The sequence below is a fragment of the Bacteroidales bacterium genome (genome assembly GCA_026418905.1).
GTDB lineage: Bacteria > Bacteroidota > Bacteroidia > Bacteroidales > DTU049 > JAOAAK01.
This window is the reverse complement of sequence record JAOAAK010000002.1, coordinates 1-44,182: the sequence shown is the minus strand read 5'-3', so window position 1 is coordinate 44,182 and position 44,182 is coordinate 1. Positions and strand designations below refer to the sequence as shown.

35 protein-coding genes, 1 other RNA gene and 1 pseudogene are annotated in these 44,182 nt (G+C 35.3%); 14 read left to right on the top strand and 23 right to left on the bottom strand.

Annotated features, from left to right (window positions below):
• Nucleotides 1-216: 216 nt before the first annotated feature.
• From rnpB to N2Z72_00210, 3 genes are all read left to right on the top strand, one after another.
• An RNA gene (gene rnpB, locus N2Z72_00220) (RNase P RNA component class A) lies at nucleotides 217-579 on the top strand.
• A 129-nt stretch (nucleotides 580-708) separates the two neighbouring features.
• Entirely contained in the window at nucleotides 709-1,329 is a 621-nt protein-coding gene (locus tag N2Z72_00215; GenBank protein MCX7696101.1) for a hypothetical protein, read from the top strand.
• Nucleotides 1,316-2,668: a nodulation protein NfeD gene (locus N2Z72_00210; protein ID MCX7696100.1), complete on the top strand. Its 1,353-nt coding sequence runs from the start codon at nucleotides 1,316-1,318 to the stop codon at nucleotides 2,666-2,668. Before N2Z72_00215 ends, N2Z72_00210 begins: the two co-directional genes overlap by 14 nt.
• On the opposite strand, the gene N2Z72_00205 is transcribed toward N2Z72_00210, so the two are convergent.
• From N2Z72_00205 to N2Z72_00190, 4 genes are read right to left on the bottom strand one after another with little or no spacing between them, the layout of a single operon-like run.
• Nucleotides 2,632-3,597 (bottom strand): TIGR01212 family radical SAM protein, encoded by a 966-nt coding sequence (locus tag N2Z72_00205; protein MCX7696099.1) that lies wholly within the window; start codon nucleotides 3,595-3,597, stop codon nucleotides 2,632-2,634. The genes N2Z72_00210 and N2Z72_00205 overlap by 37 nt on opposite strands.
• Before the next feature lies 1 nt (nucleotide 3,598).
• On the bottom strand, nucleotides 3,599-4,369 hold the full coding sequence (locus tag N2Z72_00200; protein MCX7696098.1) for a YdcF family protein: 771 nt from the start codon (nucleotides 4,367-4,369) through the stop codon (nucleotides 3,599-3,601).
• Nucleotides 4,370-4,401: 32 nt separating this feature from the next.
• Nucleotides 4,402-5,775 carry a hypothetical protein gene (locus N2Z72_00195; protein ID MCX7696097.1) on the bottom strand — a complete coding sequence of 458 codons (1,374 nt, stop codon included), beginning with the start codon at nucleotides 5,773-5,775 and terminating at the stop codon, nucleotides 4,402-4,404.
• Complete coding sequence (locus tag N2Z72_00190; GenBank protein MCX7696096.1) at nucleotides 5,756-7,024, bottom strand: MFS transporter; 1,269 nt, start codon at nucleotides 7,022-7,024, stop codon at nucleotides 5,756-5,758. Before N2Z72_00190 ends, N2Z72_00195 begins: the two co-directional genes overlap by 20 nt.
• A 103-nt stretch (nucleotides 7,025-7,127) precedes the next feature.
• Between N2Z72_00190 and N2Z72_00185 the strand changes: the two genes are divergently transcribed.
• The 4 genes from N2Z72_00185 to N2Z72_00170 all read left to right on the top strand — a co-directional run bounded on the left by N2Z72_00185 (nucleotide 7,128) and on the right by N2Z72_00170 (nucleotide 13,942).
• Nucleotides 7,128-8,135, top strand: coding sequence for a hypothetical protein (locus N2Z72_00185; GenBank protein MCX7696095.1), 1,008 nt, complete (start codon nucleotides 7,128-7,130; stop codon nucleotides 8,133-8,135).
• 95 nt (nucleotides 8,136-8,230) lie between these two features.
• Entirely contained in the window at nucleotides 8,231-11,881 is a 3,651-nt protein-coding gene (purL, locus tag N2Z72_00180) for a phosphoribosylformylglycinamidine synthase (protein ID MCX7696094.1), read from the top strand.
• Between the two features lie 4 nt (nucleotides 11,882-11,885).
• Complete coding sequence (locus tag N2Z72_00175) at nucleotides 11,886-13,193, top strand: hypothetical protein (GenBank protein MCX7696093.1); 1,308 nt, start codon at nucleotides 11,886-11,888, stop codon at nucleotides 13,191-13,193.
• Nucleotides 13,190-13,942, top strand: a complete 753-nt coding sequence (locus N2Z72_00170; protein MCX7696092.1) for an SDR family NAD(P)-dependent oxidoreductase — start codon at nucleotides 13,190-13,192, stop codon at nucleotides 13,940-13,942. Before N2Z72_00175 ends, N2Z72_00170 begins: the two co-directional genes overlap by 4 nt.
• Here N2Z72_00170 and N2Z72_00165 read toward each other — a convergent pair.
• On the bottom strand, nucleotides 13,896-15,551 hold the full coding sequence (locus N2Z72_00165) for a CTP synthase (GenBank protein ID MCX7696091.1): 1,656 nt from the start codon (nucleotides 15,549-15,551) through the stop codon (nucleotides 13,896-13,898). The genes N2Z72_00170 and N2Z72_00165 overlap by 47 nt on opposite strands.
• A gap of 62 nt (nucleotides 15,552-15,613) precedes the next feature.
• Here N2Z72_00165 and N2Z72_00160 point away from each other — a divergent pair, with 62 nt between their 5' ends.
• The 3 genes and pseudogenes from N2Z72_00160 to N2Z72_00150 all read left to right on the top strand — a co-directional run bounded on the left by N2Z72_00160 (nucleotide 15,614) and on the right by N2Z72_00150 (nucleotide 17,825).
• Nucleotides 15,614-16,720: a glycosyltransferase gene (locus N2Z72_00160; protein MCX7696090.1), complete on the top strand. Its 1,107-nt coding sequence runs from the start codon at nucleotides 15,614-15,616 to the stop codon at nucleotides 16,718-16,720.
• A gap of 29 nt (nucleotides 16,721-16,749) precedes the next feature.
• A pseudogene (locus N2Z72_00155) lies at nucleotides 16,750-16,830 on the top strand (30S ribosomal protein THX).
• Nucleotides 16,831-16,904: 74 nt separating this feature from the next.
• On the top strand, nucleotides 16,905-17,825 hold the full coding sequence (locus N2Z72_00150) for a class I SAM-dependent methyltransferase (protein MCX7696089.1): 921 nt from the start codon (nucleotides 16,905-16,907) through the stop codon (nucleotides 17,823-17,825).
• 58 nt (nucleotides 17,826-17,883) lie between these two features.
• Here N2Z72_00150 and atpG read toward each other — a convergent pair whose 3' ends face one another.
• From atpG to atpB, 6 genes are read right to left on the bottom strand one after another with little or no spacing between them, the layout of a single operon-like run.
• Nucleotides 17,884-18,762, bottom strand: a complete 879-nt coding sequence (gene atpG / locus N2Z72_00145; GenBank protein MCX7696088.1) for an ATP synthase F1 subunit gamma — start codon at nucleotides 18,760-18,762, stop codon at nucleotides 17,884-17,886.
• A 5-nt stretch (nucleotides 18,763-18,767) separates the two neighbouring features.
• The gene (gene atpA / locus N2Z72_00140; GenBank protein ID MCX7696087.1) at nucleotides 18,768-20,351 is read right to left on the bottom strand and encodes a F0F1 ATP synthase subunit alpha; all 1,584 of its coding nucleotides are present in this window, start codon (nucleotides 20,349-20,351) and stop codon (nucleotides 18,768-18,770) included.
• A gap of 6 nt (nucleotides 20,352-20,357) precedes the next feature.
• Complete coding sequence (gene atpH, locus N2Z72_00135) at nucleotides 20,358-20,912, bottom strand: ATP synthase F1 subunit delta (protein ID MCX7696086.1); 555 nt, start codon at nucleotides 20,910-20,912, stop codon at nucleotides 20,358-20,360.
• Nucleotides 20,913-20,915: 3 nt separating this feature from the next.
• Entirely contained in the window at nucleotides 20,916-21,407 is a 492-nt protein-coding gene (gene atpF, locus N2Z72_00130; GenBank protein MCX7696085.1) for a F0F1 ATP synthase subunit B, read from the bottom strand.
• A 58-nt stretch (nucleotides 21,408-21,465) separates the two neighbouring features.
• Nucleotides 21,466-21,669, bottom strand: a complete 204-nt coding sequence (atpE, locus tag N2Z72_00125) for an ATP synthase F0 subunit C (protein ID MCX7696084.1) — start codon at nucleotides 21,667-21,669, stop codon at nucleotides 21,466-21,468.
• Nucleotides 21,670-21,682: 13 nt separating this feature from the next.
• Nucleotides 21,683-22,711 carry a F0F1 ATP synthase subunit A gene (atpB, locus tag N2Z72_00120; protein MCX7696083.1) on the bottom strand — a complete coding sequence of 343 codons (1,029 nt, stop codon included), beginning with the start codon at nucleotides 22,709-22,711 and terminating at the stop codon, nucleotides 21,683-21,685.
• Between the two features lie 89 nt (nucleotides 22,712-22,800).
• On the opposite strand from atpB, the gene N2Z72_00115 reads away from it, so the two are divergent.
• Both N2Z72_00115 and N2Z72_00110 read left to right on the top strand, forming a co-directional pair.
• Nucleotides 22,801-25,554 (top strand): SBBP repeat-containing protein, encoded by a 2,754-nt coding sequence (locus tag N2Z72_00115; protein ID MCX7696082.1) that lies wholly within the window; start codon nucleotides 22,801-22,803, stop codon nucleotides 25,552-25,554.
• A 15-nt stretch (nucleotides 25,555-25,569) separates the two neighbouring features.
• Nucleotides 25,570-26,712: a pyridoxal phosphate-dependent aminotransferase gene (locus N2Z72_00110; GenBank protein MCX7696081.1), complete on the top strand. Its 1,143-nt coding sequence runs from the start codon at nucleotides 25,570-25,572 to the stop codon at nucleotides 26,710-26,712.
• Here N2Z72_00110 and N2Z72_00105 read toward each other — a convergent pair.
• Nucleotides 26,636-27,805: a DUF4831 family protein gene (locus N2Z72_00105; protein ID MCX7696080.1), complete on the bottom strand. Its 1,170-nt coding sequence runs from the start codon at nucleotides 27,803-27,805 to the stop codon at nucleotides 26,636-26,638. The two genes, N2Z72_00110 and N2Z72_00105, sit on opposite strands and share 77 nt — an antisense overlap.
• A 35-nt stretch (nucleotides 27,806-27,840) precedes the next feature.
• Nucleotides 27,841-29,604, bottom strand: a complete 1,764-nt coding sequence (locus N2Z72_00100; protein ID MCX7696079.1) for a T9SS type A sorting domain-containing protein — start codon at nucleotides 29,602-29,604, stop codon at nucleotides 27,841-27,843.
• Nucleotides 29,605-29,677: 73 nt separating this feature from the next.
• Between N2Z72_00100 and pssA the strand changes: the two genes are divergently transcribed.
• On the top strand, nucleotides 29,678-30,349 hold the full coding sequence (gene pssA, locus N2Z72_00095) for a CDP-diacylglycerol--serine O-phosphatidyltransferase (protein ID MCX7696078.1): 672 nt from the start codon (nucleotides 29,678-29,680) through the stop codon (nucleotides 30,347-30,349).
• On the opposite strand, the gene N2Z72_00090 is transcribed toward pssA, so the two are convergent.
• Genes N2Z72_00090 through N2Z72_00075 form a run of 4 tightly spaced genes read right to left on the bottom strand, consistent with a single transcriptional unit; the run spans nucleotide 30,346 to nucleotide 33,696 of the window.
• Nucleotides 30,346-31,287, bottom strand: a complete 942-nt coding sequence (locus tag N2Z72_00090; protein MCX7696077.1) for a molybdopterin-binding protein — start codon at nucleotides 31,285-31,287, stop codon at nucleotides 30,346-30,348. The two genes, pssA and N2Z72_00090, sit on opposite strands and share 4 nt — an antisense overlap.
• Nucleotides 31,284-31,736 carry a cyclic pyranopterin monophosphate synthase MoaC gene (gene moaC, locus N2Z72_00085; GenBank protein MCX7696076.1) on the bottom strand — a complete coding sequence of 151 codons (453 nt, stop codon included), beginning with the start codon at nucleotides 31,734-31,736 and terminating at the stop codon, nucleotides 31,284-31,286. The genes N2Z72_00090 and moaC overlap by 4 nt, the downstream gene beginning before the upstream one ends.
• Before the next feature lie 3 nt (nucleotides 31,737-31,739).
• The gene (locus tag N2Z72_00080; protein ID MCX7696075.1) at nucleotides 31,740-32,549 is read right to left on the bottom strand and encodes a radical SAM protein; all 810 of its coding nucleotides are present in this window, start codon (nucleotides 32,547-32,549) and stop codon (nucleotides 31,740-31,742) included.
• Nucleotides 32,524-33,696: a molybdopterin molybdotransferase MoeA gene (locus N2Z72_00075; GenBank protein ID MCX7696074.1), complete on the bottom strand. Its 1,173-nt coding sequence runs from the start codon at nucleotides 33,694-33,696 to the stop codon at nucleotides 32,524-32,526. The genes N2Z72_00080 and N2Z72_00075 overlap by 26 nt, the downstream gene beginning before the upstream one ends.
• Nucleotides 33,697-33,831: 135 nt before the next feature.
• Here N2Z72_00075 and N2Z72_00070 point away from each other — a divergent pair, with 135 nt between their 5' ends.
• Nucleotides 33,832-34,065, top strand: a complete 234-nt coding sequence (locus tag N2Z72_00070; GenBank protein ID MCX7696073.1) for a hypothetical protein — start codon at nucleotides 33,832-33,834, stop codon at nucleotides 34,063-34,065.
• On the opposite strand, the gene N2Z72_00065 is transcribed toward N2Z72_00070, so the two are convergent.
• The 6 genes from N2Z72_00065 to uvrC all read right to left on the bottom strand — a co-directional run bounded on the left by N2Z72_00065 (nucleotide 34,062) and on the right by uvrC (nucleotide 43,978).
• Complete coding sequence (locus N2Z72_00065) at nucleotides 34,062-35,354, bottom strand: hypothetical protein (protein MCX7696072.1); 1,293 nt, start codon at nucleotides 35,352-35,354, stop codon at nucleotides 34,062-34,064. The two genes, N2Z72_00070 and N2Z72_00065, sit on opposite strands and share 4 nt — an antisense overlap.
• Nucleotides 35,355-36,866 (bottom strand): peptide MFS transporter, encoded by a 1,512-nt coding sequence (locus tag N2Z72_00060; protein MCX7696071.1) that lies wholly within the window; start codon nucleotides 36,864-36,866, stop codon nucleotides 35,355-35,357. It abuts the gene before it with no gap.
• Between the two features lie 40 nt (nucleotides 36,867-36,906).
• On the bottom strand, nucleotides 36,907-38,331 hold the full coding sequence (locus N2Z72_00055; GenBank protein ID MCX7696070.1) for a DUF5723 family protein: 1,425 nt from the start codon (nucleotides 38,329-38,331) through the stop codon (nucleotides 36,907-36,909).
• A gap of 23 nt (nucleotides 38,332-38,354) precedes the next feature.
• Nucleotides 38,355-39,938 carry a hypothetical protein gene (locus tag N2Z72_00050; protein MCX7696069.1) on the bottom strand — a complete coding sequence of 528 codons (1,584 nt, stop codon included), beginning with the start codon at nucleotides 39,936-39,938 and terminating at the stop codon, nucleotides 38,355-38,357.
• An 88-nt stretch (nucleotides 39,939-40,026) separates the two neighbouring features.
• Nucleotides 40,027-42,168: a hypothetical protein gene (locus N2Z72_00045; protein MCX7696068.1), complete on the bottom strand. Its 2,142-nt coding sequence runs from the start codon at nucleotides 42,166-42,168 to the stop codon at nucleotides 40,027-40,029.
• Nucleotides 42,158-43,978, bottom strand: coding sequence for an excinuclease ABC subunit UvrC (gene uvrC / locus N2Z72_00040; GenBank protein ID MCX7696067.1), 1,821 nt, complete (start codon nucleotides 43,976-43,978; stop codon nucleotides 42,158-42,160). The genes N2Z72_00045 and uvrC overlap by 11 nt, the downstream gene beginning before the upstream one ends.
• Nucleotides 43,979-44,182: the final 204 nt, after the last annotated feature.

Here is a 44,182-nt window from a genome sequence, read left to right as displayed (position 1 = left end):
GGGAGAAACTCATAATCCCGGTATTATTACTTCTGTTATGGTATTTTAAGGATAGGCAGCATATATGTACAATGTATTCAGAGAAAAAAAGAAAGAAGAAACTCAAATGAGAAAATTTAAAAGCTTTATTTTATCATTGAGGCGATAGTTTTATTTTTAACTTAGATCTGTATGGTTCATATTATCAAAAATAAAAAATCGTATAATTTTGTAAAGGAGGGAGGTTTTCCTGTCGCCTCGACCATAATGGGTTGAGGAGGAAAGTCTGGACACCAAAGGGCACCATGCTTCCTAACAGGAAGGAGCTCGAAAAGAGCTACAGAAAGTGCCACAGAAACTTTACCGCCCTGTCGCATGGCAGGGTAAGGGTGAAAACGTGAGGTAAGAGCTCACGCATGAGCCTGGTGACAGGCTATGGGGTAAACCTCATGGGGTGCAAGGCCAAGTATACCGGCGTTGAAGGGTTGCCCGCCCGATGTCGGAGGGTAGGCCGCAAAAACCTGAAAGCAATTTCAGGTTCAGATAGATGACAGGAACTCGAAAGAGTACAGAATCCAGCTTATAAAACCTCTCTCCTATTTTTAATTCATTTTTATGAAGAATTTGTTTTTTATTTTTTCTTTGATTTCACTTTTGATGTTCTCGCAAAATCCATGGATTGATCTGTATTACCCATTTTTAAATTCCGCATATTTACAGCAGAATAAAATGAAATCAGTTTTGCTGGTGCGCGTAGATCCTGCTATCAATCATCAGGAGAGAATCGAAAAGTTCGAAGTAGATCAAAAAGGAAATATTGTTGCTTATATGAATATTACTACACAAGAGAAACGTTTTTTTCATTACAATTCTATCAATGGCTTGCTTGAGAAACAAATTTATTATCAAACTAATCAAATCGATACGTTTTACTATCAGGTAGATGTTAAAACAAAAAAAATTCGTGAATTATTATTTCAACCAACCCCTATGGGATTCGAATATCAACTCATAGAATATTTTTATTCTTTTGTTGGTATGTTAACGGATATCAAAAAAACCTCAGGTATCACGCCAACTAAATTTAATCTCAATGAAATTCCAGATAATTTAAAGTATTCTTCTTGTTTTGTTTTGCATGAAAATGGCTTTATAGCAAAAGTTACAGAAAATGAACAAATCACTTTAACAATGTATCAAGGTTATATTAAAAGTATGGAAATTCGACGTAGGGATTTTTCTGAGATTTGGAACTTTGAATATGATGTATTGACGAAAAAATTGGTATTGATAGACATTCTGGCTGAAGGAAGACCGTTTAAAATATATGTAACATATGAAACGTGGTAAGTATTTGTTTTTACTATTTTTTTCATTACTTAGTTATGCGAAACAAGCGATTAATGATTCAATTACCTTAAAAGTTTATTATTTTAGAATATTTGAGGAAATCTCAAAACCCGCCTGGCGAACTACTAAGCTAGCACTTCAAGAAGCTCAAGAAAAAGCGGCAGATATTGTTATACTTCACTTAAACACTTACGGTGGTGAGCTTGTTTATGCCGATAGTATTCGAAGTGCTATTTTAAATTATCCGAAGCAAGTTTGGGTATTTATCGATAAGAATGCAGCATCTGCAGGTGCTCTTATTTCTATTGCTTGCCATAAAATTTATATGCAAAAAGGTGCAACTATTGGAGCTGCAACAGTAGTAAATCAGAATGCAGAACCCTTACCAGATAAATACCAAAGTTACATGCGTGCAATGATGAGAAGCACGGCAGAAGCCCGAGGAAGAAATCCTGACATTGCTCAAGCAATGGTAGACCCTGATGTTTATATTCCAGGCATCATAGATAGTGGTAAGGTTTTAACTTTTACTGTACACGAAGCTATAAAGCATGGATTTTGTGAGGGCGAAGTATCCAACATATATGAAATATTGGAAAAGAATGGTATTGAAAAATATGAAATCATAAAGCAACGAGTTACAGTTTTAGATAAAATAATTAACTTTTTTTTACATCCTGTTGTAAGTGGGATACTGATTATGCTAATGGTATTAGGTATATACTACGAATTGCAGACACCCGGGATAGGTTTTGCTTTTGTTGTTGCCTTAATTGCGGCAATTCTTTTCTTTGTCCCTTATTATTTAGAGGGGCTAATTGCATATTGGGAAATAGCAATCTTCGTAGCTGGTATTATTTTACTTCTAGTTGAATTGTTGTTAATACCAGGTTTTGGTGTAGCAGGAATTACAGGAATTATTCTAATGATTATTGGTTTGACTTTTGCCATGATCAATAACATAGGTTTTTCATTGCCAGTGGATGGAATCGATAGTCTAATAAGATCATTGCTCACCGTGCTCATTTCTCTCACACTTGCTTTTATATTGAGCTTGTTTATTACACCTAAAATTATGGATGTGAAAATACAGGATGAGACCATTGGCTTGAAAACTACGTTGGATGTTGATGGGGGGTATACTGCATTAAATAAAAATCTGATTTCTTTGAAAGGTAAGACAGGATATGCCTATACAGTGCTTAGACCTGCTGGTAAAGTGAAGATAGAAGAAGAAATTTACGATGCAGTTGCTTTACTCGATTATATTGAAAAAAATGAAGAAGTCGAGGTAGTGGATGTTCAGAACATGCAACTTGTCGTAAGAAAACGATTGTAAAATTTACCCTGAAACAAATTGTTTTGTTTCATATAATCTTCAATTTTCCTGGCAACCATATCGTATCGTATATTACCCCATTGAGGGGCAATAAGGTAGCGAGGAGGTACTTCACTGGCCAACCTGTCGATATAAATATCTGGTCGTAAGAAAGATAAATAATGACTGATAAAGGAAATATATTCAGTGAGTTCAAAGAGATAAAACCTGAAAGGATTTTTTTTATAGAGGGTTTCGAAATACGTGTTTTTTAATATTTGTAAATGATGTAGTTTAATAGCGTTGAACGGAAGTTGATTTAATAGTTGTATGTCGGCAAGTAGGGTTTGGGGATTTTCTGGAGGTAATCCAAGAATGTAGTGTATAACTGTGAATATTTTATAGTAATGAAGTTTCTTTATGGTTTTCAAAGAGGTTGCAACGTCATGTCCACGATTAGCGAACATGAGAGCTTCGTTTCGTAAGGATTCTACCCCTATTTCAATCATGATGAAACACTTTTTTTTGAATTCCAACAAAAGTTGCAAGAGATCTTCGGAAATACAGTCTGGGCGAGTGCTTATGCTTAGGCCAACTATTCCATCAACTTCGAGTGCTTCTGTGAAAAATTTCAAAAGTTCGTCGACATGGGTATAAGTATTGGTATTTGCTTGAAAATATGCCAAGAAACCATTTGAACGCCTGTATCTTTTTCTATGAAAAGCAATACCTTCTTTGAGTTGATGATTAATAGATAAGTTTTTTCGACAATATGAAGGTACGAAACCCTCGTTGTTACAGTAATAACATCCTCCTTTTCCTTTTGTTCCATCTTTGTTTGGACATGTGAAAGGTAAAAAAACACTAATTTTTTGCAAACGAGAATGGTAATTTTCAATGAAGTAATCGCTTAAAGTTCGAAAAGGTTTTGAATAAAAAGAGTTGATCATTTCAGATGTATCCTATGATATAGTAGATAGCAAGACCAAACCATTCATGAAAAAGTTCATCCCAGATCTGAAAAGCTTTAGAATTGGGAAGAATAATAGAGACGAGGTCGTAATCTTTAGAAAGAGCATGATGGTCAACTGGAAATATATCGGGAATGATGTCTTGCTTGTAAAAACATGCAAAACTTCTGTACATATGCGAAGCTGAAGTAATCAAAAGAACCTGAACGTCAGATGGAAAAGAATTTTTTATGATACGGGAGGAATTGGCAGCATTTTCATATGTATTACGTGAAAGACTATCAACTAAAATATCTTTTTCCGGAATACCCAATTGCAAAAGAAATTGTTTCAAAAGTGTGGCTTCGTTTTGTGAATTATCATGAAGTATAGTGGCATCACCTCCACTAAGTAAAATTTTTTTTATTACACCTTTATTATACAGTATGATAGTTTGTATGATGCGATCAGGGTTATTTTTAAAAACGGCTTGATTTTCCTCTCCAAGAAATGCCATACCACCAGCCAGAACAACACCTACGTCGTATTGCTTGTATAGAGAAGAAATAGGAATTGGACGTGGTTCCCATAGCCTCATAACAGTTCGGGCCACAAAAAGATTACTGAAAAAAAGGAAAAACAAAAAAGCAGTGATAAGGCGATTTTTTTTCTTTTTTTTGTCTCTGGTTATAATAGCCATTAAAAGGATTAAAAAAATCCAAGCTACAGGTGTGGTCAAAAAAGAAAGAATCTTACTTAGATAAAAGAACATAAAACTGAGTTTCCAATTGCAAAAATATAAAATTAACTCAGCAACTTTTGTTGGTATTCAGATAGGTTTTTGCTTGAGTACAAGACGATGAAAATAAAGGACATAAAATAAGGTAGCATTGGAATTCTATAGCGAACCAATGAACCATAATTAGCAGTTGAAATCCCAACAAAAATGGTGAAGACGATCGTAAAGGCAAAGAAAGAAATAAGAATGGGATCATTGATAAAAAGATAAAATAATTTTCGATTGGTAAGTATTTTGAATAGAAACCATAAAGATATGATGAGAAAGAAACTAGCTTCAATCGCACTGATAAGCATCACAGGATTTCTAGCTACCCACAAAAAAGGTCCATATAATCCGTAAAGTAACGCTAAATGAGCTTTAGAAATGACACCTGAAAATGTAGGTTCAAAGTATCCAATATTGAAATAATTTTTACTGTAATATGGATTGGTTACAAAATCTTTTTGTGTAATGGATGCCTTTTGGAGAAGAGATTCTATGCTGCCATAGACACCAAGATATGGTGAAATGGACATATATAGAAAGATGAGAAAGATCATTATGAAAAAAAGAAAAAAAGGAGCAATGATATATTTCAAGATTCTATTTTGAATAAACTTAATTTGAGAATAACCAATAAAAACAAGAGCAAAAACCAATAAAGAAAGAAAAATGTAGGGTTTAATAGAAATTACAACATAAGAGAAAAACAAAACTGCGAAAATACTCCATGGTGAAAATTTTCTTAAAACAAACCATTGAACCAATGTAGCTACTATGTATGTTGAAGCGCAAAGTGTATAAGCATCTTTCATCATGCCTGAACCCCAAAAAAGAATAGATGGTAAAAAAAGAATACTAAATGCAAGAACTTTATAAGCGTGAGGATAAATTTGCGACAAAGTCCTGTATAATTTCCATGGACCTATGTATAAAAAAGCATTGAGAAGTATGAGAGATGGGATGAGTCGGCCAAAACTCAAAAGAACAAAAACATAACTAAGCCTACTTACTGACCAAGTTTGACGATCAAAATAGTATTCATAAGAAGGATAGCCTGTTAGGTCATTAAATAGTAAATAATTTTGGATAGAAATGGGCTCAAAGATAAGTTTCAGAGTGTGGTTAAAATTAATGAAGGTTAATTTATAAAGCATTGAGGAAGTATTATAATATTCATAAGTATCACCTCCTGGGTAATAGAAACCATAAACAAGAATAATAGCTATTCCACCAAAAGTTTTCGCAATATAACCAGGAATAAAAAATTTTGACCATGGTTCAGCCTGATAAGTAACAGAACGTCTATAATAAAGATAATAAATGATAAGCGTCAAATACAACAATCCTAAGGGAAAATCGATGAATTTCAAATAGCTATATGGATCGAATGTCATGTTTTGTTTTATTAAAAAGACCAAATGCTAAAATGTAAAAATATGAAAAAAGTAGCATCGCATATGCAAAGTGCATAGTAATTAATTCTGAGAAATATGCAAATAATGGTGGTAAAAGAGCTCCACCTAAAATTCCCATAATCAACATTGCGCTCGTTTCTTCAATTTTGCTTCCGGCGTGTTGTAAAGTAAGTGGCCATATAGCGGGCCACATGATAGCATGGGCAGCACCTAAAAGCACAATAAACCAAATAGATGTCGATTCGTCTGATAATATAGCAGAAAGCGTAAATAATATAGCTGCAATGGTATAACATATAAGGCCTTGTCTTTGCGATAAATATTTGGGTGTTAGCCAAATACTAATAAGGTAACCTCCTATCATGGCTAACATAACGTATGCAAGAAAATGAGAAGGTTCTGTTAAATTGAGATACCAACCTCCAATGTTAATAGTAATATAGGGTAAAGTTATTTGTCGAGCAAAGGAAATGATGCTGTCACCAACTATAACTTCTGCTCCAACATAAAAAAATATAGCAAAAAACCCCAACCAGGATTGAAGAGGTAAATTTTGGAATGATAAACGTTTAAATTCAAGAGATTTGATGTTTTCGTGAAAAGAAAAATACACAAGAAAAATTAAAAAAAGCAGCATGATTCCCATGATGGTATATGGCATAATAATTTCTTGGGCAAGTGAGTTCAGAAATGTGTTTTTTTCCACATCATTTAACGACGAAATAATTTCTATGATTTCTTTTTCAGAATATTTCAAAAGTATTGAGCCAAATAAAATTCCAGAAACTCCTCCAGCTAACTTATTAGCTATTCCCATAAGGCTAATCCTCTGTACAGCTCTTTCAGGGTTGCCAAGCAATGTAACATAAGGATTTACAGCTGTTTGTAGCAATGTCAGACCTATGCCTTGTATAAATAAACCTGCGAGGAAAATGGGGAAAGATCTCAAGAAAGCAGCTGGTATGAAAGATATCATACCAACAAGAATAAATTTTAGTCCCCAAATCATGGATTTTTTATAGCCTTTTTGCTTTATGACAAATGCTACTGGAATGGCCATGAAGAAATACGAAGCATAAAAGGCGGTTGTTACAAAAAAAGCTTGGGTGAGTGAGATCTCGCAAATAATTTTTAAATATGCTATTAAAACTCCGTTTAACCAAGTGATAAAACCAAAGAGAAAAAAAAGAATTACCAGAACGATTAATTGTCGTATGATTGAGTTCATGAATTTTTTGCAAAGGAAAGAAATTTATAAATGAAAAATTATTTTTAATTTTTACTTACTTAAAAAAAATTTTTTTAACTTTGTAAAACAAAATTCAATTTTTATGAAAAAAGTTATTTTTTTAGGTAGTTTTGCTTTGATAGTTCTATTTGTTACTTGCAAAAAGGACAAGGATGATGATGATAATCCACCTGTTGTACCTCAAGGAACGATAGTTTCTTCTGTGAGTTTGAATTATGCTTGTTATGTAGCTATTCATGGAAATTATGCTTACGTAGCACAAAAGACAGCAGGCTTTTCTGTTGTCGATATTTCTAATCCTTCATCTCCCTCAGTAGTAAAAACTGTCAATATTAGCGAGGTAAGAAAGCTTTATGTAAGGAATGGCAAATTATATGTTGCCGCATATATGGGTGGGGCTGCTGTTTTCTCATTAGCCAATCCGGCAAATCCTACTCTTGAAAAGACACTTTCTAACGGCGATAATGTAAGTTGCATTTTTGCAGACGATCAGTACATCTACTTGGGAGGAGGGAAAGGCTCATATGGTTATATTTCTATTCATAATATCAACGATGGCTCTCTGGTTGGTGAATATGTAAACGGACAGAGTGGTCAGGGTTATGCTAGTATTTGGGCAGATGGCAATTACATTTATGCAGGAACAAATGGTGGATATTTTCATGTAATTAATAAGTCAACCCCAACATCTCCAAATAAGGTGGGTCAATATTTTAACCCTGGGACACCGGGTCATGAACCATGGGCCCTCGGTATATTTGTGAGTGGTAATCGTGCATATCTTGCAGATTGGGGAGTTGGTTTGGTGGTTTTGGATATATCTACACCTACCAATCCGACAGAATTAGGTGTTTTTACTGGAGGAAGTGATGGACCCAATGCATATGATGTTGTTGTGGATGGAACAACAGCATATGTTGCCAATGGATGGGGGTGTTTGACAGTTGTAAATGTATCTAATCCAGCATCTATGTCTATGATTTATGAGGTCAATCCATCGTCTTCCAGTTATCAGAGTGTAAAAATTTATGGAGATTACGTCGTTGTAGCTGACAACGGACAACAAAAAATGCATATTATTAAGCGATAACTACGTTAATCCATTTCCTGAAACAGAAGAACCGCTATTTTGGCGGTTCTTTTTTATTGGAAAAACATGTCTATTTTTTTAAGTTTGCAAAAAAAATGATTTTTTTCTATATTCATCAAAACAATTGTGTAATTGCTGTAGATTCTTTAGTTACTCTAGATCAGGAAGAAGCGTATAAATTAAAATGGTTATTAGGAAGTGATAAAATAATTCGTATTACATCTGAGAACATTGTTGGAAATTTTCTAGGACCTCATAAAAACATGATTTCTCCCTGGTGTAGTAATGTTCTAAGTATTCTGGAATCTATTGGCATCAAACAGGTTCGAAGAATAGAAATGTTTCGTCCATATGATGATAGCTTCGATCCTATGTTGGAAGAAAGATATGACGTGTTGGATCAGTATATTTTTTCTGTTGAACAGAAAAGTAATGAATATTTTGAATATGTGGAAGATATAGTTTCATTTAATGATAAGCATGGACTTGCATTAACTGACGACGATATTCAGTATTTAAAACGTGTCTCATCAAAGATTGAAAGACCTTTAACAGATGCAGAGGTTTTCGGTTATGCTCAAATCAATTCAGAACATTGTAGACATAAGATTTTCAATGGAAAATTCATTATTGACGGCAAAGAAAAATTGTTTACTTTATTTGAATTAATCAAAAAAACCGTTAAAGTAAATCCTAATTTGGTTGAGTCTGCATATGTTGATAATGTAGCTTTTATTAAGGGTCCAGAAATCAAGATTTTCAGGCCTTTAAAAGGTGATTATCCTTCTCCATATGTAGTTGAAAATCAAAAAATTATTCTTTCTTTAAAAGCAGAAACGCATAATTTTCCTACCACAGTTGAACCATTTTATGGTGCATCTACAGGAACTGGCGGTGAAATACGAGATAGGATGGCAGGAGGGCAGGGGAGTATACCCTTAGCGGGAACAGCTGTCTACATGACATCTTTACCATCCTGGCATAAAAGGAAAAAATTTCGTTTCCCATATCATTTGCCCGAATCAATTTTGATCAAAGCATCAAACGGTGCATCTGATTTTGCTAATAAATTCGGACAACCTCTTATTGCCGGGAGCTTGTATGTATTCGATCATGAAGAAAATGGGGAACGTATAGCATATGATAAAGTTATCATGCTAGCTGGTGGTGTTGGTTATGCATTGAAAGTGAAATCTAAGAAAAGAATACCTGAAGCTGGAGAAAAGGTTATTTTGCTAGGAGGTGATAATTATCGAATTGGTATTGGAGGCGGGTCCGTCTCTTCAGTAGAAACAGGCAAGTATCATTCTTCTATCGAATTAAGTGCTGTTCAACGTGCCAATCCAGAAATTCAAAAGCGTGTCTTCAACGTAATCAGGGCCATTGCTGAAGATGAGCATAATAAGTCTATTACTTCTATACATGATCATGGTGCTGGTGGGCATTTAAATTGCTTTGTCGAATTGCTCGAACAAAAAGGTGGTATTATTCATGTAGACAAACTACCGAAAGGAGATGTTACTTTAACGGATGTTGAATTACTGGTCAATGAAAGTCAAGAACGAATGGGTCTTATAATTGAAGAAAAAAGTATTGATCTATGCCAAACTATAGCGCGACGCGAAAGAGCCCCATTTTACATCGTAGGAGAAGTCAATAATACACATAAAATAACATTTTTGCACGATGACGGTAGTAAACCTTTTGATTTGAAGATCAAATATTTACTAGAAAATCCGCCTAAAACTGTAATTTTTGATCAAAAAACGGAAAAAAATTTTGCCGAACCTTTTTTTGTTGTAGATAACATTTCAGAATACCTCGAAAAAGTTATACAACACGAAGCTGTTGCTTGCAAAGATTGGTTAACGAACAAGGTAGATCGAAGTGTTACAGGTAAAGTAGCTGTGCAGCCAACCTGTGGACCTTTACAATTACCACTGAACAATGTGGGGGTAGTGGCTCTTGATTATGAGTCATATACAGGTATAGCTACAGCCATAGGTCACGCGTCTGTAGCAGGACTAATTGATGCTAGTGCAGGTTCACGCTTGAGTGTGATGGAAGCTCTAACAAATATTGTATGGGCTCCGTTAAAGCATGGTTTAGAAGGGATCTCATTGAGTGCTAATTGGGCATGGCCTGCTCGTCAAAAAGGTGAAGACGCAAGGTTGTATGAGGCTGTGGAAGCTTTGAGTAATTTCTGTATCGAACTGGGTATTAATGTTCCAACAGGTAAGGATTCTCTTTCCATGACGCAAAAATACAGCGATGGCACAATAGTTAAAGCGCCAGGAACGGTTATCGTCACAGCAATGGCTGAAGTATCAGATATTCGAAAAACTATAACTCCAGTTTTACTCCCCTTTGAAGATTCTAATCTTATTTATGTGGATTTTTCTCTTTCACCTTTCGAATTAGGTGGGAGTGTTTTTTATCAAACGTTGAACTCAATTGGGAAAAAATGTCCAGACGTATTAAACTCAGCATATGTTAAACGTGTATTTGAGTCGATACAAGAACTGATTTTATATGAGAAAATTTTGGCTGGTCATGATGTTAGTGCAGGAGGTTTAATAACTGCATTGATGGAAATGTGTTTTAGCCAAAATGAAATGGGGTTGCTTGTTAATTTTTCAGATTTCGATGAATCAAATCTCGTAAAAATCTTATTTTCAGAAAAACCAGCTATAGTTATTCAGGTAACTGAACCTAAAAAAGTTATTAATTTCTTAATGGCAAAGCGTGTCAAATTTCATGTGCTCGGGCATGTCATTCCTCAATATCAATTAAAAATAGTTCACCATGAAGAAACATATCTTTTCGATCTAGAAGCATGGCGAAAAAAATGGTTATATCCATCCTATCGATTAGATCAAAAACAAACTCAAACTCAGCTTGCAATGTCGAGATTCGAAATGATCGGAAAACAAGAATTGAAATATCATTTTCCAGTTAACTTCACAGGAGAGAAACCAAATCTAACGTTTATTACAAGGAAACCTAGAGTTGCAGTTATCAGGGAAGAAGGTACGAATGGCGATCGCGAAATGGCGTATAGCATCTATGCTGCTGGGATGGAAGTTATAGATGTACACATGACAGACCTTATAGAAGGAAGAGAAGACTTAAAAAACGTTCAGATGATTGTGTTTCCAGGAGGTTTTAGTTATGCAGATGTTTTAGGATCGGCTACAGGATGGTCTGCAGGTTTTCTTTTTAACCCCCGAGCTAAGGAGTCATTGACTCGATTTTATGAAAGAAAAGACACATTAAGTCTTGGAGTATGCAATGGGTGTCAATTGATGGTAAAATTGGGTATTTTTGAAATCCTTGATCAGATTCATGTAAGAATGGAGCAAAATGATTCAGGAAAATTTGAATCAGCTTTTGTTTTGGTCGACATTCATCCTTCCCCTTCTATTATATTAAAGCCGATGGAAAACAGCAAACTCGGAATTTGGATTGCTCATGGGGAAGGAAAATTTATATTTGAAAATCCCAGAGAAAAATTGCACATTCCCATGACTTATGCATATGATCAATATCCAGGTAATCCCAACGGTTCTATGTATCAAGCAGCAGCCATATGTTCATCTGACGGACGCCATCTTGCCATGATGCCTCATCTGGAAAGATCTATTTTCCCATGGCAATGGCCTTATTATCCTGATAAAATAGGTCATAATATAACACCATGGTTTCTTGCTTTTGAAGCAGCAAGAAAATGGTTAAGTCAAACCTAAGAGCATGTTGGAGTTTATATATGTTTTTTCTATTATTGTCGTAGTTGTATTGTTGCTGTGGAAAATTTCTTTTTTTCATCGTTTTTCTTTGTCATGGTGGTGGTTTGCAGTGGCTTTTTTGCTTAAAGTTGTTGCAGGAGCCACTTTGGTTTATATTTATACGTATTATTACACAGACAGGTCTAAAGCTGATATTTATAAATATTTCGATGATGGAAAAGTGATGTATGATGCTTTGAAAAATAATCCGTCGCACTATTTACGCATGATTACTGGAATAGATAATGACAATCCTCTTTTCGATAGTTTGTATTATGCTAAGATGAACAATTGGTATAGAGTTTATGAGACTGTGACATACAATGACAGTCATACTATGATCAGACTTAATGCACTTTTTTTCTTGGTTTCAGGAGGTTTTTTTTCAGTACACAGCCTATTTTTTATTCTCATGAGTTTTCTGGGTTCTATTTTGCTTTTTGCAGCTATTGTTAAAATTTTTCCCAAAAAGGATAAATTGTTATTCTTTTCTGTTTTTGCTATACCCTCAATAGTCTTTTGGACATCAGGAGCATTGAAGGAAGCTGTGTTGCTGTTAGGTGTGGGATTAAATCTATTTTCATTGTTTCATTTTTTCGATTCTTTACGGTTAAAGTGGTTATATGGACTTTTATTTCTGATCTCTCTGTTTATTCTTATCTTCATCAAAATGTATGTTTTGTTAGCCATTATTCCCATGCTAATTGCTTATGTGTGGATTTCTATGACAAGGAAGAGAAGGTTTTTTTTGAAATACACACTTTCTTTACTAGGGTATATATTATTGCTTTATATTGTTGGTAAGATAAACTCAGACTATTTTTTTCCATCTCTTCTAGTTCAAAAACAACATGATTTTATTGGGCTTGCTTTACATGAGAAAAGTAGTAGTTATATTGAGCCGTTACCAATAAAGCCTAGTTTATTATCTCTTACAATGTATGCTTTTCCTGCACTTGTTAACGCCATGTTTCAACCATTTATCTGGAATATTTCTTCTCTTTTGGAGGCTTTTTCTTTTTTTGACTTGCTGTTATTTTACTTGATAATAATAGTTTTACTTATTTACGGCAAAATACAACTTAAGGAGCACACGTGGTTTTTTCTGTATTTTTCTGTCATTATGTTTTTACTAGTTGGATTTACAACTCCAGTAGTTGGTGCCATTGTAAGATATCGAATACCTGCCATGCTCTTTTTGTTAATCGGAGTAATAGGTTCTGTAAACCTCGATAATACAAGATTGAAAATATTAAAAAATAAAGTCCAATGAGTAAAACGATATTAATTACAGGAGCTACCAGTGGAATAGGCAAAGCTACTGCAGAGCTTTTGGCAGAAAAAAAATACAGATTGATTTTAACAGGACGTAGAGAAGAGAGACTCATTGAATTAAGAAATAAACTATCACAAGTGACTGAAATAATGGTTTTACGATTAGACATTCGAAAAAAAAATGAAGTAACGACTGCTTTAGAAAATTTACCTGGGGCATGGAAAGATATTGATGTTTTGATAAATAATGCTGGCCTTGCCCGGGGGTATGATTTATTTCACGAAGGAATTATTGAGGATTGGGAAGAAATGATAGACACGAATCTGAAAGGTGTGCTTTACGTAAGCCGATGGCTTATACCTTCTATGATAGAAAGAAAAAAAGGTCATATTATAAATGTGGGGAGCATTGCTGGGCGGGAACCATATCCACGTGGAAGTGTATATTGTGCTACAAAAAGTGCTTTAGCTACTTTAACGAAGGCTTTAAGGATGGAGCTTCTGGGGTATGGTATCAAGGTTTCGCTTGTAGCACCAGCAGCAACTGAAACAGAATTCAGCCTGGTTCGTTTTAAAAATGATTCTGAGAGAGCAAAGAAAGTCTATGAAGGTTACCAACCCCTTAGGCCAGAAGATGTAGCTGAGGTAATTTCATTTATCATAGAAAGGCCTCCTCATGTCAACATTGATGATATTTTAATTATGCCGACAGCTCAGGCTTCGTCGATGATGTTTCATCGGTATTAATTTGAGAAGAATGTTCTAAGGCTGCACGAACAAATTCCACAAACAAAGGATGAGGATTTTCGACAGTACTTCGGTATTCAGGATGAAACTGAACACCCAAAAACCATGGATGGTCTTTTAATTCAATGATTTCTACTAGATTTTCAGTTGGATTGATACCAGTTGGGACCATGCCATGAGCTTCGAACAATGAAAGATATTTGTTGTTAAATTCATAACGATGTCGATGTCTTTCGTAAATAAGATGTTTTTGGTATATTTTAAAGGCTAGGGATCCTTCTTTAACCTGACAAGGATATGCTCCGAGACGCATGGTGCCGCCTTTTCCAAGAACTTTTTTCTGACTTTCCATTAAGTCTATCACTGGATGAAGAGTTTTTCTGTCGAATTCGCGACTATGAGCATCATGCAATTTCAGAACATTACGTGCAAATTCAATGACAGAAACTTGCATGCCTAGACAAATACCAAGGAATGGAATTTTATGAGTTCTTGCATATTCTGCAGCAAGAATTTTTCCTTCGATTCCTCTTTCACCAAAACCAGGAGCCACGAGAATAGCAGAAATATCTCTGAAAATTTCATCCATGTTGTTTCTGCTTATTGCTTCACTATGAACAAGTTTAGGTATCACTTTACAGTGATTGACTACGCTTCCATGAGTTAAAGCTTCAAGTATACTTTTGTAAGCATCTTTTAATTCAACGTATTTCCCCACAAGGGCAATTTTAACTTTCTTTTCAGCGGTTTTTAAGATATGAACGAAATTTTCCCAATATGATAAATTAGCTTCAGGATATTGCTCGATGCCTAGCTTTCGAAGTACTACCTGATCTAATTTTTCTTCTTTCATTTTGAAAGGAACTTCGTATATGGTGCTGACATCAATACTTTCAATGACGGCATCAGATTCAACGTTGCAAAAAAGAGCAATTTTATGCTTTGAGTTTTCTGTAAGAGGATATTGGGTGCGACAAACGATGATATCAGGTTGTACGCCAAGTTCCAATAACATTTTGACGGAGTGTTGAGTGGGTTTAGTTTTGAGTTCACCAGTGGTTTGAAGATAGGGGACTAATGTAAGGTGTATGACAAGAGCATTTTTACCAAGTTCCCATTTGAGTTGACGCATAGCTTCAATGAAAGGCAGAGATTCAATGTCACCCACTGTTCCTCCTATTTCTGTAATGATGATGTCGTATTGGTTTTCTAGACTAAGCAGCTGAATTCTATATTTTATTTCATCGGTTATATGAGGAATGACCTGAACGGTTTCTCCGAGGTAATCGCCACGTCGTTCTTTTTCAATGACACTTAAGTAAATCCTACCACTGGTAACATTGTTAGCTTGCTTCATAGGTATGTTGAGAAAACGCTCATAATGACCCAAATCAAGGTCCGTTTCTGCTCCATCATCTGTTACAAAACATTCTCCATGTTCGTATGGATTTAAAGTTCCAGGGTCTATATTGATATATGGATCTAGCTTTTGGATGGTAACGTTGAAACCTCTGGCTTTGAGAAGGGTTGCAAGAGACGATGAAATGATACCCTTGCCAAGCGAAGAAACAACTCCTCCTGTAATGAAAATGTATTTGGTTTTTTTCATGATGAATGTCTTACGTGCAAAATTAGAAAAACCATTTTTGGCAAGAAGACATATCTTTGAACATGCAACTGTTTGAATGGGTTATTTATTTCTATGTTGGATTCAACTTTTTTTTGTTGATTGTTATAATACTGAAGTCAAGTGTAATAAATGAAACACCGACAAAACCTGAGAATGTCAACTCTTTCAGCATTTTAATTGCATCCAAGAACGAAGAACAAAACGTGAATCAACTTCTATATGCACTTTCCCAACAAAAATTACAACCAACGAATATCGTGTGGGTAGATGACCACAGTTCTGATAAAACTCCGCTGCTTGTAAGCGAATGGGGGAAAAAACTTCATGTTTTAAAATTAGTGCAACTTCCTGAAGGCATAACGGGAAAAAGATATGCATGGGAAGAAGGGATGAAACACGTCTCAACATCGCTTGTTTTGACCATAGATGCCGATTGCATTCCAGTTACGGAAACATGGACGTTTTTTATGTTATCTCATTGGAACGAAAAGATTCGGTTGGTAGGAGGAGGTGTGTTTGGAATCAAGGAGAATTCTATTTTTTCAAAATGTGCATATCATGAACATGCCATTGTTGTTATGCTTGGTCATATTGCTGCTATGCTTTCTTTTCCGCTTTATGTGTCTGGTGCCAATATGCTCTTTAGAAAGGAAGATTTTATGCATTATTTAAAAACTTCTAAATTGCTGAAATCTCCATATGGTGATGATACTTTATTTATGAATTATTTAATTCGAAGATATGGCAAGAATTCCGTCAAGCTTATCAACGACTATCGTACTATAGTTCTGACATATCTTCCAGACGGTTTTAGCTCTTGGAAAAATCAAAGGTTACGTTGGTTATCAAAAACACACATGTTCATATCAAGTTATATTTTTTGGTTTACTTTTATAATTCTGTTGATGGATATAAGCGTTTATGGATTGTTGTTTATAATGCCATTAAAAGGAGTCATATTATTGCTTATTAAAAATTTAATTCAGGCAAAGATTTTTTATTTAACGGGAAAGAAATTTTTCAACTTAGAAGTTAATTACGCTTGGTTTCTAATAAGCATTTTGTTTTTTGGTGTTATTCATTTTATTTTATCTTTAAAAAATTTAGTAAATTTATTGAACCATAGTAGGCATCGAGTGACTATTTAGGAAAAAAATCATAATTTTGCAAAAAAAAAATGGGAAAAGGAGATATTCGAACTAAGAGAGGCAAAATTCATAGAGGAACATACGGTAAAACACGTCCCAGAAAGAAAAAAAATAAAATTGCACTACAAAAATTATATTCATTCCAGCAAGAAGAAAGTAATAAGTAATGTTTTAGTAGCGTGTTATGTTAAACTGCCCTTTTTGTGCTGAAATAGCTCAGGAAGGGATAAATTTTTCTTATAATTTTTATTCTTGCTCAAAATGTGGATCATTATTCCGAAAAGATGTAAATGAAAAGGTCATACATCAATATGATTCAACTTACTACGGAGATCGCAATCAAAAGTTTTCAATACCCTTCTATCAATTTTTAAGATATTTATTTCACAGCTGGAGATGGAAAAGGATTAAGAATTTCTTTAAAGAAGGTGATTACGTAATGGATGTAGGTTGCGGTCATGGGGATTGGCTAGAATTCCTTCTTTTTGAAAAGATTTGTATAGTGCCCATAGGAGTCGAATTACCTGGTTACCTGGAGGAAGTTTTAAATGAAAAATGTTGGTTGACACTTGTTACAACTCCCTTTATAGAATTAGATTGTTTTCATAAGAAAATTAAAGCTGTATTTTTTCTTCATTCTTTTGAGCATATGCGGGAACCAATTAAGGTCTTAGATAAATCGATTGAAATATTGGATGATAAAGGATTTATTTACATCGCCATTCCCAATATAAATTCGTTACAATATAAGATTTTTAGAAAAAATTGGCTTCATCTTGATCCTGATTATCATGTACATTTACCATCACTTCAATGGATGAAGGAATTTTTTCTGAAAAAAGGTTTTGTGATCCAAAATCAAAAGCAGAATCATTTTTTGTATTCCTTGGTTGGTTGGCTTTTTAGTCCGTTGAACATGCTTTTCCCCCGAAATGTTTCATGGGAAAATCTTAAAAAAAGTAAAGATGAAAAAAATAATTTTATTTTTTTTGTAACTCTTATTTGGTCTCTAATTTTCTTTTTGCCTGCAGTATTAATGTATATACTAGAAGTAGTTTTTAGAAAGGGAGCTACAGTGGAGTGGATAATAGTAAGAAATAATTAAAATACTTCAAAAAGCACTCACTACCAATGGATTTTGTTCTATTAGTTGATGAAGTATGTTATTTTTTTCCTTTTAAAGCTTCGGCACCGCTTATAATTTCAATGATTTCTTTGGTAATGGAAGCTTGCCGTACTTTGTTGTAATAAAGACGAAGTTCTTTGAGCATTTCCGATGCATTATCTGTAGCTTTGTGCATCGCAGTCATTCGAGCACCATGCTCAGAGGCAACGCTCTCAAGAAGAGCTTTGAAAAGAGAAGTCTTAATTTGCAAAGGTATTAATTCCCGTAAAATGTATTGTTTGTTTGGTTCGAAGATGTATAGAGGATTTCTAGTCTCTTTACGATCAAAAGTAAATGGTAAAAGAATTTCGTGTGTCGGTATAAAAACAGCAGCATTTTTAAATTGATTATATATGAGAACAACTTGATCGGTTTTCTTTTCAAGGAATTGTTTTATAATTTTGTCTCCAATGGATGCAATTTCATCCCATTGAGGTTTTTCAATTAAAGAATGATATGTGTTATCTATGTTGTAGTGCTTTCTAAGGAGTGCTTCTTGCCCTTTTTTACCAAGGCAGATGATACTATAAGTATTTCGTCGAATGAATGCCTGATAATCTTTTTCAAACAGTTGAAGAGTGTATTTAACGAGGCTTGAATTGAAAGTACCACACAATCCTCTGTTAGCTGTGAAGATAATGAAAGTAACGTGTTCTACAGATCTCTTTTCCAAAAGAGGTATGTTTTCAGTTGAATCTAATTCAGATATAATTTTGTTGAAAATATTTTGTAATTGTAATGCATAAGGTCGGTAGGTTTGTATACGATCAGTAGCTTTGCGTAACTTGGCTGCTGAGACAAGCTTCATGGCCAGCGTAATTTGCTGGGTAGTTATCACAGATTGAATACGGTTTCTAACTTCTTTCAGATTGGGCATGTTTGTCAGCTTTTGTATTGTTTGGCAATTTCTGTAGCTATTTCGGTTAATTTTTTCATAATTTCATCATCAATATGCCCTGTTTTCAAGGTAGCAAGTATATCTGAATGATGTGTTTCAAGATAATGCAGGTAGCTTACTTCGAAATTTTTAACCTGATCGAGAGGAACGTCTTTTAGTAATCCTTGTGTGCCAACAAATATGATAGCAATCTGTTTTTCCACAGGCATAGGTTGATATTGAGGCTGCTTGAGAATTTCTACATTGCGGGCACCTTTATCTATGATTGCTTTAGTAGCAGGATCGATATCGGAGCCAAATTTCACAAATGCTTCTAGTTCACGGTATTGAGCTTGATCGATTTTGAGAGTACCTGCGACTTTTTTCATGGCTTTGATTTGAGCATCACCACCAACTCGACTCACTGAAATACCCACGTTGATAGCAGGACGAATACCTGCATTAAATAAACCACTTTCAAGATAGATTTGTCCATCGGTGATAGAGATAACGTTGGTGGGTATATAGGCTGAAACATCTCCGGCTTGGGTTTCAACAATAGGGAGTGCTGTCAAAGAGCCGCCTCCTTTAACCATGTGACAGATACTTTCTGGGAGGTCATTCATCATACGAGCAACGTTGTCGTCTTCAATAATTTTAGCAGCACGTTCCAAAAGTCGTGAATGGAGATAGAAAATATCACCTGGATATGCTTCACGCCCGGGTGGTCGGCGAAGAAGCAATGAAACTTCGCGATATGCAACAGCTTGTTTAGATAAGTCATCATAAATCACAAGGGCATCTCTACCTGTGTCACGGAAAAACTCGCCAATTGCAGCACCAGCATAAGGTGCATAGAACTGCAGAGCAGCAGGCATCGAGGCAGTAGCAGATACTATGATAGTATAAGGCATTGCACCTTTTTCTTCAAGAATTTTGGCAATTTGAGCAACTGTTGATCCCTTTTGCCCCACGGCTACGTAAATACAATAAACAGGTTGACCTTTTTCGTAGTTTTCACGCTGATTGATAATCGTATCTAATACAATAGCTGTCTTGCCAGTCTGCCTATCTCCGATAATGAGCTCACGCTGCCCCCTTCCAATGGGAATCATTGCATCAATGGCTTTTATTCCTGTTTGAAGGGGGGTTTTTACTTTTTGGCGAAAAATTACACCGGGAGCTTTTCTTTCTAAAGGCATTTCATATAAGGGCCCCATGATGGGTCCTTTTCCATCAAGAGGTTCTCCTAAAGTATTGATAACTCTTCCCAACAACCCTTCTCCTGCCATAATTGAAGCAATACGATAAGTGCGTTTGACCACATCTCCTTCGTTGATTTCACGAGCATCTCCGAGTAGTACAATACCCACATTATCAACTTCTAGATTAAGAACAATACCTTTCATGCCAGATTTCTCAAACTCAACCATTTCGCCAGCCTGGACTTTTGTAAGTCCGTAAGCACGAGCAATTCCATCTCCGGCTTCGAGAACAATACCTGTTTCTTCTAGTTGCTCATCAAGTTTGAGACCTTCTATTTGTTGTCGTAAAATGGCAGTTACTTCTGATGGTTTTATCTGACTCATATCTGTTTATAATTTTCGTTCGTATAAATTAATTGAAAAATTCCGCGCGATCAAATTAAGCTTTCGCCGAATAGAGGCATCGTAAGAATAATCTTTCATTCTAATGATGAAGCCTCCTATTAGATCTGGCTTCATTATTTCTTGAATGATAGGCTGATAACCTGTGTGTTCGTGAATTTTTTTTGCTAATAAATCTTTCGTTTTATGATCAAGCGATTGAGCAGTTAAAAGTAATACTTCGATTTTTTTGTTTTTCTCCAGAAGTAAAGTATAGCAAGTTTTAAGAATATCTGGAAGAATATTGGCTCTTTGCTTTTGGATGATAATATTAAAAAAACTTAAAATCAAAGGGTGAGCATCAAGAAAAAGTTGACGTACAAGTTGGATTTTAACATGAGGTTTAATGATAGGATTTTTCATAATTCGACAAAACTCAGGATGCTGATTTACCCATCGGTAAATATGTTCGAGATCTTTTTCAACATGAATAAGTTGATTTTTTTCTTCCACCAAAGAGAAAAAAGATTTTGCATACCTTATAAGAAGTTGTTGGGTTACCATAGTTTAATTCATCTTAAATTTTTCAGCTAGCTGGAATGCATATTGTCTTTGTTTTTCGTTGTCTTTAAAGTGTTCACGAATAACTTCTTCTGCGATTTCTAAAGCTATGAGAGCCACATCGTTTCGAAGGTCGGTCATCATAGCAATCTTTTGATTTTCAATAGTTTCATAAGCGTTTTCTAAGATACGTTGGGCTTCTTCTTTAGCTTTTTCGTGAGCATCGTTAATAATTTTTTCACTAACCTTTCGGGCTTCGTTGATGATTCTATCACGTTCCAATCGAGCTTCTTGTATCATTTTTTCGTGTTCGGCTTCCAAAAGAGCAATTTCTTGTTTCATTTTTTCAGCATTTGCAAGGGCATTGGCAATTTCTTGATTTCTTTTTTCAATGGATTGCATAATGGGTTTCCATGCAAATTTCCCAAGAAGAAATACCAAGAGGAGGAACGTGATAGTTGTCCAGAAAACAAGACCAAAATCGGGATTGAGTAACATATATGTTTTTTTTATTTTTTCTAAAAACTCTCTGACCAAGCGTCAGAGAGCAATAAGTTTACTTTACTACAATGGCAAGAGCCACTGCAAAAAGAGTTGCACCTTCAATAAGAGCTGCAGCAATGATCATAGCAGTTTGAATTTTTCCGTAAGCTTCAGGTTGACGAGCAATAGCTTCCATAGCAGAACCACCGATTCTTCCAATGCCGATCCCTGCTCCTATAACCGCAAGACCAGCGCCAATTAATGATAATCCACCCATGATATGTATGTTTTTAATGATGTTCCTCAGGCATGGCAAGTCCAATAAACAAAGCTGTAAGCATGGTAAAAATATAAGCTTGCAAGAAAGCAACTAAAAGTTCAAGTAAACTCATAAATAAAACGAAACCAACAGATACGGGAGCAATCCAGATTGATTTAAAAATAAAAATTAAAGAAATCAAACTGAGAATAATGATATGTCCTGCTGTAATGTTGGCAAAAAGTCGTATCATGAGAGCAAAAGGCTTGGTAAAAATGCCAATAATCTCAACAGGCACAAGAATGGGCCAAAGCAACCATGGCACACCAGATGGCATAAAAATATGTTTCCAGTAACTTTTATTACCATTGAAATTCACAATAAGCAAAGTCAGAAATGCAAGTGTTAACGTTACCGAAATGTTCCCTGTTAAATTTGCCCCGAAAGGAAAAAAGGGAATAAGACCCATGAGATTGTTAATCAATATGAAGAAAAAAAGCGTCAATAAGTATGGAGCAAAACGTTTATAGTGAAATTCCCCAATATTTTGTTTAGCAACGTCATCTACAATAAAAAGGATAATAGGTTCAAGCCATGCAGCTAGTCCTCGAGGAGGTTGATGTGATCCATACTTTTGGTAAAATCTTGCAATTGATATAAAAATGGTGACTAACAATAGAAAAGCAATGAAAAGGACAACAACATTTTTGGTGATGGAAAAACTTAAAGGAACACCAACAATTTCTCCTTTTTCATTCGTCTTAACGATTTTCCCTTGATATTTTCCTTCATGAGCTATTTTGTAAGACAAATATGAACTTTGGCCATGGTTAAAATTAGCGCTTGAGAAGCAAATCAAGCGACCTTCATCAAAAAGTATAATAGGGAGATAAAGTGTAATATGTTTTTCCCCAACGGTAATAATATGCCACTCATAAGCATCTGAGATATGATGCATTATTAGTTCCGAAGGATCAAATTCTTTTTTTTCACTTGCTAGAAGAAATAAAGGTTTAAAAAAAAGCAATAAAGTTGCTACAATTGTGATTGTAAATTTCATGCTAGTCGGTCAATTCATTGCAAAAATAATTTTTTTATATAAAACATATAATCAATGAAAATTTTCTATATTCGCATAAAAGCACATGTATGAAAAACTTGTCTTTTCTTTTTTGTGTTCTCACTTTTGTTTTTTTATCTGCTGAAAAAAAAGCAAACTTTATATCTATCTTAAATGGTTGTTTCATAGAAAACAAAGGGCAGTGGAGTCCTGATGTGCTTTTCATGGGAAAAGCTAAGGATGCAACCGTATGGATACTTCGTAAAGGAATAGGTTTTGATTATTTGAATGCAGATTCTACGTTTAAAAGAGTAATTTTCTATTGGAAAAGTGCAAAAGATCCACTTATAGCATCTTTTGGAAGGAAAGAAGGAACGGTAAACTACATTCGTTCTAATCAACGGATTCAAGCAAATGTTTTTTCAGAAATTTTACTCCATCATCTCTACCCAGGTGTTGATGTAAGATACTATTTTGAACAAGGTTTTCTGCGCTTTGATTTGATAATTCATCCATGGGGTAATTGTGAAGAAGTTTCTCTGATTTTACCAGAAGAGATTTCAACAGTCCTTAACTCAGCAGGAGAATTAATCATGTCGATGGGAGATGGAGAAATTCATATCAGTTCACCGTTGAGTTACTTACAAAAATCTGGAAAGCAAATAGAATCTTCCTTTGATTTGGAAGGAAATTTGCTAAAAATCGATGTTCAAAAAACCAATCGAAATTCAGAGGTTTTAATAATAGATCCCCTGATTTATTCCACGTATCTTGGTGGCAATCAGTATGATTATGCAATGTCCATCTCTGTAGATTCATTTGGAAATGCTTTTTTGGTTGGAAATACGAGGTCGACCAATTTTGATACCACTCTAGGGTCTTATCAGACATCTTTGGCAGGTCAGAGTGATTTGTTCGTAACAAAAATAAATCCATCAAGTAATTCACTTGTTTATTCAACTTACATCGGTGGTAGCGGCAATGATTATGGATATGATATAGCCATTAATTCGAACGGCGAAGCTTTTGTGGTGGGATATAGTTCTTCGACTGATTATCCCATCACCAGTGGAGTAATTCAAAATACCTTTGCTGGCATCTTTGACGTAGTAGTGACTGCTTTGAATTCGAGTGGTACAGACTTATTGTTTTCTACTTATTTGGGAGGATCCAACGAAGATATTGGTTATGGCATTTATATAGATGGTGCTGGTAAGATATATTTAACAGGTATCACCAATTCAACCAACTTTGACATAACGCCAGGTGCCTTTCAGACCACGTTGGCAGGAAATTATGATGTTTTTGTTACCAAAATGGGGGGAAATGGTACGTCGTTGATTTATTCGACTTACTTAGGGGGAACCCAAGCTGATTATGGAAGCGATATTGCTGTAGATATGGGAGGATACGTTTATGTCACCGGACAGACATATTCTTCTAATTTTGATGTTACAGGGACGGCTTATCAAACTAACCTTGGAGGAGGAGTTGACGCTTTTTTAACTAAAATCAATCCAACTACGACAGGTAATTCTCTTGTCTTTTCTACATTTCTGGGGGGTAGTAACAACGACATTGCCACTGCCTTGGAGGTGGATCAAGCTGGTTGTTCATACATTGTCGGACAGACGAATTCTAGCAATTTTGATGTAACCTCAGATGCATTTCAATTAACTTTTGCTGGGCAATATGATGGTTTTTTTTCTAAATTTTCATCCAATGGATCTCAATTGCTTTATTCAACCTACCTAGGTGGAAATGATTTAGATTATATTAATGATATCATGCTTGATTCATTGGGTTTCCCTAATCTCATAGGAGAAACCCGCTCTACTAATTTCCCCGTTACGTTAGGGGCTTTTCAAACGAACAAAGATAATGGATATGATATTTGTTTGACACGTTTAGATCCCTCTGGGAAGCACGTATTGTATGCAACATATCTTGGAGGCAACAACGACGATTACGGTCGAGCTATTCAAAAAGGACCTGGATACAGTGTTTACCTTACGGGGTATACCAATTCTACCAATTATGATATAACATCGGTTAATTATCAGAATTTACCTCAGGGAATGTCAGAAGTGATTTTTACTAAACTTAAACTGTGCCCTAACATCAACATTTCCATAGTTTCTAATTCTCCTCTCTGTTGGGGAGATACGCTAAGTATGCATGCAACTTTTTTGAATGGTTATAATTATAGATGGGTATGTCCCAATAATATGATCGTAAATGATACAATTATTCATATTCCAAATGTGGATACGTCGTTTGCTGGTTTGTATTATTTAATCGTAACTGATAGTTTCAATGCTTGTTCTTATCAATATCAAACTGTAGTGCAAGTGTTAGAATTGCCACAAGTTGAAATTCTTCTTCCCGACGATAGCTTTTGCCTTGGATCTGTTGTCCAATTTTCTGTGACTGACCCCAATATGGCTTCATATGAATGGTACGGACCTGAAGGTTTTCATAGCAATGAAATAGAACCCTCAGTGTCTTTGTCGACTTTTGAACATGCTGGAATGTATTATTTGTATGTGACAAATCATCATGGTTGTGTAGGAGTTGATAGCCTTGAAATATATGTTATAGATTGTACTCAATTACCCGACATGAATAATTTCTCGCAATTCTCTGTAATGCCCAATCCAACACGTAAGAATTTGACGATTTATTCAAGCAAGATGGGGAAAATTTCCATTTATAATGAAGAGGGTAGAAAGATCAAAGAATTTTATCTTGATTCTGGAACCTACGCAGTTTCGTTACCATCAGGTAAGTATCAAGTGGTGAGAGAAAATGACAGGAAAGCCATTTGGGTTATAGTCCAGTAAAGATATAAGTTCTACATGATTAACTACCAAAAGCCTACAGGTTCATGGATTTCTTATTTCTCTACACTTGCGAAGAAATATGGAGGTATTAATTTGGCTCAAGGAATTCCAGGTTTTAACCCTCCTCCGCTTTTACGACAAATATTATCTGACATTGCTTTTGAAAATGTCCATCAATATCCTCCGGGCAAAGGCAATTTCAAACTCGTGGAACAGTTGATAAAAAAATATCTACGGAAAGGTTTTTCTTTTACAGAACAAAATATTTTGATTCTTCAGGGAGCTACGGAAGCTATTAACCTGGTATTCTTTCTTTTCATGAAATGGTTCAGAAATGATGCATGGAGTGTGGCAACAATTGATCCACCATATGAGGCTTATGTGAAACTTCCTGAAAAGTATGGCAAACAAGTTTTTCTGCTACCGATCGAAAATCGAAAAGTAAATCTAGAATTTTTAAAAAATTGTATAAGGAAGAACAAAGTACGATTGTTTTTCTTGGCCAGTCCTGGAAATCCGTGGGGTGTGGTACTTGATGAGAAGAATGTTCGTGATATTGTTAAGATATGTGAAAAAGAAGAATGTCATGTTTTTTTTGATGCGGTCTATGAGGATGTCTACCTGGATAAGCCGCCGTATGTTCCTTATGATCTTCTAAATCCTTTTCTTTGGATAGCTTCTAGTTTTTCAAAAAAATTTTCTATTACAGGGTGGAGGATAGGATATCTAGTGCATGATTCAACATGGGATGATGAAATATCGAGTTTACACGATTACATTGGGTTATGTGCCAGTGGTCCCATGCAGGAAGCATTGGCTCGATTTCTTCATACTGAAGATGCACGCGAATATGAAAATTGGCTGATAAAGGAACTAAGAAAAAATTATCGTTTGGTAGTTAAAGAATTAGAGAAGTGTGGATTTAGCTTTGAAACGACAGATGGAGGCTACTTTTTGTGGGGGAAAGTACCCCAGGCGTTCAACGATGGATGGGATTTTGCTACGCAACTTTTTGACAAATTTAAAGTAGCATTGGTTCCCGGAGAGTATTTCTCGAAAAAAGCCAAGTCTTACGTCAGGATTAATTTTGCCCGTCCCCATAGTGAACTGGAGGAAGGCTTGTGGAAGATTCAACTTTTGCTCCAACAGATATCTTAATCGGATATCCATATAAAGGGTGAAATTGAACTTTTTTGGTTCGATAAGGCAAAAAGGCAACGCTGCCTAATTGAGCAACAAGAATATGATTGCTAAATAATTCTTTATCTTCTTCTAGAATTGAAAATCGGACAGTAGCTGGAATGACGTAAGGAATACCTGGCAATTTTTGAGAAGGTTTAGTCACATCGTAAGGGTGTGTAAGATTGTCGGTCATTTGGAAAACAGCATAATACTTTTTTGCATAATTTGAATCTACGATCAATCCTTTCTTTTCATTAATTGAAAAAAGGTAAATCGTATCATTTTGTATGGGATGTATGGTTAGCGAATAGGAGTGAATTTTCTCTTCTTTTTTCCCCATAAATAAACTGTTGTAGAGCTGTATGATAGAATCGAGTTGATGATTCATATATCTCAATGTCGAGACTTCGTAACCAACCTCATTGGTGCCAGAGTTTAGTTCAATTTTGTTCTGCCAAATTTTATTTAATGCATCTGCAATTTCTTTTCCCTTTTCTTCAAAAGTTTTCTCGGTTAGTTTTGTAATTACCTTGATGTTTTCAATTATCACGCTGTCGACAAAGGTTTTTTCTTTGATGGTATCGGTTCGCCAATAAGAATTGTTAAAAATTGGGAAATAAGATGTGGAAGATGAATGGTTTAAATTGAAACTTATATGAAATTGATGAGAAGGTTCAATCAAGTTGACAGGTTCATCATTGATAGCGAGTAGTAAAAAGTGAGAAGTATACGTCGTAAGTTCTTTTCGTCCAGGTGGAACGAATAGAAAGGATCTTTTAAAATCTGGTTCCACATGAATAGAATATTGGATGGATTTTAATTCATAAATCGAGCCATGTAAGGATTTGAGAAAATCATCATGAAATGAAAAAAATTTTGAGGCTTGATTGGAAAATAGACCTTCTTCCAAAATAGTTTGTTTCACTTCAATGGTTAGGTTAATCGTATTATATGGTAAAGCATAAATAATTCCTGTTTTAGCTTTTTGAAGATTTGGAAGATAGGGATAGATTTTTTGACCATTTAAAAGAAAAGTGAGTTTAAGGAAAATAAGAACGGACAATCGCATTTTTTTTGCAAAGATAGTATTAAAAAACAGTCAAATTATTCAACGACTAAGATTTGCCGATAAAGCTTATCTTGTGTGTAGATAGTAAGAAAGAAAGTGCCGCGGGGGATTTGCAAATTCACGAGCAAATGGTTTTGGTTTTCTTGAAGAGATTCATCGATAAGTATTTTTCCGGTAATATCGTAAATAGTAAGGCGATCCTTTCTTTTGAAAGGAAATTGAGAAACGATATGTAGTTTATCGTGAGCTGGATTGGGATAAATGAAAATAGAAGATAAGTTTTTTTCTTCAACACTTTGGCAATTTTTGACTTCAAACTTCACTGCGTTTGAATAAGCAACACAGGAACCAGATGTTACTTTTCTTCGATACCATGTGGTGGTCATGATAAAGCCAGGATCGCAAGTAAGACCTGTTTGCCCTGGAAGGTTTTGAAATCCGCTGACGCTATCTGTTACACTATATTGCCATTGATAGTTGTATGTTTGTAAGCCACCTGAGGCTGGAGCTACAGATGAGATGAGAGGAACATCCCCATAGTCGCAGAAAAAGGTATCGACACCTTTAATCATGCCTGCAGTTAATTGAACAAAATCTGGGGAAATTAAATTTTTGCGAATAGTACCGCTGTCACCTGAAAAACCTTGAGCTGTGCCATTTCCACCGACCCCTCCGTTGGCATAAATTTGACCATTTAGAATATTAGCGGCGCAAGGATTGAGAAAGAATTTAACTCGTCCACCACCGCCACCAGCTCCACCACGAGCAAAATCGAAACAATTTCCCATTTGATCATTTGGTATACCAGCATTGCCACCCGCTCCACCATTGACAGAAATAGTTCCAAGAAAAGTAAGTGAACCGTTGGAATGCAAAAGAACACCTCCTCCTGAACCTCCTCCTGCGCCTCCTCCTGCACCTCCAGCTGCATCAAAAACAGCCTGGGGACAGAGCGTGCAGGAATTGTATCCGGATGAAGTACAATCATATCCGTTATCGGTTGATTCGCCTCCACCGTTACCTCCATTGCCTCCATCACTTCCATTGCATTGGATGCTGCCGTTTATAAACATATTTTTGTTAGCCTTCAACAGTACGTAAGCTCCACCTTTCCCACCTTTTCCCCCGTTGGTGCCGTTCGAATATCCCCCGCCGCCACCTCCTCCTCCAGCGCCACCAGAACCCCATTGAATATCGTAATTATCAGCAGTTCCATACTTGGAAGAAAGACCCCCACCTGGACCGTAATTTCCACCAGAAGCACCAGAAAAACCTGATCCATAAGCTCCAAACCCTCCGGCACCTCCTCTTCCGCCATAACTTCCACCAGAACCACCTCCTGCTCCACCTCCACCTCCATTTAGCCCGTCTCTATTACCATTACAAAGAAAACCACCACAAATTTGAGTAATTGTATTACCATCCCCTCCATCACTCCCTTTTATTCCTCTTCCTGGACCTTCTCCATCCAATCCAGCTTTACCTCCCTTACCAGGATTTCCACTACCATTAGCTTTAATCCCACCTAAACCTCCTGCACCTCCTTTTTCTCCCCTGCCATTGCCATTGATGGTCCCATATACAAGGATGGTATCGGCCCAAATTTCCAAAAATTTACAAGCAGAATCTACAAACAAGGTAACGTTCGTTTCTAACTTGAATACCTTAATGTTTTTATGTACACCACCAGTTGTTAATTGGCTGTTAATGATCCAATCTTGTCCTTGGTGATCTATTGTGTCGCATTGTGAAAAGATAAAATAGCAATTCGTAAATAATGCAAATACAAACCATTTCATCTTTTTTTCCATAAGGATACAATTTTTCTTAATACAAAGATAATCAATTTATTTGATTTACATTTGTAGAAAAATGCTCAAATATTTGATTCCACATGCTTTTACTACAGGAAATCTCGTAGCAGGCGTTTTGGGGTTATATTTTTTACACATGTTGCAATGGGAAACAGCTTGGTATTTTCTCCTTGTTGGTGTTTTCTGCGATTTTCTTGATGGTTTTTTTGCTAGGATTTTGAAGGCAGAATCTTTATTTGGAAAAGAATTAGATAGTCTGGCAGATGTTGTTTCATTTGGTCTTTTACCAGGCTTTATGATCGTGTTTTACTTCAAAGATGTGTTTTTTTTACATGATCAATTAGTAGTGGGAGGGTTATATGTGATCATGGCGGCTTTTAGACTTGCTAAATTTAACACGCAAAAAAATTCGTATGATTATTTCGTGGGATTGCCTTCTCCTGCAGCAGCTATTTTTGTTTTTTCATCTTTGTTATTTTGGTCGGATGTGTTTTCGAAGCAGTGGCTTTTAATTTTTCAATTTCTCATATCTTGGGCAATGATAGTCCCCGTGCATCTCGAAAACCTAAAGATGAAAGCAATTACAAGTAAATTTTTATTTATTACACTCGTCATCATAGGTTCAAGTTTTGCGGTAATCTTGAACTATAAAAGCATTGCCATTATTGTTCTTATGTACTATGTTTTAGGTATGGTTTTGTTTCAATTCAAAAAGAAAGTTATAGTTTAATGATCATCGATTTCATACAACATGTTCATGATATGGAAATAATGAGGTAGAATTTCGTCTATGTATTCTCTTGAAGCTCTAGCACTACCAGGGATGCAGTAAATTTGAGTTTTTTTCAAGACCCCTGCAAGACTACGAGTTAATAAAGCTTGGGGTTTTTGGTGCCCGTATTTCCAGCGAATATATTCAGTAATACCAGGAATTTCTTTATCCAATAAAGGCTTTACTGTTTCAATGGTAATGTCTTTCGGTCCAATACCAGTTCCTCCTGTGGTAATAAGGAGATCTGTTCCTCGATCAATTGCGTTCAAAATGTTTTTTTCTAGCATTTCTCTATCGTCAGGTAGTAACGTATGATTGATTTCGTGAAAGATGTTTTTTGATGTAAAAAAATCATTGATTTTCTCGACAATGATTTTGCCACTTAGATCTTCGTAGATTCCCTGATAAGCTCTATCGCTTAGCGTTATAACAAGGCAAGAATGAACACGTGGTTTATAGTAAAGAATGTCTCCAGCCTGTAAAAAACCTTCGCGCACGACTCTAGCAAAAATTCCTTCGTAGGGCATGATGCAACTGCCAACTTTTTGGAAAATCGAACATCCATCTCCATGACATTTTTTGCCAATTTGAGTAACTTCGAGTTCGATCTTATCATTGTAAAATAGATCGAGAGGATGAACTTTTTGTAGTTCCATTCCTTCGGTGGTGATATTTTCTGCGAAGTCACCAAACTGAAACGATCTTTGTTGAAGCTTGCTGAATTTTTGGATGCTTTCTAAACCAAGCATGCTTACCATGCGATGTCCTGTGTCACGGTGAGCATCATTTTCAATACCATTTCGTGTCAGATATATGCGATCAACAGGATGTTTAGATATTCCTTTTTTTTCGGAAATATTAACTGAAACTACTTTTATCATGGAAGAAGAGTTCATGGTTTTTTTGTTTTGTACACCAAAGATATGTCTGTTATGGACATGGAATCGTCGACGGCTTTGCACATGTCGTAAATAGTTAATAGAGCAATACTAACAGCGGTAAGGGCTTCCATTTCTACACCAGTCTTATCTACACATCTAGCAAGACTTTTCACTTCGATCTCGTTTTCTCGAATTATAGCCGTTACATCAATTTTCGTTAATTGTATGGGGTGGCATAAAGGTATAAGTTCCGATGCTTTTTTAGCTGCTTGTATACCTGCAATTTCGGCTATTGTAATGACATCACCCTTTTTGATTAAGTGTTGTTTGATAAGATCAATGGTTTGAGGTTTAAGTTTTATGATTCCTCTGGCAAGGGCTTCTCTTTCCGAAGAGGGTTTGTTTGAGATATCGACCATTTGAGCTTTTCCACTCTCGTCGAGATGAGAAAAATTTTTTTCCATGGATTAACCTCCTATGCTATAGAAAGAATGCTTTATTGCTTTATGACCACAACAGGGCTTATTTTTAAGGGCAAGTTCAAAAGCTTTTTCAATTCCCCATTCACGGATGTTGTATTCGAGGTCGCTAAAAAGGCACGGAACAAGATCCCCTTTAGCTGAAAGTCTCAGTCTATGGCAAGTATGGCATTTACCTCCTTCTCCACCAATTACGTGAGAAAAGATCCCTTTTTCCAAATTCATTTTTTGGATAAAACGAATTTCAAAGCCATGCTTTTCGGCAAATTGTTTTACTAGTTTTGCATCATCTTCATCGGTAGAATTTTCAATCACGCAATTAAGTTTAATGGGATAAAATCCTACTTCGAGGGCCTTAAAGATACCATCAAGTGTATTCTGGAGAATGCCACCACGTGTGATTTGTTTAAATTTTTCGGGATCAAGGGTATCAAGACTTACATTGATACGGTGAAGACCTGCTTTTTTCAAATCATAGGCATATTGAGCTAACCATTGTCCGTTGGTGGTCATAGAAAGATCTTGAATACCAGGAATTTCTGCTATCATAGCCACCAAGTTTACGATGTTTTTTCTTACGAGAGGTTCACCCCCAGTAATTCGAATTTTATAAACACCATGCTCGGTAGCGTATTTAATTACTCTTGTGATTTCTTCAAAGCTTAAAATATCTTGATGTGACAAAAGTTTAATACCATTTTCAGGCATGCAATACGTACACCTCAGATTGCATCGATCAGTTACGGACACACGTAAATAAGTAATTCTCCGTTTATATGAGTCGTAAAGTAGCTTCATTTCCTTTACTTATTTCTTTCAGACCCTTATCTATAACTACCAATCCATCAGCTTCTGCGAAAGCATAAAAATGTCCTGACCCATTGTATCGAATAGGTTCAGCTTCTCCATTTACATTGATTCGAATGGGGTAAAATGAAGTTCTTTCTGCTTTCTTTCGATTAATAGATGAACCCATGCGAATTTTATATGTTTTTGGTTTTTCTTCCCAACCCATTATTCGCCAAATAAGAAGTTTTACGAGCAAATGAAATTGCACGAAAGTACTGACAGGATTGCCGGCTAAGCCGAAAATATACTTGTTTTCTTTTCGTGCAAGAGTCGTTGGCCGACCGGGTTGCACGGATAGAGAATCAAACAAGATTTGGTATCCTAATTCTTTCATAATCTGCGGAACAAAATCAAAATCTCCTTCCGAAACCCCGCCAGTAACAAGAACAAGTTCATTCTCGTCACTAGCTTTCTGAATTATTTGAAAAAGTATCGAGGTTTGATCAGGAACTATTCCATAATAATGTGGAATAGCGCCTGCTTCCTCAATAAGAGCCATTAACGTATATGCATTTGTGTTGCGAATTTGAAAAGTTTCAGGTGTAAATGAAGGTTCCACGATTTCATCGCCTGTGGTTACAATACCGACTTTAATTTGCTTATATACTTCTACCGTTGTATGGCCTGTCGAAGCAAAAATTCCTATGTGTTGTGGACGGATAAAAGTTCCTTTCTTAATGATTATTTCATTTTCACGCATATCTTCTCCTTGAAAAGCAATGTTGGATGCTGAAGATAAAATTTTGGCAGTAATCCAGCCATCTTTTTCTTCCACGTGCTCTTTCATCAAAACCGTGTCTGCACCGCGGGGGATAGGGGCACCTGTCATGATTTTAATACATGTACCTTTTACTACTTCCTGCTTTGGCTTTTGCCCAGCTGCTACGATTTCTATAACTTTTAAAGGTTGGTGGATATCTTCTTTGCGGCATGCATATCCATCCACAGCCGATTTATCAAAGGGTGGCATGTCCCTATCAGCGAGAATATCCTGGGCTAAAATTCTGTGAAGAGTATGTAAAAAATGAAGTTTTTCTTTCTCGACTTGAATTGGAAGAGAGTAAATTAGTGAGATTGCTTCTTCTAAAGAATACATTTTTTTACAAAAATAACAACTATGATTTTTTCAACAGTATACTTGGCTTATCTTTCTAAAAATAAAATAGTTGTTTCCTGTCATAATTTGCCTTCTACTTTTTTATAAATTTTATTTGTATTTTTACAGAAAAAAATGAGAAAGCACAAGTCTTTCATCGGAAAATGGATATGGCTTTCAATCATATGTATTTTATTTTTTACTTCTTGTGGATCTAGTCAATACAGAAGTTATAAAAGATACGTTAAAAGAAAATACTCTGCAATGGGTTATCGTAGTCATTATCAGAAAAAAATTAGAGCTTATACCATGCCCATTAATAAGAATTACATGATTCGTCAAAGAAACACTATTCCCAGATGGCTTTAAGGTTGGTCAAAAAATTTATATAACATTATTGAATTACCACCTCCAATGTGGGTTTTACCTTGAGAAGTTACAATAATGAATTTTGAGTTCTCATCATAATCAAGTCCAACGGGGAAGGGGTCAGCCTCACAGGATAAAACAATTTTGAAAGAAAAAGCATCTACAACAACAATTTTTTTTTCGTCATTGACAGCTGCAAAAATCCATTTACCATCATGTGAAATATCCATGGTTCGTACACCTTTACCCACAAATACTTCTTCCCAATATGGATAGAAAAAAATTTTTTGTTCTACGTATTTGATGATGGAATCGATAGGCGCTCGCTGGATAAAACCTGGCTTATGAGCTGTCAGGTAAAGATAATTTTTATGCACGATTAGATGACGAACGTTAGTTTTCATGCCCCAAATAGTTCCAAGATATTTCCAATTTGACGTTTCGAAAACTGCTATCCCGCCGCCTCCCATTCTTCCAACAAAAAGGTAGCGACTATCTTCTGAAAAACAGGTGCCACGCAAACATAAACCACACTCACTGTCTCGGTTAACTGCTGTGTTAGTAGATGGACTAAGTTTGAGCTGCTGGTCTACGACAAGATGAGCAATATATTTGAAGTTTTTTGGATTATCTGAATCTACATTAATGATCCCGATGGTGTTGTCACCCCAGTGTGTCACAGCTATCCATTTACCATTCGGCGAAGCAGCTATCATTTTGGGAAGTGGTCCTGTTGCCATCACTCGAACAATGGTATCTGCATCAGTATCTATGATAGCCAAGGCTGATGGCAAGATGGCATTTTCATCATAAGAGCGACGATAATACGTAACCCATAAAAATTTTTTACGGTGTGAGAAACAAGCCTCAACAGGTTTGCCTTTGAATACATCTCGAGTAAATTTAGTCGTCAGCACATACCCTAATTCCTTTTCTTCATGAGCTTGGAAAAGAAACTGTTGTTTTATGTTAAAAGAATGAGATATAATTTTGATAAGTTGAGGAGAATCCAGGGCAAACACCAACGTATTTTCACCTTCAAGGTTTTGAACGTAAAACTTGTTTTTTTCTGATAATATAAGAACCGATTTCGGACTGTCTATTACATCTAAAAAATGGTCTTGAGAATGATTGGGTGATGAATTAAATTTTTGAAAACGGGTGATTAGAGTTGCTGAAATTCCAATTTGTTCATTATGAAAAACTTCACCTACATCAACTTGGCTATATAAAAGAAGCGGGAACATGAGAGTTCCCGCCATAAGAAGTTTATGATGAAATAAAATCATTTACTTAGCAAATTTTTCTAACCATCGTAGCATCATGATCATGGTAAGCATGGAAAGAAGACATACCACTACGAATGTCAGCCATGTAATCCATAAAGGCACATTAGCGTAAAGCAATCCACCAATGAATAAAAGTTGATTTCCAATAGCTGTTGCGCCAAGCCAACCGCCTTGCATCAATCCTTGATATTGGGGTGGAGCAACTTTGGATACAAATGAGATACCCAAAGGACTTATAAACAATTCAGCAACAGTCAAAATAAAATATGTTCCAATAAGTAACCATGGTGTTACTTTAAGTTCTTCAGGAACTACGCTTTGAATTTCATAACGAGGTGGTAGGTTGAATGAACCAATCATCATGAGTAAGTAAGCAAGGGCTGCAATAAACATACCTATGGCTATTTTTTTGGGAGTAGAAGGTTCCATGTTCTTCTTTGAGAGAAAACCAAAAAATGCTATTATAATAGGGGTTAGAACAATGATGAAAAGGGGATTGATGGATTGAAAGATTTCAGCCGTTAGAGGGAAGCCCCACAATTCGAGATGAGTGTATTCTTTGGCAAAATAAGTTAGAGTTAAACCATTTTGATGAAAGCTAAACCAGAAGAATATTACAATTGCGTAGACAGCGAGCAATGCGTAAATTCTCTGACGAATTTCTTCTTTGGACATGACAGGAATTTCTCGAACAGAGCTATCTTGGGTAGTTGTTTCATGCTTACGAACGTCAGGAAAGAATTTTTTGTAAGCAAGGTAAATAAGAAGAGAAATAAGCATGGCAAGAACAGACACAATAAAAGCATAGTGGTATCCTTTAACGAAAACATCCAAGTAATTGGTAGCAAATTCTTGCAGGGATGAAAATTGGCCGTTGAGAGAAACTTCCCGTGCAAAGGTTTCAAATTTCTGAATATCCTCTGCAGCTAGTTTTCCGTCAAGGTAGGAATGACATAGAGATGGTAATTCAGATTTATATGCAAAACCGTGACTATGAAGCCACCAATTTCTAACTCCTGTAGCAGCAAGAGGTGCAAAAAAAGCACCCACGTTAATAAATAAATAAAATATTTGATATCCTCGATCACGATAGGGTTTAAATTCATCATTATCATACATTTGACCTACAAGTGCTTGTAAATTACCTTTAAATAGGCCATTTCCAAATGCAATCGTAAAAAGTCCTAACAAGGTGATGATTAAAAATAGTGCTTGTTGGTCAGAACGTATTGGTGTTGGGAAAGCCATGAGTACGTATCCTAGAGACATCACTAGTAAACCAATTAAGATGGTTCCTTTGTAATTTCTTGTTCTGTCGGCAATGATTCCTCCAACAAGAGCAAGCAAGTAGATGGAAGCGTAAAACACGGAATAAATAATGCCATTCCAAGATTTTCCAAGGTTAAATTTAGCTTCCAAAAACAAAACGAGTATGGCCATCATGGTGTAAAAACCAAAACGCTCACCCATATTGGCAAGCGCCGAAGGGATTAAACCTTTAGGTATTTTCATATGGGTCTAGTTTAGAAAGCAAAAATAAAGAAAAAAATTATTAAAAAATTGGAATGTAATCTTTGGGTGGTTTGCAGCCAAAAACCAGATTAATTCCAAAATGAACGTTCATATATTTCCAGTTTCTAGGTAATGAAATACTACTGTTACCACCATCCCATACATATTTGTTCCAGATAAAAGGAGAAAGAATATTGTCAGTTAAGAGATAAATTTGGAAGAAACCAGGTTTGAGAGAAAAACCTAAACCAAGATTTGTATAATTGCTATTAGTGATAGAATAAGATGCAGATATATTGAATACATTGCCCAATCTTCTTAGGTATGACACGCTCAGAGCTGGATGAAGTCCCTTATCGTAAAACCAGATGCGAAGAATTGCGGAGATTTTGTCGTTTTTAGTCAATTGATAAAAGCCACTTAAATGTATTTTGGTGTTAAGCATGGTGGTGTAGGCGTTATAATTGGTATCGATTTTAAATATGTCAAATATAGAATCCTTAATAGCGTTTAGTTTATCTTCCATATTAATGGTATCGGTAGAATCTCTATCTCCAACAAAATCGCTAATGTCAATTCCAGAAAAAGTAAATGTAGCATTTGGATTATGATTCACGAAATTGGTCGTGTTAGTTTTCCAGCGAATGTAGCCAAAATCAACTATTGATGCAGCAAATGTGAACTTGTCGTTGTATTTATATGTGGCTCCAGCGTCAATACCTAAGCCAAAGTTTTTTGTATTCATGAGGTATTCACGACCATCAAATTCATTGGTGCTGTCGTAACCAAATAATCCGCTACTTCTAAGGTCAATATCAGCTTGGGCTGTAATATCGAAGAAAGGAGAAGTGGTAGTCAGGGAAGCGTCTAATTTCCGAGTATGGAAGTTAGATTTACCAAACAAAAATTTTATCCGACCTCCTAAATACAGATTATTCTTCCATAGATACGCATATCCCAACGCATATTCTCTATAATGCATGAAGTTTAAACTCAGACGACCTATATGCATTTTTTCGTCCAGTAGTGCACCATTTCCTTTGTATATAAATTCAATAAGATCACGAGGATAATACATTCGAACTCCGAATTTTTCAGCCAGGTAAAAATTGAAATAATGTTTCTGTTTCAATTTAAAGCCCATAGAGAAGAACTCAAAATTAAGGTTAGTAAATACGAGATTGTTTTTCTTGAGTTTATCCAATAATGAGTTCATATTGATGATGACGGAATCTTGCTGACTAATTGATAAAACATCTTGTGCGTTAAATCCATTGTGCCCAAGATCCAAATAAAAACTTGAGAGGAAAGGTAAACCAACATGAACCTTACATTGAGGAACGAAGGAGGGATTTAAATATGTAGACTGAGGTATGATATTTAATCCGTGAATAATCAAGTCGTTTTGTGAATTCAAAACGAAAATCAATTGAAACATGATGGCGATTACAAATATTTTTTTCATAGTAATATCCTCCATTTTTATAGTTAGAAATTAGAAGAAAATTTAAACTGTACTTGCATACTCAATCGTACTTTAAGTCTGTAATGAGCATATATCTTAATGATTGCATTTGGGGAGTTCTGAGTATTTAACCGAGCTTTAATAATTACTTTCCTAGTTCCTAACAGGTTCTGAACTCTTTGTTTAGGAAAAACAACATCTAACATTTTTTCCTGAGGTTGAGTTACGATGTAGTCGGGAGGTCCACTTGTAAAAGCGCTTAAAATTAAAGTTTGAGAGGACGATATAAGAGAGTCTTTCAAATGATTCAAAGAATCAAGAAAATACAATTGAATGTTTGCATCTACAGGAAACCCATTTTTTGTATAAAGCCTAAAAAGTATCCATTCTACGTTGTTAAGTGTATCAGGAAAAGTAATAGGAATAGTATCTGCTAGAACAAAGCCGTGAGCATATCCGAAAAAAGGAAATTCTGCACGTCCATAAATGTGAATACGGCTTGTGTCGAGAGCGAAGTTTTTTACAATGTTGCCATTTGGGTTGGCGCTAGCATCTATTACACTCAGTAGTTTTTGTGGCATGATAGCAAGAGCATTACTTAAATTAGAATTGTTTTTGTTAATATTCAACGAAGAAACAGATGTTTGACCGAACGACGAAGGGAAAGATATATGCCATGGGTTAGGTATTCCTGGGCCAGTAATATTTACAGAATTGTAAGGGGGAATGGTTCGTTGCGTGGCCAAGTAAATGAAAGAAGCATCAAAAGGGATACCAAATGAATTTTTTAAATTAATGTATAAGCGAGGATCTTCCCAATAAATAATTCCAGTAATAGCACTGTTGTAGATCCGAAAACTAAGAGTATCCATGTTATTGGAAATAGAGAACTGCCCCAAGTATCCATGAATTCTTGAAAAACGTAGATTACTTATTGAAAATGCAAAATTTAAAAAATAAGGAGAAAGGTTAGGATTGCCATTGCCTTGAACGTATAGAGTAATATTTACGGGTAACCTATTTGGGTTGTTTGGATCAAAAACAAGTTTGGTTCCTGTTAGATTATGTGAAGATGAACCAGACGGAATGGTATAAATAAGCGTATCAGCAAAAGGTTGTCCGTTTTGGGTTGAGTTGCCAAAAGAAATGACACACATGGACGGATAATTGAGTGTAGAATTTAAATTAACCTGCAGAGTTCCTTGCTTTAGAAAGACACTGTCTAATATGATTCCGTTGGGAAGAGATAGGTCTATGTACGTGTTAATCGTGTAAGTATAAAGTCCATTTAAAGGTCCACCAGGAATTACTAAGTTTTGATTGTTGGAAATAAACTGATCAGATAATTGAATAAAATTTTCAGCAGAAGGGCTTTGATAATATCCATCGTAAACGAGGTATAAAAGTTTGTTGGAATCAATTACAAACACTTCATTAGAATCATAGTCCATCAACACATCCCACATCGACATTTCTGTATTGATCAAAGGAGCTGCAACGTTGGGATTCCAATCAGTAGTTCCTAGCCTGTCCAAATCAAATTCTTCCTTAACACAAGAAAAAAACAACATAACGGTTAAAAGTAAAATCCATTTTTGTTTTTTCATAAAAGTGATTTTTACATTAGACTTTTTTCTTATGTAAACGTTGCAAATTTTAAAAAAAAACATAAAAGATTAAAATTTATATTATATATCAGTTTAGTTTTCTGATAGCATTACGATTGAAAAGAATACCAAAAACATGATAGTTATCATAACAGATATCAGCGTAAGTATCATAATAGTTTTCAATCGTGATACGATCATCTTTTAAGTCTACTTGAAAAGCATAAAGCTGACTTGTTTTAAGAAGAACGTACCCTTTCCATTCATTTTGAATTTTTCTTATTAAAATTTTTGTTATCTCGTTGTTCTTAAAAGGTAGAAAATATTTTTTCCAATGGATAAAATCATTAGTAATAAGGAGATTTTGATTGTTCGAGATAGCAGCTCCATGAGCAGATGCATGTAATATTTCAAGATCTTCTACGGATGAGGGTAAAGAAAATTTTTGAATTTTCTTTTTGTAAAAAATAAACAGTTTTTTTTCCTGCCCAATCCACCATGTTGAATCACCCGAAAAGTAAAATGATGAAAATATTGTTCCTTTATAAATTTGTTTACCAGTACGGTTCAAGATGTAAATAAAGTTTTTGTCCTTAACGAAATAATATTCATCATTTCCCATGATAAGTGGATTACTAGAAACTTTTGGCAACTTCGGTTTCCAGCCAGAAGAAGGTAATCCTGATAATTGAATATTTACTAAATTTCCCTTTTTATTTAAAAAAACAATTCGCCAACCTGGAGGATTTTTTAAGTATATGGCAGAAATAGTTTGAGGTATAGCATCATGCAAATTCAATTTACCTGGTACAGAATTTTTCTTGCTATTCTGAATGTAAAACAATTGGTTTGAGTCTAAGAGGACAAATAACTTTTCTGACGTAGACGATGAAAAAACATATGCATTAGAAATTCTTGGAATGAGCGATAAAAGTTTGACTAATTTGTGTTGTGATGGCGTAAGAATGTATGCAAATCCGTCTTGACCATGCAAAAGTATATAAGCATCATTTGGATGTTGAACAACTTTACAAAAAAAGTGAGGAGGTAATAAAAAGTCGTCTGGTGTTGAATTTTTAAGACGTGAATATGAACAAATATTTCTGTTGAACAAAACATGATGAATCTTCCATCTGGGAAATTCTTCCAACGCAACGTGAACTTCAAGAAACGAAGATGGAATGCGGGACAAAACACTTAAAAACCTATTGCGTTTTAGCAAGTTGTTGCCGAAACTTACAAGTTGTAGAATGTCTTGAAGAACTGAACTATCACAACACCAATACGCGACTTTGTTAGCCGTGTTTAAAAAATAAAAATGATGGGAATCAGTACGAAACTTTAAAGGTATGTTGGTAGAAAAATTGGTGTAGAACTGGCTGTATTTTTCTAATGTATCAATTGTATCAATCCATCCAAACCAAACACGCTTCTGATAAATATCGAACCATCCACATGGAGGAACTATAGGGAAAGGAAGAATTTTATTCCAGTTCGCAAATTCACGATTTATCTTAACTGAAACATATACGCAATCAGCCAATGAGGGTATGTTGACAAATATGCTATTTAAGTTCTCTGTGGCTTTGGGAGATTCGATTTGACTATTAATACACTCGATTTGTAGATTACATAAAATAGTATCTTCTTGAACAATGTAGCGTTTCCATGAACGTAAATCCGCACAAGAACAAAAGTTATAGTGATGTAAAAAAAGCATTGAATCGTCTCTAAAAAACCAATGATTTTCGCGCAATTTTTCGAAGCTTTCATAAACTTTTGTAAAGGAATTTTCATTTGAAGAATTTTGAAGAACATGATCAACGATATCCTTGTTTTTAGAAAAAATGAACCAACCATCTTTTTCCTTAATAATCCAAGGAAACTCTAGTTTCTCCTGTGTGATTTTAGTTTGTTTTTTACAGATCCAAACTATATGTTTAGAGTTTTTTAGATTATAGCCCGCCACGAGAAGTGAGTCGCAAAATTTTTGTAAAAAGAAAGCATCACGACATATTTCTTCCCTTGTTTCGGCTGGTAGGAAGAATAAGCGTTGGCAATGCAATGAATCAATCTTGTATATGAATCCGACAAAACCAACTGAGTCGCTAATAAAATCTGTTGCTTTGATTGTATTTTTATTATGAAAAGGAGATAAGAGTAAAAAAAGACTCAAAATAAGTACACCTGTCCATGCAACGATCCAAAAGATCCATCTATTATTTTTCATTAATCAAAGTTGGCAAGATTTTTTTTATATTTACATAAATGCGCGATCCGCGATTAGCTCCAAAATGTCGGATAAAAGTAAAACGATCAGCTTTTGCCATGTTTTCTAAGGAACCAAAAAATTTAAAAAGTTTTTGAACGGTTTTTTCCCCAATGCCAGGAAGGCTTTTTAATTGCGAGGAAAGCACTTGTTGAGATCTGTATTTTCTGTGATTTTTTAAAGCAAACCGATGGGCTTCATCACGGATTCTCTGGATGAATTTTAGCACCTCACTTTTTTTATTCAGAAATAGTGGAAGAGGATCATTAGTCTTAAATATTTCTTCTAGTTTTTTTGCAATACCAATAAGATGGATTTGATCCTGCAATTTAAGTGCTTGAATAGCTTCGTGAGCAGCAGATAGTTGTCCCTTACCACCATCGATGATCACCAATTGTGGCAGCTCTTTTTTTTCCTCAACCAAACGTTTATATCGTCTAAACACTGATTCTTTCACCATAGCAAAATCATTAGCACCCGTCACAGTTTTAATATGGAAAATTCTATACTCGGATTTTGATGGTTTTCCGTTTTTAAAAACAACGCAAGCTGCAACTGCTTCTTCTCCTTGAAAATTTGAAATATCAAAACATTCAATATGAACAGGTTTTTGAGAAAGATTTAATTCTGATTGTACTTTGAGAAGTAAATTATCGATGTATGTTTCGGGGTTTATTTGTAATAGTTGTTTCTGTTGTCTTTCTTTAAACTCTGTGGCATTTTTAAGGGAAAGTTTAAGCAATTCAAGTTTTTCACCCTTCTTAGGAACTACAAATTTGATATGATCCATTTTAGCGTGAATAGGAAAGGGAACGATGACTTCAGTTGGGTTTTCTCCCATCATGGCCCAAAAATTACCTATAGCTAATAAAAGAAGTTCTTCATTTGTTTCCTCAAGACGAGATTTAAGTTCGATTGATTGACCGTACACCACATTGCCTTCAACAATTCGAAAAAAATTGACATATGCATATTCACCATCACGTATCATACTAAAAACATCTACATTACCAAGATGTGGAAAAGAAACTACAGATTTGGCCTGATATTCTTTAAGCAATTGCCATTTTTCTTTCATCTCTTGAGCTTTTTCAAATTCCCAGCGCTCAGCAAAAGACTTCATTTGTTGTTCGATTTCTTGAAGCACCGGCTTGATATTTCCTCGTAAAATTTTTTTTGCCTGTTGAACCATGTGTAAATAATCTTCATGGCTTTGTAAGCCTATGCAAGGAGCCAAGCATCTTTTCAATTGAAATGATATACAGGGTTTGAATTTTCCTTTTTGAATATCTTTTTCATTTAATTTCAATTGGCATGTCCGAAAGTAAAAAAGTCTTTCGAATACGTTTAAGATAGAATGCATCATGCGACCAGATGGGTATGGACCAAAGTATTCTGCATTGCGATAAGTTTTATCTCTTGTCTTAATAATTCTAGGATACTCCTCATCAGTAATGATTATCCAAGGGTAAGTTTTATCGTCACGAAGCAATACGTTGTATTTAGGTTGATGCTTCTTAATAAGATTGTTTTCGAGAATGAGTGCATCTATAGATGATGATACAACGATAAATTCGATACGGTTAATTTTACTAACAAGTAATTTAAGTTTGATGGAGGAGGGTTCTTTTTGAAAATAACTTGCTACTCTTTTTCGTAAATTTTGAGCTTTTCCTATATAAAGCAAGTTTCCCTTTTCATCAAAGAACTGGTATACCCCAGGTTTGAGTGGCAGCAATTCGATTTGTTTTAAGACATCCTCCCTGGGCATTTTTTTACAAATTTAAATAATAAAAAAAGCTGCGTAAAAGCAGCTTTTAAAAGGTGCAGAAAAGTTTCATTTCTGCTCGATGAGTTTACTAAGGCGTTCAATTTGTTTTTCCAATTCTTCGATTTTCTTATTTTGAGTTTCAATCTGTTGCTTTAGGTCATTAATTATTTCCTGTTGTTCTTGGATAGCTTTTACCATAGGTGG

What these genes read in the sequence shown, in the direction of transcription:
- N2Z72_00215 (MCX7696101.1), top strand. Translation starts at nt 709, where the DNA reads ATGAAATCAGTTTTGCTGGTGCGCGTAGATCCTGCTATCAATCATCAG.
- N2Z72_00210 (MCX7696100.1), top strand. Translation starts at nt 1,316, where the DNA reads ATGAAACGTGGTAAGTATTTGTTTTTACTATTTTTTTCATTACTTAGT.
- N2Z72_00205 (MCX7696099.1), bottom strand. Translation starts at nt 3,597, where the DNA reads ATGATCAACTCTTTTTATTCAAAACCTTTTCGAACTTTAAGCGATTAC.
- N2Z72_00200 (MCX7696098.1), bottom strand. Translation starts at nt 4,369, where the DNA reads ATGTTCTTTTATCTAAGTAAGATTCTTTCTTTTTTGACCACACCTGTA.
- N2Z72_00195 (MCX7696097.1), bottom strand. Translation starts at nt 5,775, where the DNA reads ATGACATTCGATCCATATAGCTATTTGAAATTCATCGATTTTCCCTTA.
- N2Z72_00190 (MCX7696096.1), bottom strand. Translation starts at nt 7,024, where the DNA reads ATGAACTCAATCATACGACAATTAATCGTTCTGGTAATTCTTTTTTTT.
- N2Z72_00185 (MCX7696095.1), top strand. Translation starts at nt 7,128, where the DNA reads ATGAAAAAAGTTATTTTTTTAGGTAGTTTTGCTTTGATAGTTCTATTT.
- purL (MCX7696094.1), top strand. Translation starts at nt 8,231, where the DNA reads ATGATTTTTTTCTATATTCATCAAAACAATTGTGTAATTGCTGTAGAT.
- N2Z72_00175 (MCX7696093.1), top strand. Translation starts at nt 11,886, where the DNA reads ATGTTGGAGTTTATATATGTTTTTTCTATTATTGTCGTAGTTGTATTG.
- N2Z72_00170 (MCX7696092.1), top strand. Translation starts at nt 13,190, where the DNA reads ATGAGTAAAACGATATTAATTACAGGAGCTACCAGTGGAATAGGCAAA.
- N2Z72_00165 (MCX7696091.1), bottom strand. Translation starts at nt 15,551, where the DNA reads ATGAAAAAAACCAAATACATTTTCATTACAGGAGGAGTTGTTTCTTCG.
- N2Z72_00160 (MCX7696090.1), top strand. Translation starts at nt 15,614, where the DNA reads ATGCAACTGTTTGAATGGGTTATTTATTTCTATGTTGGATTCAACTTT.
- N2Z72_00150 (MCX7696089.1), top strand. Translation starts at nt 16,905, where the DNA reads ATGTTAAACTGCCCTTTTTGTGCTGAAATAGCTCAGGAAGGGATAAAT.
- atpG (MCX7696088.1), bottom strand. Translation starts at nt 18,762, where the DNA reads ATGCCCAATCTGAAAGAAGTTAGAAACCGTATTCAATCTGTGATAACT.
- atpA (MCX7696087.1), bottom strand. Translation starts at nt 20,351, where the DNA reads ATGAGTCAGATAAAACCATCAGAAGTAACTGCCATTTTACGACAACAA.
- atpH (MCX7696086.1), bottom strand. Translation starts at nt 20,912, where the DNA reads ATGGTAACCCAACAACTTCTTATAAGGTATGCAAAATCTTTTTTCTCT.
- atpF (MCX7696085.1), bottom strand. Translation starts at nt 21,407, where the DNA reads ATGTTACTCAATCCCGATTTTGGTCTTGTTTTCTGGACAACTATCACG.
- atpE (MCX7696084.1), bottom strand. Translation starts at nt 21,669, where the DNA reads ATGGGTGGATTATCATTAATTGGCGCTGGTCTTGCGGTTATAGGAGCA.
- atpB (MCX7696083.1), bottom strand. Translation starts at nt 22,711, where the DNA reads ATGAAATTTACAATCACAATTGTAGCAACTTTATTGCTTTTTTTTAAA.
- N2Z72_00115 (MCX7696082.1), top strand. Translation starts at nt 22,801, where the DNA reads ATGAAAAACTTGTCTTTTCTTTTTTGTGTTCTCACTTTTGTTTTTTTA.
- N2Z72_00110 (MCX7696081.1), top strand. Translation starts at nt 25,570, where the DNA reads ATGATTAACTACCAAAAGCCTACAGGTTCATGGATTTCTTATTTCTCT.
- N2Z72_00105 (MCX7696080.1), bottom strand. Translation starts at nt 27,805, where the DNA reads ATGCGATTGTCCGTTCTTATTTTCCTTAAACTCACTTTTCTTTTAAAT.
- N2Z72_00100 (MCX7696079.1), bottom strand. Translation starts at nt 29,604, where the DNA reads ATGAAATGGTTTGTATTTGCATTATTTACGAATTGCTATTTTATCTTT.
- pssA (MCX7696078.1), top strand. Translation starts at nt 29,678, where the DNA reads ATGCTCAAATATTTGATTCCACATGCTTTTACTACAGGAAATCTCGTA.
- N2Z72_00090 (MCX7696077.1), bottom strand. Translation starts at nt 31,287, where the DNA reads ATGAACTCTTCTTCCATGATAAAAGTAGTTTCAGTTAATATTTCCGAA.
- moaC (MCX7696076.1), bottom strand. Translation starts at nt 31,736, where the DNA reads ATGGAAAAAAATTTTTCTCATCTCGACGAGAGTGGAAAAGCTCAAATG.
- N2Z72_00080 (MCX7696075.1), bottom strand. Translation starts at nt 32,549, where the DNA reads ATGAAGCTACTTTACGACTCATATAAACGGAGAATTACTTATTTACGT.
- N2Z72_00075 (MCX7696074.1), bottom strand. Translation starts at nt 33,696, where the DNA reads ATGTATTCTTTAGAAGAAGCAATCTCACTAATTTACTCTCTTCCAATT.
- N2Z72_00070 (MCX7696073.1), top strand. Translation starts at nt 33,832, where the DNA reads ATGAGAAAGCACAAGTCTTTCATCGGAAAATGGATATGGCTTTCAATC.
- N2Z72_00065 (MCX7696072.1), bottom strand. Translation starts at nt 35,354, where the DNA reads ATGATTTTATTTCATCATAAACTTCTTATGGCGGGAACTCTCATGTTC.
- N2Z72_00060 (MCX7696071.1), bottom strand. Translation starts at nt 36,866, where the DNA reads ATGAAAATACCTAAAGGTTTAATCCCTTCGGCGCTTGCCAATATGGGT.
- N2Z72_00055 (MCX7696070.1), bottom strand. Translation starts at nt 38,331, where the DNA reads ATGAAAAAAATATTTGTAATCGCCATCATGTTTCAATTGATTTTCGTT.
- N2Z72_00050 (MCX7696069.1), bottom strand. Translation starts at nt 39,938, where the DNA reads ATGAAAAAACAAAAATGGATTTTACTTTTAACCGTTATGTTGTTTTTT.
- N2Z72_00045 (MCX7696068.1), bottom strand. Translation starts at nt 42,168, where the DNA reads ATGAAAAATAATAGATGGATCTTTTGGATCGTTGCATGGACAGGTGTA.
- uvrC (MCX7696067.1), bottom strand. Translation starts at nt 43,978, where the DNA reads ATGCCCAGGGAGGATGTCTTAAAACAAATCGAATTGCTGCCACTCAAA.